Here is a 43,528-nt window from a genome sequence, read left to right on the forward strand (position 1 = left end):
CGGATTTTTTCCCGCGGAGCCTGATGCCCCGACGCCTGCGCCCCCAGATCCCAGGTTGGGCCCACTGGGCTCATTCTCAAAAAAGACAAGCATGCCGGGATGCCCCCTCAGGGGAAACCCGCGGGGCAGGAATTCGAATACAATATGTCAACACAAGACCTGACCCCGGATTCTTTGAGGATGCGGGCGCCGAAGCCTGACGCCGCAATAGGGCCGTCGCCGTCGGCGGCCCATCCGGGGCTTCCTCGAAGGGCACCCCGCCGGGGCTCCCTGGAACCAAGACCCAGCGCTGTTCCCCCGAAGGGCCTCGTCGAAGGTAGGGTTGCACATGGACGCGGCACCCGGCCCTCCCGAAGGGCGGACGGGGCGAAGGGCCGGGACGGAGAGGCGCGTGCGCTTCGACGGAACGGGACAAGCCCCGGAGGAGGCGCCGAAGGCGCCGGGCCGGGAGGAACAAGGGGCATTTGGGATTTGGGATCTCGGATTTGGAGACAAGGGCAACAGCTGAAGCCGTGGGGCCTGTGCCCTCGCCCGCTAGAAAGCAATGAACAGGAGTTCGAGGCCGGGGGCGGGAGGGCCATGGGGCCGGGAGACGCCCGCGCGGCCCCTTGTCCTGAAGAACGGAGGTGCTATGCTGTGCGAGCATGGAGCGAGAGATGAGGAAGGAGCCGGAGGTTCGGCAGATCCAAATCGGGGAGGGCGTGACCGCCGGGGGCGGACGGCCCTTTTTCGTCGCGGGCCCGTGCGTCATCGAGTCCGAATCCCACGCGAGGGCCGTCGCCCTCCAGCTCGCCTCGTGGTCGCGGACCCTCGGCCTACCGCTCGTCTTCAAAGCCTCCTACGACAAGGCCAACCGGACCTCCCTTTCGTCCTTCCGCGGGCCGGGTCCCGAGGAGGGCCTGCGGATTCTCTCGGAGGTGGCCCGGGAGACGGGGCTTCCGGTCCTGACCGACATCCACGAGGCGTGGCAGGCCGAGGAAGCCGCGGCGGTGGTGGACGTCCTCCAGATCCCGGCCTTCCTCTGCCGCCAGACGGACCTCTTGGTGGCCGCGGCGCGCACGGGCAAGGTCGTGAACGTGAAGAAGGGACAGTTCCTCTCCCCCTACGACATGGCCCACGCCGTGGAAAAACTCACCTCTTCGGGATGCGACCGGATCCTCCTGACGGAGCGGGGGGCCACCTTCGGCTACAACAACCTCGTGGTGGACATGCGGAGCATCCCGATCTTGCGCTCCTTCGGCTTCCCGGTGATCTTCGACGCCACCCATTCCGTGCAGCTGCCCGGCGGGGGCGGCGGAAAGTCGTCCGGCCAACGGGAGTTCGCGCCCGTGCTCGCGCGGGCGGCCGCGGCGGCGGGGGCCGACGGCTTCTTCTTCGAGGTCCACGAGGCGCCCGAGCGCGCCCTGTCCGACGGGCCCAACGCCTTGCCGCTGGACCGTTTCCCGGCGTTGGCCCGACACATCGCGGCGTTCTTCGATCTGGCCAGGAGACCGGAATGAGCTTGAGCGGAGCGAAGAGAGTCCTGACCCTGGAAGCCGAGGCCCTGATCCGGCTGAGGGACAGCCTGGACGACACCTTCACGAAGGTCGTGGAGCGGGTGCTGGCGTGCCCAGGCCGCGTCGTCGTCACGGGGATGGGCAAGAGCGGACTGGTGGCCCGCAAGATCAGCGCCACCCTGGCGAGCACGGGCACCCCTTCCTTCTTTCTTCACCCCGCCGAGGCGCTCCACGGCGACCTCGGGATGGTGAAGGGGTCGGATCTGGTCCTCGCCCTGAGCAACAGCGGGGAGACGGAGGAGCTGGTGCGCCTGGCGCCCTACGTGAAGCGCATCGGGGCCGCCCTCGTGGCCGTGACCGACAGCCCCCGATCCACCCTGGCGCGCGCGGCGGACCTCCACCTCACGGTAGCGGTGGACCAGGAAGCCTGCCCGCTGGGGCTCGCCCCCATGGCTTCCACCACGGCCCAGCTCGCCCTCGGCGACGCCCTCGCGGCGGCCCTCATCGAGAGGCGCGGGTTCAAACCCGAGGACTTCGCCCGCCTCCACCCCGGGGGGAAACTGGGGAAGCGCCTCATGCGGGTCAGGGAACTCATGCATACGGGAACGGAAGTGCCCCGGGTGGCGCCCGACTCCCCGGTCAAGGACGCCATCTACGAGATCTCCTCCAAGAAGCTCGGCGTCACGCTCGTGACGGACGGGCGAGGCCGCCTGGCTGGGATCCTGACCGACGGGGACGTGCGCCGCCTCATCGAGAAACACGGCGGCGCGTTCCTGTCCATGACGGCGGGCGAGTGCGCCACCGCGAACCCCCTCACCATTTCTCCCGACGCCATGGCCGTGGAGGCCCTCGGAATCATGGAGAGCCGCAAGATCACCTCCATCGTCGTGGCCGACGACGCGGGCCGGGTGGCGGGGCTCCTCCACCTCCACGACCTGTGGGGCCTGCAACTGATCTGACGGGGGCCCAGGCGCCTCTCTCTTCCCGCGGGAAGGACCCCGTGCTATTCTGACCCGGCACGGAGCGCCCGAAGCCATGACCGTCTCCAGTCTGGACTCTCTGCCCCAGCCGCTGAAGGACCGCCTGAGGAACGTGAGGCTCCTCCTTCTCGACGTGGACGGCGTCCTCACCGACGGGGGCCTCTATTTCGCCAACGGCGGCGACGAGTGGAAGCGTTTCGACGTGAAGGACGGAGCCGGGATCTACATGGCCCGGAAGCTGGGGCTGGAGGTGGGCCTGATCACGGGCAAGACCTCGGACATCGTGACGAGGAGGGCCGAGGAGCTGGGCGTGGTCCTCGTGCGGCAGGGGGCCATGGACAAGGTGCCGGCCCTCGCGGAACTGGTGCGGGAGGCGGGGTGCTCGACCGCCGAGACGGCCTACGTGGGCGACGAGGTTCTGGATCTGCCCGTCATGGCGCGGGTCGGCGTCTCGGCGTGTCCGGCCGACGCCCACGCCCTGGTGAAGCGGCACGCCGATGTCGTCCTGTCGGCCCCCGGGGGGCGAGGCGCCGTACGGGAGTTCGTGGACTTACTGCTCGATGCCCGGGGTGGGCTGGACCGGATCGAGCGCATGTTCTGGGAGGGCAGGCCGGATGCGTAATCTCCTCGGCACGCTGAAGTGGCTGATCATCGCCCTGGTGATCCTCGCCTGGTTCGCCTTGAGCGTGGGCAACCGCCAGCTTTCCACGGTCTTCGTCCTCATCCCCGGGGTCATCGAATTCCAGAGCGTCCCCTTGCCGGTCCTGCTCATCTTCCCCCTCGTCGTCGCCTTCCTGGTCTTCTGGTTCGTGGGCATGCTCGACCAGGTGGACCACTTCCTCCGCGCCCGAGAGCTGCGCAAGCGCATCCGGGATCTGGAGCAGGAGGTGGACCAGCTCCGGAACCTTCCCATCCGCGACGGGCTGCTCGGCGAGAAGGCCGTCGAGGAGGAATACCGGCCGTGATGAAGGCCTTCGGCATCCCGAATTGGGTCCTCGCCACCTTCATCCTCGTCTTTCTCCTGGGGCTCTTCCTGGGCGCGCGGCTCCCCTTGTTCCGCCGGCCCACCGGAGACGGGAAGGACGCCCGCCGCTCCCTGCATTACATCCGCGGCATGTATGCCATGCTGACGGGCGACGTGGAGAACTCCATCCGCCACCTCACCAAGGTCGTGGAGGTCTCCACCGAGCCCGTGGAGGTGTACCTCGCCCTGGGGAATCTCTACCGACAGCGGGGCCAGATAGACCGGGCCATACGGGTCCACCAGTCCCTCCTCACGCGCGCCTCCCTGAGCGAGGAGGAGCGGGTTCTGGCCCTGAACGCGCTGGGCATGGACTTCAAGACCGGCGGGCTCATGGACCGCGCCGTGAAGACCTTCCGGGACGCGCTGGCCCTCCATCCCCGGGACCCCGACGCCCTCGCCTTCCTCGTGAAGCTCTCGGAGGACCTGGGCGAGTGGGGGGAGGCCTACGAGTACGCCGTCCGGCTTCAGAAGGTGCGCCATCAGAAGGACCCCAAGACGCTCTCCTTCCTCCTCGCCCAGAAGGCGCAGAGGCTGGCCGAATCGGGGCTCCACCTGCGGGCCGCCTGGCAGCTCCACCGGGCCCTCCGCCTGTATCCCGAGAACACGACGGCCACCATCTTCCTGGCCCGCCTGTACCTGAAGGTGAACAAGGCGGACCGGGCCCTCAAGACCGTCGAGCGGGCCCTCCGGGAGACCCCCCACAAGTCCTTCATGCTCCTTTCCCTCCTGCGAGAGATTTACGCCCAACGCCAGGACCTCGGCGGCTACCTGGACACCCTTCACCGCCTGGGTCACGAGCAGGGACAGAAGCGCGCCCTTCTTCAGGAGCTTCAGGAGTTCCTCGACCTGAAGCGAAGGGAGCCCGCGGCGGCCGTCACCCGCCACCTCGTTCGACACTTCGGGCGGTCCCGCCTGGTGCAGAAGACCCTTTGGGACCTCAGCCGGCGGGGCGCCGTGGATCCATCCCTGGTCAAGGAGTGGGCCGATGCGCTCGCCGGCAGCGAGCAGATGATGGACGCCTACGTCTGCATTTCCTGCGGGTACAAGACGCTGGAGATCCTCCATCGCTGCCCCAACTGCAAGGAGTGGAATTCCTTCGTGGACGGAGAAGGCTGACACCCGGGGGACACCGTCCCACGGATCGGGAGGCGGGCATGCGGGCGAGACGGGACTTTCGTTCTCTGGCGGAGGTGGCGCTCCCCCTCCGCGGGCGCCTCGCCGCGGGGGACCCCACCGAACTCCTCCGGTCCGCGTTTCACCTGGCTCCGGGCTCCGTCCGGGCGGAGATCCGGGAGGAAACCCTGACGATCCGGACTCAGGACAAGACGGTTCGCTTCGCCCTCGAGGGCGCCGAGCCGCAGATCCTCTCCTGGTTCCACCAGAACGGCTTCACGGGCCTCAGGAGGGTCGCGTGGTCTGCGGTCTGAGCGTCCAGGCCCTGGACGCCTTCCTCCTCGCGGCCCTGAGGGAGGACGCCCCCGACGGAGACCGCACCACCGAGGCCCTGTGCATCTCGGGACGGGGGCGCGGATCGGTCCTGGCCAAGGAGGAGCTCGTGGTCTGCGGCCTGCCGGCGGCCCTGCGCGCCTTCCGCCTCGCCGACCCGGCATGCGCCGTCGAGGCCCTCGCGGAGGAGGGCGCCCGCGTTCCCGGGGGGACCGTGGTGGCCCGAGTGGAAGGCCCTCTGGCGTCCCTTCTCCTGGCGGAGCGCGTGGCGCTCAACCTGCTCCAGCGCATTTCGGGGATCGCGACCTTCACCCGGGCCTGCGTGGACGAGGTGGCCGGCCGCGCGGTCCGCCTCCTGGACACCCGCAAGACCACGCCCGGCATGAGGGCGCTGGAGAAGTACGCCGTCCGGACGGGCGGGGGAATGAACCACCGGATGGGCCTCTCGGACGGCATCCTCATCAAGGACAACCACGTGGCGGCCGTTGGCTCCATCGGCGAAGCGGTGCGCCGCGCGCGGGCTCACGCGGGCCACCTGCTCAAGGTCGAAGTGGAGGTGACCACCCTCCTGCAGTTCCAGGAGGCCGTGGCGGCGGGCGCGGATCTCATCCTCCTGGACAACATGTCCGATGAAGACATGAGGGAAGCCGCCCGGATGCGGCCTCCCGGAATCCTCCTCGAGGCCTCCGGCGGCATGCGTCCGGGACGCCTGAGGGCGGTGGCCGAAACGGGGGTCGACTTCATCTCGTCGGGCGCCCTGACCCATTCCGCGCGCGCCGTGGACCTCTCCCTGGAGATCGAACCGGCGCCATGACCGCCCCCCCCAGCGCCTGCCCCCGCCCGCCGGTGTCCCTCACCACGCGCTGGCTGGGCCGCCCCTGCCTCTTCGTGGGCACGGTGGAATCCACGAACGACGAGGCGAGGCGCCACCTGTCCCGGTTTGGGCCCGAGGCGCACGGGGCGGCCTTCTATACGGACGACCAGAGGAGCGGGCGGGGTCGCCATGGGCGCGCCTGGATCGCAGCGCCCGGAGCGGCCCTCGCCCTGAGCGTCGCCCTCTGGCCCCCGGAGGGGAAGGCCGGTTCCCTCTCCCTGCTTCCCGTGGCGGCCTCCGCCGCCGTGGCCCGGACCCTGAGGGACCTCTGCGGGCTGGAGGCCGCCCTCAAATGGCCCAACGACGTCCTGGTGGGGGGGCGGAAGGTGTCGGGCGCGCTGATGGAGGCCGCGTGGAAGGGCGAGGAGCACTCGGGACTCGTGCTGGGCGCAGGGGTGAACCTCCTCCAGGAGGAGAGAGACTGGCCCGCGGACTTGCGGGACCGGGCGGCTTCGATCCGATCCCTGGGAGGGTCCTCCCCCACCCTGGAGGTCTTGGTCGGTCACCTCCTCGATCGAATGGAGCCCCTCCTGGAAGATGGCTTTGAAGGCGGCCAGGGGCTCCTCCAGTCCGTGAGCGATCTCTGGATCCACCGGGAAGGGGATATGCTGGAAGTCCAGGCGGGCGGGGAGACGGCCGTCGGGCCGTTCCTGGCGATCGGACCCGAAGGGGAGCTCGTGCTCGAAGTGGCGGGGGAGGCAAGGCGCGTGCGTTTCGGCGACGTCGAGCGTCTGAGGAGGCGGCCATGATCTTCGTGATGGACGTGGGAAACACGCAAAGCAACGTGGCGCTCTTCAGGGGGCGCGAACTCGTCCTGTCCTGGAGGCTCTCCACGGCGAGGCACCGGACCCAGGACGAGTGGGGGGCCCTCCTGCAGAATCTCTTTCACCACAACGACCTCCGGTTGGAGGAGGTATCGGGCGTGGCCATTTCCTCCGTGGTGCCGCCCCTCGACGCCCCTCTCCGGCAGATGAGCCGCCGTTACTTCCATCGCGATCCCCTTTTCGTGGCGCCGGGCATCAAGACGGGGATCCACATCCTGTACGACAGCCCCTCGGACGTGGGCGCCGACCGGATCGTCAACGCCGTCGCCACCTACGCCTCGTGCGAGTGTCCGGCCATCGTGGTGGATTTCGGCACGGCGACGACCTTCGACATGCTGGGCGAGGGGGGAAACTACCTCGGGGGGGTCATCGCCCCCGGGCTTTCCATCTCCGCGGAGGCCCTCTTCGAAAAGGCGGCCAAGCTCCCGAAGGTGGAGATCGCGCGCCCCAAGAAAGTCATCGGCAAGAGCACCGTGACCTCGATGCAGTCCGGGTTCTATTGGGGCTACGTGGGTCTGGTGGAGGGCATCATCCGAAAGATGAAGAAGGAGTTCGGGACCGTCCGCTCGGTGGTGGCGACGGGCGGGCTCGCGCCGGTCATCGTGAAGGACTGCCCCTCCATCGACGCGGTGAACGAGAACCTGACCCTCGAGGGCCTTCGGATTCTGTACGAGATGAACGTGCGCGAGGGGGCGTAGCCGCCGAGGCGGCGGACCATGGACGAGAACATCCGGGCCTATTTCGACCGGATCGAAGCGGCCTTCGGACGGAGGAGGGGCGCGCCGCTCCTCCTTTCGCCGCTGGACTTCGAGAAGGCGGTGGAGTGGTTCGCCTCCGGCGTTCCCGCCGAGGCCGTCGAGGCCGGCATCGCGGCGTACTTCGAGCGCCTCGATCGGCGAAAGGTTCCCTCCCGGCACGCCGTGTGCCTTTCCTTCGCGGAGAGGGACGTGGCGAAGGCCCTGGCGGCAAGGAGGCAGGCCGCCGTGGGGCGTGCCGCCGGCGTGGAGGCGGCGCCTCCCTCCGCCGAGCGCATCGCGGCCTTCCTCGAATCCCGCGCCCGGAACCTGGAGGCCCTTCTCGAGCGCCCGGGCCTCAGGGATTCGGCACCCGTTCTCTGCCGCTTCGCGGAGGTCGCGGCGGCGGAGTTGCGCGAACTGAAGGCCGAGGCCGGCGGATCCGAGGCGCGCCTGGAAGCGGCCCTCTCCCCCCTGGATCAGGAACTCGTTCGCCTCGCCCTCCTCGACGGCCCCCCGGACCTGGCCGAGGCCTGGCGCGCCGAGGCCCGAGAGCGCCTCGGGGACCTGGCCGACGCGTTGGAGCCGAGGGTCCTCCGGCAGACCCTCGACCGTCTGGCGGCCGTCTCCGCCCTCCGCCACTGGGGGTTGGAGCGGCTCTCTCTCCTGTATTTGGAGGAGTGAAATGGGCGACGCCGTCCTCGTCGTGCGGGGCTCCCGCCCCCTGACCGAGCGCGTAGCGGAGGGGCTCCGGGACGCGGGGACCGCGGGGGTGTGGGAACGGGACCCGCGGCACTGGGAGGCCTACTTCGAAGCGCCCGTGGCCGGTCTTGGGGAGTCCCTGGAGGCCGCCGAGGCCGGCGTGCGGTGCGCCTGGCAGGAGCGCGAAGGCGTGGATTGGGTGGCCCGATACCAGGCGGGACTGAAGCCCATGGCTCTCGGCCGAAGGCTGGCCGTTCTGCCCGCCCTGGAAGCTCCCAACCCCTGGCCCGGCCGCGCGGCGGTTCGGCTCGTGCCCGGATGCGCTTTCGGGACCGGCGAGCACTATTCCACGGCGTCCTGCCTCAGGGCGTTGGAATCCTGGATGCCCGCCGGCGCCCGTGTGCTGGATGTGGGGTGCGGGAGCGGAATCCTCGCCGCGGCGGCCCTCCTCCTCGGCGCGAAGGAAGCCTGGGCCTGCGACGTGGACCCCCTGGCGGTCCGGGTCGCGTCCGAAACGGCCGCCGTCAACGGCACGCCCTTTCCCGCCTTCGTGGGAGGGGTGGAGTCGGCGCGGGGCCAATACGACGTCGTCCTCGCCAACATCCTCGCGGAGACCCTCGTGGAGATTCTGCCGCACCTCTTCGCGAGGACGGCGCCCGGCGGGAGGCTCATCCTCAGCGGAATTCTCCTGGAGAAGGGGGACGCCGTCCTATCCGCCGCTTCCGGTCTGCGGGTGATCGAGAGGCGGACCGACGGCGAGTGGTGGACCTTCGTCCTGGAGCGGCCCGCGTAGCGACCCATCGCGATGGCTATATTACATTATTATATATAGCGATTCAAAACATTGCCCAAGGGCTGTGCAAGGAGCAGGATCCCCTCTCTTTTCACGGAGTTCTCGGAGATTCCACAGGGTTTTCCAGAGGCTTTTCCACACGATTCGTGGAAAAGTCTGGCCGACGAAAGCGAGTGCTCACGCGCGTTTGAAGAGCCCACACGGGAGCGCGCCGTATCGACTCGCAGGAGCCTTTGTATATCGTGCCGAATCGGGCCGAACCTGGCGTAGCGGATGAAACTTGACTTCCCGAGTGGGAAATTCGGCCGCTTGACGACCCGCGCCGCCGCGCCTATTCTGAAGGCGTTGCTGGGGGCGCGGCCGAAGCCGCTGAGACGTCCGTGGGGAGCACCCCGGCCGGACGGTCCCTTCGAACCTGACCCAGGTCATGCTGGCGTAGGGAGCGCAACGGTCCCTTTCCCCTCCTCCCCTGACCTGAAGGCGACGCCGCTCGCCAGCGAGGTGCGCCATGGACGCGCAAGACCGTTTTTCCGCTTTCGGAAAGGGCCGCCCTGTGCCGGGCAGCCGCAAGGTTTACATCGAGGGGCCGCGGCCGGACGTGCGGGTTCCCTTTCGCGAGATCCGTCCATCGGGGGAAGCCGAGCCGGTCCTACTGTACGATTCCTCGGGGCCGTACACGGATCCCGAGGTTTCCCTCGACCCCGCCCAGGGCCTCCCGACCCTCCGGCGCGGATGGATCGCCGAACGGGAGGACACGGTCCGCTCGAAGGCCGGAGGACTCGTGGCGGCCGCCCGCCGGCGGGTCACTCAACTCGCCTATGCCCGGGCGGGAACCGTCACCCCCGAGATGATGTTCGCCGCCGTCCGCGAGGGGATGGAGCCGGAGGTGGTCCGGGAGGAGATCGCCGCCGGGAGGGCCATCCTCCCCGCCAATCCGAACCACCCCGAAGTCGAACCCATGGTCATCGGAAGGCGCTTCCTCACGAAGATCAACGCCAATCTCGGCAGTTCGGCCGTTGCTTCCTGCCTCGAAGAGGAGGTGGAGAAGATGGCCTGGTCCATCCGGTGGGGAGCCGACACGGTGATGGACCTCTCCACGGGCCCGGCCATGCGCGCGACCCGCGAGGGCATCCTGCGCAACGCCCCCGTGCCCGTCGGCACGGTCCCCATCTACGAAGCCCTCGAACGGGTCGGAGGAAGCCCCGAGGCCCTCACCTGGGAGGTCTACCGGCAGACTCTGGTGGACCAGGCCGAGCAGGGGGTGGACTACATGACGGTCCACGCGGGCCTGCGCCTCGCCCACGTGCCTCTGGCCGCCTCGCGCACTACGGGGATCGTGTCGAGGGGCGGCTCGATCCTGGCCTCATGGTGCCTCCACCACCGCCGGGAGAACTTCCTCCACGAGCACTTCGACGAGATTTGCGAGATCGCCGCCTCCTACGACGTCGCCCTCTCCCTGGGGGACGGGCTCCGGCCCGGCTCCATCGCCGACGCCAACGACGCGGCCCAGTTCGCCGAACTGGAGACCCTCGGTGAGCTTACGCGCAGGGCTTGGGAGAGGGATGTGCAGGTCATGATCGAGGGCCCTGGCCACGTGCCCCTCCACCTCATCGCCGAGAATGTCGAGAGGGAGGAACACCTTTGCCACGGGGCCCCCTTTTACACCCTCGGGCCCCTCGTGACGGACGTGGCCCCGGGATACGACCACATCACGAGCGCCATCGGTGCAGCCGTCATCGGCGCCTTGGGCACGGCCATGCTCTGCTACGTAACCCCCAAGGAGCACCTGGGGTTGCCGGACCGCGAGGACGTGCGGCAGGGCGTGATCGCCTACAAGATCGCGGCCCACGCCGCCGACCTGGCCAAGGGCCACCCCGTCGCCCGGAAATGGGACAACGCCATGTCCCGCGCGCGCTACGCCTTTCGCTGGGAGGACCAGTTCGCCCTGGCCCTCGACCCCGAGACGGCGCGGGCGATGCACGATGCCTCCCTCCCCTCCCCGTCCGACAAGGATGCGCGGTACTGCTCCATGTGCGGGCCCAAGTACTGCGCCATGCGGATCAGCGGGGGCCTGCCTGAAGACGAGTGAATGACCTTTCGGGGCGGCTGGATCAACCGGCTTCCCGCGGGCTTTACCTTGGAGCCCCCGAGCGTTAGGATGAAGCCAAACGAGGCAGGGGGTTTTCATGTGGAAGGAACTGGCCGAGCTCTTTCCGCCCGAAGGATTCAAGGTCCTGCTGACGCTCTTCCTTTCCTTCCTGATCGGCCTGGAGCGGGAGGAGCGCAAGGGGACCGCGGGCCACTACGTCTTCGGCGGCGTGCGGACCTTCCCCCTCATCGGCCTCCTGGGGTACGCGACGGCCCTCGTCTCGGGCGAACAGCTTCTGCCCCTGGCCTTCGCCTTCGCGGTGGTCGGCTCCTTCCTGCTCGCCTCCTACCTCCACAAGCTCAAGGCGTCGGATGAGGCGGGGGTCACGACGGAAATCTCGGGCCTGATGACCTTCGTCGTCGGGGTCCTGGTCTACCGAGACCTGTTCTGGATCGCCTCGACCCTGGTGGTACTCAGCCTCCTCCTCCTCGAACTCAAACAGGCCCTGGAGGGGCTCTCCAGGCGGCTCCCTCCCGAGGAGGTCGTGACCTTCACCAAGTTCCTCCTGCTGACGGTTGTCATCCTCCCCGTGGTGCCCAACCAGCCTTTCACCCCCTTCGCCGTCAATCCCTTCAAACTCTGGATGGTGGTGGTGGCGGTGAGCACCGTTTCCTACGGGAGCTACGTCATCCAGAGGTTTACCCGAGGCCGGGGAGGGGTCCTGCTCTCGGCCGTCCTCGGGGGAGCCTACTCCTCCACCGTGACAACCGTGGTGCTGGCCAAGAAGTCCCGCGGGAACCGCCTCTCCCGGCTGTACTCCGGCTCCATCCTGCTGGCCTCCGGACTCATGTACCTGCGCATCGTGGTCCTCGTGGCCGCCTTCAACGGGGCACTCGCCCGCCAGATCCGGGCCCCCTTCCTGATCCTCGCGGCCCTGGCGATCCTGGGCGGGCTGGTCTGGGCTCGGATGGAACGCCGGGACAAGGAGGCCCAGGAGCCTCCGGACCCCGCGCGCAACCCCCTGGAATTTCGCGCGGCGTTCTTCTTTGCCCTCATCTTCGTGGCGGTCCTGGTGATTTCCGAGCTGGTCTTCGAATCCCTGGGCAGGAGCGGATTGTACCTTCTGGCCCTGGTCATGGGCGTGACGGACGTGGACCCCTTCATCATGGGGCTGACCAGCGCCGCGGGGACGGCCACCCCCCTTGAGGTGGCCTGCGCCGGGATCGTGATCGCTGCATCCAGCAACAACATCGCCAAGGGGATCTACGCCTACGCCTTTTCGGACCGACCCACGGGCCTGCCCGCCCTGGCTCTCCTTACTCTTCTGGCGGCCGCGGGCCTTCTCCCCCTGCTCTGGATTGAATGACCTGAGGGGCATCTGGCGTGGAGGACCGGGGTTTTCTACCGGGTCTACCGGTGTTATCGTTCCCGGAGCGGGCCGTCCGCCGCGCAGGAGGGTAAGAGCCCGATGGGTCCGGAATACACCGCGAGGAGGCCGGCCGTCGCCGGGAGTTTCTACCCCTCCCACCCGGTCCAGCTGAGGACCGCGGTGGAGCGGTTTCTCGTCCGCACCCTACCCCCCGTCCGCCCCACAGCGTTGCTGGTCCCTCACGCCGGGTACCTGTACAGCGGGTCCACCGCCGGGAAGACCTACGCCGCCTCGTCGCTCCCGGAGAGGATCCTCATCCTGTGTCCGAATCACACAGGCCTGGGTTCGCCCCTGTCCCTCTACCCGGGGCGGGCTTGGCTGACTCCCCTGGGCGAGTGCCCGGTGGACGCCGAACTCAACGGGCTTCTCCTCAGCGAAGTTCGGGGGCTCGAGCCGGAGGAAAGGGCCCATCTGCAAGAACACGCGGTCGAGGTTCAGATCCCGTTCCTCCAGGTGTACGTCCCCGGGGTCCGGGTCTCGGCCGTCGCCGTCGGCATCCATGACCTTCACGTCCTGCGGAGCCTGGGCGAAGGCATCGCCCGGGCCCTGGCCCGCCTGGACGACCCGGCGGCGATCGTGGTCTCCACCGACATGAACCACTACGAGGACGCCCGCACCAACCGCGACAAGGACGACCTCGCCCTGGACGCCGTGCGGTCCATCGATGCCGAGGGCCTCCACCGAGCCGTGCTGGCACACGACATTTCCATGTGCGGTTTCGCGCCCGCCGTGGCGGCCCTCACGGCCGCCCGCCTGCTCGGCGCCAACGCCGCCGACGTCGTGGACTACACCCACTCGGGCATGGTGACCGGGGACGAGGACCAGGTCGTATCCTACGCCGGAGTCCGGATCTTCAGGGAGGCAGCGTGAGGCGCATCCTCCTCGCGGTCTGTCTCATCGCCGCCGCGGTGCCGGCCCGGTCCCAGATCACGCCCATTCCCTGGCGGCCCAAAGCCTCGCCCGCCCAGAAGCCGCCGGCCCAATCCGCCGCTCCCGCCCCTCCCGGAAGTCCCTCGGTCCCTACGGAGCCCGAGTACCTTCTGACCTTCGACCGGATCACGACCGTTTCTCCCGGGGTTTTCCTCGCGGAGGGCAACGTCCGGTTCGTTTTCGGCGAGATGCTCCTCACGGCGGACGCCGTGACGTACGATTCGGAAGCCGGGAAAGTCCGAGCCGAGGGCGCGGTGGCCGTGGATTTCGGAGATTTCACCGTTTCGGGGTCGGTGCTCGAATACGACCTGAATTCGGCCACCGGATCCGTCAGGGACGCATACGGGCTCCAGAAGAACGGCGATTTCACCGTGACCGGCAGCGAGATTCGAAAAACGGGTCCCGACTGGTACGAAGTCGTTGACGGCACCCTCACCTCGTGCACGGCCGCCGTGCCGCCCTGGAGCGTCCGGCTCACCCGGGGACGCTTTCACGTGGACCACTACGCGTTCTTGCGGAACCCGCGGTTCCGGGTGCGAACGGTCCCCGCTCTGTACCTCCCCTACGTGGTCTGGCCCCTCAAGCCCGAGAGATCCACGGGCCTCTTGATCCCGGACGTCGGAAGCAGTTCGCGCCATGGAGCCACGGTGAGCACGGCCCTCTACCTGGCCCCGAGGGACTGGTGGGACGAGACCCTGTTCGCGGACTGGTACGAGGAGGAAGGTTGGGGCGTGGGGAGCGAGTTCCGTTACGCCCTCACCGAGCGGTCCTACGGGTGGGCCAGGGCCTACCATATCCGCCAGGACAGCGACGGGAGAAGGCGGTGGGAGGCGACCTGGAGCCACCTCCAGGATTTCCGCAGGGGCTGGTACGCCGTGGCGGACGTGAACCTCCTCTCGGACATCGATTTTCCCAAGGAGTACGAAAGGGACTACACCCGAGGCACCCTCTCCCGAACGGACTCCCGGATCTTTCTCGGGTGGAGGCGTGGGGCCTACTCCCTCCTTTCGAGGGTCGAGAGGCGCCGCCAGTATTTCACCGAAGACCGCGACCTGATCCAGCGGGCTCTCCCCCTCGTGGAATTCCGCTCCAGCCTCCAACCCCTCGGCCGGAGCCTGTACGCGGGCTTCGAGACCTCATTGGGGGCCCTCCACAAGGAGTGGGTCGCGGGGAGCTCCGCCGCGAACCCGGGAAAGAACTCCATGGACTACGGGCGCGCCGACCTCCACCCGTTTGTGGAATGGCCCCTGCACCCCGCCCCCTGGCTCGACTTCACCCCCAGGGTGGAGGGACGGGCCACCTACTACGGCGAAGGGGTGGACCCCGTGACGGGAGGGCCCGAAGGGAGCGACCTCTGGCGGACGTACGCCCGGGCTTCGCTGGACGTTTCTGGCCCCAGGCTGTTCAGGCGGTTCGATTCGGGGTTCAAGCACGTGGTGGAGCCTTTCCTCAATTACACCTACATCTCCGGGGACAGGGACGCGGTCCGGCTGCCCCTTTACGACGAGGTGGACCAGGTGGGCCTGGACCTGGACCTCTTCAAGTACGGGTTGCGGAACCGCATCTACGGGAAGAAGGGAAGCCTCCGCCTGGACGCGGAGCTGTACCAGAGCTGGCGCCTGAATGGGGATCTGACCTACCTGGACGGGCGTTCGAGCCCGCGGTCGCCGGTGGTCCTCGCGGTCCGGTTCTGGCCGCTGGAGACGTGGAGCGGCGACCTACGCCTCAGCTACAACCCCCTGGCCCGCCGCCTGGCCTCCAAGTCCCTTTCGGTGACGTACAGGCCCAAGGAGAAGGAGAAAGACGCCTTCGTCCGCGTCACCTACCTCAAGGCGGGCGCATTGGGCGCGGACCCCACCGCGTCGGCCGCCGAGGAGCTCCGGCTGGCGGCCTACCTCGACCTCCTGGAGGACCGGATCACGCTGAATCCCGTCCTCGAGCGGGACCTGCGCGACCATGACTGGCGCAACCTGCGCCTGATTTTCTGGTACAGGGGCTCTTGCTACTCCATCGGCTTCGAGGCGGGCCGGAGGACCATCGGGAGTTTCCGGGACACCAACTACCGCCTCCTGGTCAGCTTGAAGGGAGCGGGGACCGTGGTGGACCTGTACGGCGGAACGGCGGCGTACTGACGCAGGACGCGGGGCCGCGCGCCGCTCCCGGGACGGGGGGACATGAATCCGGACACCCAGCGAGAGATCGCACGCAAGGTGCTCCACATGAGCATGGGGCTCTTCGCGCTGTGCCTGAGGTGGCTCACGCCCTGGCAGGCGGCGCTCTGCGCCCTGGCCGCCCTCGCCCACAACCTCTGGCTGTTCCCTTTGTACGGGCGAAAAAAGCTGGAGAGGCCCGAGGAAAAGGCCCGCGGCTACACGGGCATGGTCGGGTATCCCGCCGTCGTCCTGGCGCTGATCCTCCTTGGGGCGCTCCTCCCCATCACGCCGGACCTCGCCGACCTTTCCCTACCTCCCGGGGAGGCCCTCGCCTTTTACCGCCGGGCGGGTCTGGCCGTGGCCGCGGCGGCCTGGGCCGTTCTGGCTTTCGGCGACGCCTCGGGGGCCCTCTGCGGCATCCTTCTCGGCGGCCCCCGCTTGCCCTGGAACCCGAAAAAGACGTGGGCCGGCCTCGCCGGGTTCTGGATCGTAGCTTCGGCCACGTCGCAGGCTTTCTTCCGGTTCGTTCTGGAGGGCGCGGGTCCATTTCCCTGGACACCCGGTCTCCTCTGGGGCCTCTGCGCCACCGCCTCGGCCGTGGCGGCGGTGGTGGAATCCCTCCCGGGCCAATTCGACGACAACCTCACGGTGCCCCTGGCCGCCTGGTCCGTTCTGGCCTTCCTCCCGGGCCTCGCCCCGGGATGGCTCGCCTCAAGCGCCCTGGGCCGGGCCATCTCGGAGGGTTTGGGTACTCCGACCTTCTTGGGCTTACTCGCTCTGGCCATCGCAAACCTGGCCCTGGCCGGAACGGCCCTGCGAAAGGGCTGGGTCGACGGGACCGGGTTCCTCTTCGGCGCGGCCGCGGGTCTCTCCGTGCTGGCGGCGCGAGGATGGAGGGGGTTCTCCCTGCTGCTGCTCTTCTACTTCCTGGCCCACTTCAGCACCTACTTCGGCCGCCGGATCAAGGAGGACCGGGGGATCGCGGAGGCCGACGGGGGCCGGCGCGGGACCGGATCGGTCTTCTCCAAGGGGTTCATGCCGGCCGTCTTCGCCTGGATTTCCCCCCCCGCCTTCGCCGCGGCCCTGGCCGTTTACGCCGCGGACACGGTGGCCTCGGAATTCGGGAAGACGGCCCGCGGCCGGACCTTCGCCCTTCTCGCCCGCCGTCCCGTTCCTCCGGGCACCGCCGGCGCCCTGTCCTTCCGGGGCACGGCGGCCGGCATGGCGGCCCTGGCGGCCGTCGCGCTGGCGTACGCCCTTCTCCTGGAGCCCTCCGGGCCCTTGGGGCACGCAGGCCCCTTCCCTCTCGTGGGGACCTGGTTCTGGTTCCCCTTCGCCTCCATCGCCTTCGCGGCCCTTCTCTGGTTCTTGGCCGAGTCCGTCGTCAACGAGTGGAACTCGGGGCGGGACTTCGTCTCCAAAATCGTGGTCCACGTTCTGATCGGGGCCATGGCCGGGGCCTTCACCTGGGCGCCCGCGGCCCTGTGGAACGCATGGCTATTTCATGGTTGGAGGTAGAGCGGTGAGCCTCAAGCCCTGGATCGACCTGGTCAGACCCTTCACGCTCCTCCCCCCTCTCCTGGGGATCCTCTCGGGATCGGCCTGCGCCTGGGGCGGAGCGCACAACCCATACGCCTCCTTTACCCGGGATCTCTTCTGGACCCTCCTCGTGGCTTCCCTCTGCGCCTCCCTCATGAACGCCGCGTCCAACATCATCAACCAGGTCTACGACCTCGAGATCGACCGCGTCAACAAACCCTCTCGCCCGCTCTGCACGGGCCAGGTGACGGTTCGCCAGGCCCTCTGGGTCTCCTGGGTGATGTACGTCCTCTCTCTCGTCCCCATCTGGTGGGTGGTCCCGCCGCCCCACAATTCGGGGTTCTGGGCCCGCACTACGGCGCCGTGGCACGCCCACGCCTGTTTCTGGATTTACCTCGCGGGCCTTCTGTGCACCTACATTTACAGCGCACCGGGCCTTGGGCGCACGAAGCGCCTGGGCATCTGGGCCAACGTCACCATCGCGGTGGCCCGGGGGGAACTCCTCAAGGTGGCGGGGTGGGCCATGGTGGCCTCCGCGGCCGTCTGGGAACCCTGGTACCTCGGTGCGGTCTTTTTCCTGTTTCTTCTGGGGGCCTCGTCCACCAAGGACTTCTCCGACATGGAGGGCGACCGCTTGGGGGGATGCCGGACCCTCCCCATCGTCTACGGTCCGCGAAAGGCCGCGTGGATGATCGCCCCTTCCTTCGTCCTCCCCTGGCTCCTCTTTCCCCTCGGGCTCGTCCTGCCCGCGCCCGGAGGCGGCCGCCTCTTGACCGGATCCCCAGCCCTGCTCCTGGCCCTCTCCGTCGCCCTGGTGGCCTGGGGCGGAAGGACCGTGTACCTGATCCTCAGGAATCCTGACGAACTCGCCTTCACCGAGAACCACCCCTCCTGGACCGAGATGTACGCGATGATGATGGCGGCCCAGGTCGGCCTGGGGCTGGCCTACCTGCTTTGAGGTGCGGGACCGAATCCGGCCGGGAGTCACGGCATAACGGCGGGCGGGCCGGGTTATACTCTGTTCAAGGAGATTGGAATGGCCGAGGTCCATGACAAGAAGAGCGCCTACCCGTGGAAGGCGGTGGCCGTGGCGGCGGCCCTGATCGTCCCCGCCGTTCTGACTTTCCTTTTCTGGAGGACGACGCCCACGGTAGGGGGGTGGAGCGACGCCCCCCGACCGGAGCCGCTCGCCCCCTCCCACCCGGCCGCCGCCGCCACTCCTTCGGTAACGGACCCGAAGAAGATCTACGACGAAAACTGCGCCGTCTGCCACGGCGCGAACCTCGAGGGATCGGGGACCGTGCCGGCGCTTGCGCGTCCGAACTGGCCCTTCCACGAGAACCCCGACCAGCTCCTGAAGGTCATTCACGAGGGCAAGGGCCTCACCATGCCGGGCTTCCGGGGACGTTTGTCCAACCAGCAAATTGAAGCGCTGATCGAGTACCTTCAGGAATCCAACCGCCGGCGGTGACGCGGGCGAAGGGTTTCGAGGGAGACCCTCCCGACTTCCAAAGCCCCACCGGGGCCTTTTCTGGTCACGCGCCCGAGGCGGTTTCCCCGTTGAGGAAGCTGTGGCGGAAGCCGTACGCCCCGTAGAGCGCGAGGCCCAGCAACAGCCAAATCAGGAACCTCACCCAGGCCGATGCCGGCAGGCTCGCCATGAGGTACAGACACAAGATGATTCCCGTCAAGGGCAGGGGCTGGTTTCGGAAGACGGCGTACAGGATGGCGAGGACCGCAAGCAACGCCCCCTTGAAGAGCCAGGTGAACCAGGCCGGAGCGCCCTCCGCGAACAGGGCCCCCTCCAGGACTCTGGGCGCGTGAATCGGCAGGAAGGCCACGGCCGCCAGGAGCGCCGCGCCCAGGCAAAGGGAGAGCCACGGCCCGCCCGGCACCTGGAAAGGCCGGTGTATTTCCGGGCGGCTCCTTCTCAAGACAATGACCCCCCCGCACACAATGCAGAAGGCGAAAAGTGTCCCGATCGAGCAGAGTTCGGAGGACACGTTGATGGGCGTCACCGCCGCGGCGATCGCCACGATCAGGCCCGTGCCAAGGGTCGTCAGGTGGGGCGTGCCGTATCGCGGGTGCACCCTGGACAGACCGGGAGGCAGGAGGCCGTCCCGGGACATGGCGAACAGGATCCGAGGCTGTCCCATGAGGAGCACCAGCAGGACGCTGGTGATCCCCGCCAGCGCCCCCACGCTGATCAGCGCGCTGGCCCAGGGCATGTGCAGGGTGTTGAGGACGAGGGCGATGGGATCGGCCACCCCGAGCTGGGAGTAGGGAACCACGCCCGTCATGATGGCGGCGACGGCGATGTAGAGGACCGTGGCGATGAGGAGCGAAGCCATGATCCCCCTGGGCAGGTCCCTCTGGGGATTCCTGGCCTCCTCCGCCGTCGTGGAAACGGCGTCGAAGCCCACATAGGCCAGAAAGACGATGGCCGCGGCCGTCATGACGCCCGAAAACCCGAAGGGCATGAACGGTCTCCAATTGGCTGGATTCACGTGCCACGCCGTGGCGAGGATGAAGAAGAGGATCACGGAGACCTTCAGGACGACGATGGCGAGGTTGACCCGGGAACTCTCCTTGATGCCCCGCACCAGGAGCCACGTGATGAAGAGGACGATCAGCACGGCCGGAAGGTTGATCAGGCCTGGGTTCGGATCCCAGGGGGAAGCCGTCCAAACCCGGGGCAGGAGGTCGGCGCCGCCGCCCAGGGTCATGTTGAGCAGGTTCACGAAGTAGGCGGACCACCCCGTGGAGACCAGGATCGCCGCCACCATGTACTCGAGAATGAGGTCCCACCCGATGACCCAGGCCGGGAATTCGCCCAGGGTTGCGTAGCCGTAGGTGTAGGCGCTCCCCGAAACCGGGATCATGGCCGCCAGTTCGGCGTAGCAGAAGGCCGAGCAGGCGCAGGCCGCCGCGGCGATGGCGAAGGACAGGACAATGCCGGGACCGGCGTTGTGCGCGGCCTGGACGCCCGGCAGGACGAAGATCCCAACGCCGATGATGCAGCCGATGCCGATGGCGGTCAGGTCCCACGCCGAGAGCACCTTGCGTAGCCGCCGGCCCTCCACGTCCGTGTCCATGAGCAGACGAGATAGCGACTTGGTCCTCATCAGCCGAGATGACATCTCCCCCCTCCTGGCTCTTTCCCCGGACGGACACCCGGCATCATTATGGGACAAGAAGGCGGCGCCGGCCAAGACGGCGGGCGCGCCCCACCGCGTCTCACTCGGGACGGGGGCCTTCCTCGGCCAGGGGAACCGCGGGGAGGCGCCGCAGGGCCTCGTACAGGGCGAATCCGATCCACGCGTCGGTGGCCGCGTACGTGATCTGGGAGGGGGTCAGCACATCCCGAGCCCAGTTCGAAGTCCGCTGCCCCTTGGCGATTCGGAGACCAAGGACTTCCGCGGCCAGTCCCCGCAAACCCCGGGCCTTCAAGCCCGCCCGCTCGGCCAGGTCCCCCAGCTCCACGAAGCCGCCCGGCTGAAAGTAGGAGAAGGCCTGCAGGTCCAGCACGTCGCGTCCCACGGCGACCCCCGCCTTGACCACCGAGGCGTCGGCCAGGAGCGCCTTGAGACCCTCTGGAAAACCGATGCGCCCCAGTTGGAAGAGAACGGCGAGGTCCGAGCACGCAAGCTGGACGAGCGCAGGTGGATAAGCCACTCCCCTGCGGAAGGACGGCCGAGTCTCCGTGTCGAAACCGAGGACAGGCTTCCCCCCAAGCCGAGCCAGGGCGGCCTCGACCTCCTCATCGCGCTGCACGACGAGAACCTCGCCTTCCCAGCGTCCGGGCGGCAGGTCGTCGGGCGCGGATTCTGCGAACGCCGTCGGATTCACGGAGTCGGCGCTCATGAGAGCTCCAGGCGGAAGGAGTACCGGACCACTCCGCCCCCCTCGGACCCGGGATCCCTTTGAAGCTCGGCCCAGGACACGGCGCCCGCCGAGGTCCACAGGACCGCGGTGGAGGAGCGGGTTCCGTAGGCCGCCGTCCTCGTGAGGATGGGGGAGAGGAGCCGCTCCGCTTCCATGCCGACCCCCGTGTCCGGCAGGGCGTCATCGGGGGCGGGGCGGTCGTCCGACAGAAGGTCAAGCAGGTCGTCGGGCGCGGGGACGCGCTCGTCAAGAAGCCGGCGCAGGGCCCTCGTGCCGGCTTCCGTCTTCGGCCAGGGTTCGTCCAGCACCCCGTTGCTGAATCCCCACACCCCCGGCTCAAGCCGACGCAACCCGCTTGCCTGGTTCGAAAGCGCCAGCAGGTCCTGACCGTCAAAGAGGAGGAGGTTGAAAGCCGGATACCGGTCCGCTTCGGCCTGCAGGCGAAGGGCGTAGGCCTCGGCGGTTTGGCGGGACAGGAGGAAATCCCGCACGAGGTGGCCGCGAGACGGCGCCCCCGGCACGACGGCGCCCCGGCCGCGCACGTTCGTGACGGCGGCCAGCCGACCTTCCCGGGCCACGCCCAGCCAGGTTCCCCCCTCCCTGAGGTCTCGCCCAGCCAGCAGGTTCGGCGCATCGGGCCACCACCCCGAAACCGCCGTGGGGCGGTCGTAGGCCTCGTCGCGGTTGGCCGCCACGACGAGTTCGAGCCCCGGGCGCGCTTTCCATCCGATGAGGACCAGGCACATGGGGCGTCAGCCGAGGAGTCCGTCGAGGGACGACCCCGGGGGGACCTCCGCCGGATCCTCGCCCTTCCGGAAGATCCTGGCCGGTCGGTCGCCCAGGAGGACCAAAGAGGACCCTTCGCGACGGAGAAGGCTGCTTTCCCTCAGACCGACCACGACGACCCCCGGATTGGCTTCCAGAAATTCGAGGATCCTTTCCTCCCGAGTCTCGCCGCCATGCCCCGGGAGAGTCGCGTCCGTGTAGTGGGGATTGATCTGGAAAGGAACCAGGCCCAGCGCGGAGAGGCCGCCCGTTTCCACGATGGGCATGTCGTTCGTCGTCCGAATCGAAGGGCAGGCCACGTTGGCCCCGGCGCTCCATCCCACGTAGGGCATTCCCGCGGCCGCCCGCTCCGCGATGGCCTTCCCCAAACCCGTTTCGCGAAGGTGCCTGAGGAGGTGGAAGGTGTTGCCTCCTCCGACGGCCACCGCATCGGCCCGGGCCAGTTCCTCCAGCGGGCTTTTCACCTCGTGGGCGGACACGACCTCCGCTCCGACCGCCGCGAATCGGTCCCTGACCTTGGACGCGTAGTCGTCCCAGTGGATGCGTACCCCCGCGAAGGGTACGAAGAACACGCGCCGGGAACCTGCCAGGAAGGACCGGAGGTGCGCCTCCGGCCAACCGAGGTACGGCTCCCCCGGGTTCGTCGAATTGCTAAGAAGGAGAAGCCGGATGGGCGCCACGATGCCTCCAGGCGGCGTAGTATATCAGACGGCCGCCCCCGCATGTTGAAACCAAGCGGAAAAACGGACGTATGACTCCGAAGGACACCTCCGGAACCCACAGGACTCCCCCTTCCCGCCCTTCGGGGCGGTTTTTTTCGGACTGGCCAGAGGCCGTGCGGCTCCGAAGCGTGGCTTGCTCGGACGGCCGTCGTCCCATTGTATAGTATGGGCCACGGGCCGAGTGGGGCCCCGCGGGAGAAGTCGCCATGTCGCGCACCTTTACGATCCTGTTCGTGGACGACGACATCGGGGAGATTCAGGACGTTGTGGGCGAGTACTTTTCCCGGTCTCGCCCCGAATGGCGCTGCGCCTTTGCGGACTCGATGGAACGGGCGCGCGAAGCCCTGCTTGCGGAGTCGCCGGACGCCGTGGTGCTGGATCTGGAGCTTTCCCCGGGCGGCCGGGAGGGACTCGACCTCCTCTACCACGTCCGCAGGCACTCGCCGACCGTTCCCATCATCGTTCTCACCGACATCCGCGACGCCCAGGTCCTGCGGGACGCGTTCCTCACCGAGAAGGTCTCCGAGGACCTCACGGTGGAGGACGTGGATCCGGAGGCCTTCCTCTTCAAGGAGGAGATCCTCGCGAGCCAGCGCCTGGACGTCCTGGAGTGGAAGATCGCGAGGGGCCTCCACAAATACGGACGGGTGGCGAACGACACGGGCATCCTCATCACCCACGGCACCGACACGATGGCTTGGGGCCTCTGCTACCTCCGCTACGCTCTCAAGGGCCTTCGGGCCAACGTGGCCGTGACGGGCTCCCAGGTCCCGCTCGAGGGATACTTCTCCAGCTCCGACGCACTCGGCAATTTGAAGACCGCCCTGTACCTCCTCAACCGTCTGAGGCCGGCCCACCTCTTCGCCGTGTTCAACAACGGACAGCGCGTCTTCTCCGGACGGCTGACCAAGTACCGGAAGTGGGACACGGACGCCTTCGAGGGCCGCCTGGCGGCCAGCGCCAGCCCCGATGGGATCACCTCGGTCCGGAAGGACTGGGTCTTCATCCCCTACCCGGACCAGCGGCTCCAGGACCTTCACCTGATCCGGACGGGAGGGACCATCGAGTCCCAACGATCGCCCCATGAGTTCGGGGCGCTCAAGCCCACGGGCGACTTTGTCTGGAAATACCTCAACGACCCCCTTTCGGGGTTCTTCGTCAATCCGCACCGCCACGACCTTTTCTCTCTGGACTCCTCCAACCTCTCTTACGAGCATTGGGCCCGAATCGCGATGGAGGTCCAACGGATCGGCGTGGCGACGGCCGACACCCGCTTTGACCCGTCGGTGAAGCCCGTGTTCGCGAACCCCGTCTTCACGACGCAGGATTACGCCGCCCAGTTCGGGGCCTGCGGGAAGGGCGCCGTCTTCTGCGGGTACGGAGGGGGGAACGCCAACATCCTGGATGCCTCCGGCCACTCGGTCCTCCCCGCCCTCAGGGACGCCGTGGAATCGGGGAAATTCGTGGCCGTCACCTCTCAGGTTCCCCTCGAACCCTACGATGCGGATTACGAAACGGGCCTCACCCTTCTGGAGGCAGGCGGGGTTCCTTGCGGCGATCTGCCCCTGGCCGACGCGCAGTTGAAGCTCAGCTACATCCTTGGCCACGAGGAGGAACTCCGGACGGTGGCCGCGGAGGCGGGCCTCTCCCCGCGGTTCCTGGCCACGGCGGCTTTCCTGTCCGGCGTGTCCATGCGCCGGGCCTACAGCATGGAACTGTTCTGCAGACTGCTCGAAAAGAGGGGGACGCCCCTGCGCATCCACCCGGAGGACCCCTTCGTGGCCCGGCCCTTCGAGGCGGGCCTGCGGGCCGTGGTTCAGGCTTGCCGGGACCCGAAGTAGCCGGCCTGGCCGGCGCCTACTCCCCCAACTCCTCCCGCTCCTGGGTGTTGAGCCGGGCCAGGGCCGAACGGTAGGGCCACTCCTCCAGAAACCCCTCCTCCCTGAGCAGGCCGAGCTTGGCGCGGTGGTATTCCCAGTAATCCTCGGCGTCCAGCGGCTCCACCCGGTCCGCCAGCTTGACGAGCCTGGCCAGCCAGGCGAGGACTTCCCTGCGCCGGCGCTGGTCCCACCAGGGGATCCCTGGCGTCTCCACGGGCTCGGTCCCCGTCTCCACCGTCACGGACACCCTGAGGAGGGCCGCGGCGAGCAGCGAGGCGACGAGCCCCGCGGTGGACAAGCCCAGGAGCCAGACGACGAGGGACCCCCCCGCCGCGCGGGCGAGCCAACCCGCGGGCGCCGCGCACAAGAAGCAGAGGACCGCCACGGAAAGGGGGACCCAGGGGATGCGCCAACGAATGCCCACGGGGGCGCGCAGGGCCGTGAGGGCGTAAAAGTCCCGCCGGCCGAACCCCGCGGGGCCTTCCCTCGAAAAAACCACCCGGTCGTATAGAAAGACGCTCCTCCAAAGCGATCCGGCGGTCCGGATTCGGCACTCCCCGAGGTCCAGGGCCTCCAGCGTTCCCTGGAGGGGGAAGCGGGCCTTGGCGACGGCCTTCCACAGGTCCTCCAGGAACCGGTCCATCGTTCCGCCCCGGATTCCCCGCAGTTCGGCCAGCTCCAGCCCCTGAAAATCGAAAAGCCTCACCGTCCACCGGCGAAGCCCCGCCCAGAATAGGAACCAGGCGGCGGAAAGGACGACCCACACCGGCACGAAGGGCAGCCAGAAACCCTTGAGAACGAAGGGTGTGAGGAGGGAAACCGCCGTGGCGGCCACCAGGAGCAGTCCGTTCCGCAAGGGGAACGGCGCCCGGGCGAAGTGGTCCCAGATCTCGTCGTAGTAAATGAGGTCGGTGTGCACCTTGATCCCGGAGGCGAAGTCCTCCTTCTGCATCCCCTCTTCCAGGAGGGAGAAGACCGTCCAGAAGCCGGGCGGGCCGCTCTGTTCGTGACGGATCAACCGATCAGCGCTCATTTCCCCCCTCGACCATGGCGGAAACGAGGGCCCGCGCGAAATCTCTGGCGATCACCTCGTAGGCGACGACCTCCTCGCTGGCGTAGGTGGAGGGGGAGCCCGAGCGCGCGTAGTTCTGGGTGAATCGGTATCCCTGGGAATCGAAAAGGATCGTTCCCGCCCGATCCGTGAGTCGAACCCGGGCCGACAGGGTGACCTGGTAGCGGTCCGCCCTGCCCTCGGAGTCATAGGACAGGGGCGCCACGTTGAAGCCGCGGATCGCGCCGGTGAGGACCGCATCGGCGCCCTCGCGGCCGGATTGGACCCGCACCTTCAGGCGCCGTGAGGCCTCCTGCACGACGGCCTCGGTGACCCGCTGGTCGATCTGGAGCACAGGGACCTGTCGCTCGAAGGGAAGGACCGCCAGGGTGCGGACCGTGGGAGGAAGGGTGCCCGTCCCCAGCAGGCGGTACCCGCAGCCGGCCAGCACGGCCAGGGCCGAGGCGACCACGGCCGCGCGAAGGAGCCTCGCCGCCCACGCGGCGCGCGCCGAAACCTGGATTGACCCGGCCACCCTCGATCTCTTCAAGGAGTCCTCCCGTCGGCCGCTTCTCGGAGAAAGGGGCCGATGTGTCACTTGACCACGAGGGTCACGATCCGTCTGGGCACCACCAGTTCCTTCACGATCTGCCTGCCGTCCGTGCAAGCGCGGATCTTCTCACCCGCCTTGGCGATGCGGAGGACCTCCTCCGGGGAAGCGTCCGCTGGAACGCGGATCTGATCCCGGACCTTGCCATTGACCTGGACCGGAAGGACGATCTCCGCCTCCCGGGCCACCTCGGGATCGAAGGAGGGCCACGGGCCGTCCACGAGGGAGGGGCCGAGGCCGATGATCTCCGCCAGGGCGTCCGCCGCGTGGGGCGCAAAGGGGGCCAGCATGGTCACCAGGGAGACCACGGCCTCCCGGAGGACGTAGCGCTCCCGCGGCGTCCGGCCGTACGTGGGGAGAAAAGCGTGGATGGCGTTCACGAGTTCCATGAGGCCCGCCACGGCCGTGTTGATCTTGAGGCGCTCTTCCAGCTCCGCGCTGACCTTCGCCACCGTCTGGTGCGTCTTCCTGCGCAGGGCGGATGCGGGCCCGTCCGGGACCTCGGCGGGCCCCTTCAGGTCCTGTGCGAGGTCCTCCACGAGGGCGTACACCCGGGAGAGGAAGCGGTAGGCCCCCTCGGCGCCCTGGTCGCTCCAATCGAGTCGGTCCCAGGGCGGGGAGAGGAAGAGGATGTTCAGCCTCACGGCATCCGCGCCGTACCGGGCGATCATTTCGTCGGGCTCCACCAGGTTGCCGAGGCTCTTGCTCATTTTGGCCCCGTCCTTGATGACCATGCCCTGGCACATGAGGCGCTTGACCGGCTCGCCGAAGGACAGGAGGCCCAGGTCCCTCAACACCATCGTGAAGAAGCGGCAGTAGATGAGGTGCATCGTGGCGTGTTCGATTCCGCCGATGTAAAAATCCACGGGCGCCCAGTATCGGACCGCGGAAGGGTCGAAGGGCGCGGCGGACTCGCGCGGGCTGCAGTAGCGCAAGAAGTACCACGAAGAATCCACGAAGGTGTCCATCGTGTCCGTCTCTCGCCTCGCCGGGGCTCCGCACTTCGGACACGCGGCGCGGAGGTACTCCTCGTGGCCCGCCAGCGGGCTTTCTCCCTTGCCGGTGAACGCAACGTCCTCGGGAAGGAGGACCGGCAGGCTGTCCTCGGGCACGGGAACGGCCCCGCAGGACTCGCAGTGGACGATCGGAATCGGGGTTCCCCAGTAACGCTGACGGGAGATCCCCCAATCCTTGATGCGGAAGGTGACGGCGGAGCGCCCGAAACCCGCCGCCTCCGCGGCGGCCGCCATGGCCCGCACGGCCTCCCGGTTGGAAAGGCCCGTGTAGGGTCCGCTGGCTTCCAGGATGCCGTCCGCTGGGACCGCCTCCGTCAGCGATTCCGACGCGAGTCCCCCGCTCTGCACGACCACGCGGATGGGCAGGCCGTAGGCCTTGGCGAACTCGAAGTCACGCTGGTCGTGGGCGGGAACGCTCATGATGGCGCCCGTTCCGTATTCCATGAGGACAAAGTTGGCGAGGAAGATGGGAACGCGCTCTCCGGAGAAGGGGTTGATGGCGTGGGCGCCCGTGAACACGCCCTCCTTCTCCTTGCTTGTGGCGCGATCGTGGGTGCTCAGCGCGCGCATCTTGGCCCGGAACGCCTCCACGGCCTCGCGGCGTTCGGGCGGTGTGATCTCCAGGGCCCTGGGGTGTTCGGGCGCGAGGACAAGGAAGGTGGCGCCGAAGATGGTGTCGATGCGCGTCGTGAAGACGCGGATGGGATCCCCGCCGCCCTCCACGGCGAAATCCACGAAGGCGCCTTCGGAGCGGCCGATCCAGTTCCGCTGCATGGCCGCCACCTCGGCGGGCCAGTCCGTCAGGCCGTCCAGGCCGTCGAGGAGTTCCTGGGCGTAGGGCGTGATGCGCAGGAACCACTGGTCCATTTCGCGGATCGTGACGGGGTTGTGGCACCTCCAGCATGAGCCGTTCTCCACCTGTTCGTTCGCGAGGACGGTGGCGCAGTCCGGGCACCAGTTCACGGCCCGCTTGGCCCGATAGCAGAGGCCCTTCTCGAACATCCGGAGGAAGAACCACTGGTTCCAGCGGTAGTACTCGGGATCGCAGGTGCGCACTTCGCGCCGCCAGTCGTACAGGAACCCCATCCTGCGCAGCTGGGCCTTCATGGAGGCGATGTTGGCCTCGGTCCAGACCTTGGGGTGGACGCCGCCCTTGATGGCGGCGTTCTCGGCGGGAAGACCGAAGGCGTCGAAGCCCATGGGGTGGAGCACGTTCTTGCCCCGCATGCGCTGGAACCGGGCCACCACGTCGCCGATGGTGTAGTTTCGGACGTGGCCCATGTGGATCTTCCCCGAGGGGTACATGAACATCTCGAGGCAGTAGAACTTCTCCCGGGATGGATCCTCGCCGGAAGCGGCCAGGCCCATGGCTTCCCAGTGTTTCTGAATGCGCTCCTCCACCGCGATCGGATCGTAGGACATCGGTCCGGAACCTCCTGAAACGTGGGATTTTATATCGAATCGGAGGGGGCCTACAAGCCCAGAATTCTGGTCACTTGCACTTCTTCTGCGGCCCTTCGGGCTCCTGGACGAAGCGGCCGTTCTCGAAGACCATGTCGTCCTCCAGGCACTGGGTCCCGATGTGCTCCCTGGGCAGTTCGCTCAGGGAGAGCTGTCCGTCGGAGCCGGCGCACAGGAGCACGTATTCCCGTCCATCCGCCGACACACCGTAGCTGTACGGGTGTCGCCACGGGTCCAGCACCGGCAGGGACGGAGAGTAGCCGGGCTCGAGGAGCGGCTTCAGCGCCTCCGCGTCCACGATGCTGTAGTACGAATCGGCATCGTGGCCCGTCTGGGGAAAGCCGCCGTGATCTGCGGCGTAGGCCTCGCACGCCTCCGAGAGGGCTCGAATGTCCGCCGCGGCCCGCTTTTGCAAGGCCCGGTTCTTGGCCGCCAGGAAGTTGGGGATGGCCACGGCGGCCACGATGCCGAAGACGCACAGGCCGAGAAGGACCACGACGGCCGCGACGGCGGCCACGAGCCCCACGGGAAAGCGCTTTTTCGGAGCGGGCGGCGCCGCCGAAGGGGGGCCAGAAGGCGCAACGGGCGAAGCAACGCTCGATGCGGCCGCCGGCCCGTCCGGCCGAGCTTCCTCCTCCGACTTCGGCGCTCCGCACCGGGAGCAGAACTTGGCGCCCTCCTCGTTGGCGTTTCCGCAAGGACACGTCCAGGCCATGGCACCCTCCCCAGAGACCCTTGCCCGCATGGTAGCACGGCGGCGCCTCCCCGGAGGAGCCCGGAAAAAGAAAGGCGGGGAGCCTCGCAGGGCTCCCCGCCGCCTGATTTTCGCGAGCCGCCGCTATCGCTTGCGCGCCGCTTCCACCTGTTTGATGAGGTCCGCGACCGCCTTCTTCTTCGCCTCGTTCTTGGAGATCTCCATGTACTTCCGGAGGACGGGGAGGGCCTCGTCGTACCGCTTGAGGTTGACCAGGGCGTTGCCCTTGCCCAGCAGGGCCTTGTCGCTGGCTGGGCGGAGCACGAGGATCTGGTCGTAGAGTCCGAGCGCCCCGGCGTAGTCCTTCTTCTTTTCGTGGATCACGGCCACCTGGTCCAGCACGGCGGGCCGGAGCATCTCGTTCTTGCTCACCTGCAGGTACTTGTTCAGGGAATCGAGTGCGGCGTCGTACTTCTCGCCCTTCAAGTAGTTTTGGCCGACCGCCAGGAGGACCTGTTCGTCGGAGGGGGACAGCGCCACGGCCTTGTCGAGGAGGGGCTCCGCATCGGCGTACTTGCCCTGGTTGAAGAGAAGGATCCCGGCCGCGAAGGCCACGTCCTTGAAGTCGGGATTGGCCTGGAAAATCGCCCGGTACTGGGTAAGGGCCTCCTCGAGCTTGCCGTTCTTTTCGTGGATCTGGGCGATGTTGTAGCGGAGTTCGTTGTCGGCGGGATCGATGTCGATGGCCCTCTGGTAGGCCTCCATGACCTTCTCGTCCTGCCCCAGCTCGTGGTAGCAGGTGGCCTCATAGAGGAGGGCCTTGGTCCCGAAGGGGTTCAGCTCCACGGCCTTCTCGAAGGCCCCGATGGCCGCCTCGAAGTTCTTCAGGTTGAAGTAGGCGGCTCCCAGGTTGAGATAAAGCCCCTCGGTGACTTCGCCCGCCTCGATGAATTTCTGAGCCAGTTCGACGGCCTTCTGGTTCTCCCCCTTCGTCACCAGGTCTTCGATCTTCATGGCCTCTTTGGAGGCTTCCCCTTCTTTCCCTTTGGAGCCTTTGCCCTGGGCGAGGATCCCAAAAGAAAGCGCGGCCGATAGGACGGCCACCATCCCGATCGCAAACTTGCGGTGCATCCTGCTCCTCCTTGCCGTCCGGCCGGACGGCATCGTGCGCCAGCGTAGCACTCCGGGCTCCTCCTGTCAATCCAAGACCTTTGTCGGGCGGGACTTCCGGCCTAGGGAACACGCGCTGCACCCTTCCTCCGGCTTCCGCCCCGGCCATCCGTCTGTACGAGATCTTCGAGGGCTTGGTTCAAGGGCTGCCATCTCGCGAGGAGGACGGGTGGCGGCCGACCGCCCCTTAGGCTAGACTTTCAGGGATCTGCGGGGGTCACCATGTCGAGTGGGAAACCGGGACGGTCGGAGCAGTGGCGCAAGTACCTGGAGGACAGCGCGCACCGGCTTGCGCTGGCGGAGTCGCAGGCCGGCAGGCTCCAGTCGGAGTCTGGGTCCCGGGAAGCTCTCGAATCTCTCCAGTCGATCTTTCACGATTTCGCAGGTTCCGGGGCCCTCTACGGGCTTCCCGAGGTGAGTGCCCTGGGGGGAGAGGGGGAGTACCTCTGCACCACCGTGGGCCTCTCTGAGCGGCCCGCAACGCTGGCGGAGGTGGACCAGGTTGCGACCCTCATCCGGCGCCTTCGAACCGTGTTCCAGCGTGTGATGACGGGCCCGGAGGGACCGAGACCGCCGGCCGATGCCCCCCGTTCGACCCCCCTCCTCCTTCTCGCCGGATCGCCATCGCCCGAAAGGTCCGCCATGGCGGACTTTCTCCTCAAGCGCGGGCTCCAGGTGGAAGGCCTGGACGGCTTCCGGGCCGCCGTCGAGCGTTTTCGGGCGGGCCTGCCGGACCTTCTCGCCACCGAGGTTTCGCTTCCCGACGGCACGGGCTTCGATCTCGTCCGGCGATTCAGGGAAATCGAGGGGGAACGGTCCATCCCCGTGCTCCTCCTGGGAGCCCCGGAGCTGTTCCACGACAAGGTCGAGGCCATTGCCTGCGGGGCCGACGGGTTCCTGCCCTCCCCCGTGGACCCGAGCACCCTGTTCCGGAAGTTCCGGATCCTCCTGGGGCGTCGCCGAGCCGCCTCGGGAAGGGTCCTGGCGGTGGAGGACGACCCCTCCCAGGCCGCGTTTCTCGAGACCACCTTGAAAGCCGGAGGATACCAGGTCCGGATGGTCACGGAGCCCATGGCCTTCGAGCGGGAGATCCATGCGTTCCGGCCCGAGCTGATCCTGATGGACGTCCTTCTCCCAGGGGTTTCGGGGTATGACCTGGTGCGCTTTCTGCGCCAGGAAGAGGGCTTCTCCACGGTCCCCGTGGTCTTTTTGACGACCGAGGGTCGCCGAAGGGCCCAGATTCGAGGCGCCGAGGCCGGCGGGGACGACTACCTCGTCAAGCCGGTCACCCCGGAGGATCTGCTCACGACGGTGAAATCCCGCCTGATCCGGTATCGGTCCCTTCAGGAAATGATGGACCGGGACGAACTCACGGGACTCCTGGCCCACACTCCGTTTCTTCAGCAGGCCCGACTGTGCCTCTCTCGCTTTACGCGCAGGCAGGTGCCTTACGCACTCGTCCTCGTGGAGATCGACGGCATGGAGGCACGGACCCGGGAGGCCGGCGCGCGGGCCCGGGACGTCCTGATTCAGGGGCTCGCCAAGTACTTGCAGAGGAAGGTCCGCCAGACCGACGTGATGGGACGGTACGGGGACCAGTGCCTGGCTCTGGTCCTCGAGCACCTGTCCCCCACCGACGCCGTCCGGCTGTTGGACAGGCTCCAGACGGAGTTCTCCCAGATGGACTGGCCGGTGGAGACCGACCGGCGGGTAAGGGCCTCCTTCAGCGCCGGTGCGGCCATGGCCAGCCCCTCCATGAAGACACTCAAGGCCTGGCTGGACGCCGCCTCGGGGGCGTTGAAGTCGGCTCGGCTTCAGGGAGGCGGTCGGGTGGCCCTCGCTCCACCGACGGAGGCGCCACCCGGCTGAGGGCGCCGTATCCCGGACCGGGTCAGGGAGGGGAAGCGGCCGCGCGGACCATGGTCCTCAGCAGGACGCGCTGGACGTGGCCCCACGGGTCCCCCGGCGCACCCTTCAAGGCCAGATCCAGTTCGAACAGGCGGTTCAGGACCTGGCGGATCCGGGCCTCCGGCCACTTGTCGAGCGCGCCGGCGAGCTTCTGGACCTGAACGGTGTGAACGTAGCCGAGCTCTTTGTGAGGAACGCTCCGCGGGTTCCCACCCTCCGCCCGAATCGCCTGGAGGTATAGGAGCCCGCGCATCTGCTTCGCCGCCATGCCCAGGAGACCCAGGGGCTCGGCGTCTGGGTCGCGGCGCAGCCCATCGAGCCGGCGGACGAAGGCTTTGGCGTCGCCCGCGAGCCACGCATCCAACACCTCCCAATGGTGCGGCGTGCCTCCCGAACCGAGAAGGGCCTGAAGGTCCGCGGCCTCCACGACCCGCTCCTCCCGCTTGTACAGGAGAAGGAGGTCCAGGGCTCGGACGACCAGGGCCAGTTCGCCGTGGGCCCATTCGTCCAAGGCCTCGAGGGCCTCGTCCGTGATGCGCATGCCCTCGGACTTGACCCGGTCGCGGGCGTAGGCCCGCAGGTTGGGAGGTTGGCAGCTCTTGACCGCGGCGGCGGCCAGGAGGTCCTTCCAGAGACCGGTGTTTTTCAAATGCCTGAGGTCCAAGTTCCCCTGGCGGTCCTTCTTCCCCAGATCGGCGGCGACCTCGAGGAGAAGGGCGGCCGACGGGCTCGGGTTCTTCAGGTAATCGGCCAGAACCTGGAGGGTCTCGCCCCCTACGGCCTGGGCGTTTCGAACCCGCACCGGCTGAACGGACCGAAACAAGGGGACGGACCGAAGTTCCCCCAGGAGGGTCGCCGGCGCGGTGTCCGGACCGCTCAGGGTGGCGACCCCGTCCCCTTCGCCCCAGAAGGCGCACCAGGCATCCGCCTCCCGCTCCATCAGCCGGGGATCGGTGGCCCAGAGGACGCAGTTCCGGGGAAAGGGCTCTCCCGACGGTCTTGCCGCCAAGACCTCTCCTTTACGCGGGCGGTCCGCCGGTGGCCTCCAGGGCTTCCCGCAGCGCCTCGCCCAGACGATTGTACGCCAGGACGGCGCCGAAAATGGCCACCCCCGGGAAGAGCCCCAGCCACCAGTCGGACCAGTAGCGCGTGACGAGGCTCATGATCCCTCCCCACGACGGCTCCGGCGGCTGGATGCCCACGCCCAGGAAGGAGAGGGCGGCCTCCGCGAGGATCGCTCCCGCCATGCCGAAGGCGGCGTTCACGACGAGGGGCCCGGCCGCGTTGGGAAGGATGTGGCGGAAGACGATGCGGCCGTGACCCGCCCCCAGGGCCCGGGCGCCCTCGACGAATTCGGCGCCCCTCAACCGGATGAATTCGGCCCGGGCGTAGCGCGCCACGGAGGGCCAGGAGGAGAAGCCGATGACCAGCACGACGCTCCACAGGTTGAGGTACTTCGGATCCATGACGGCCGTCACGGTGAGGATGAAGAAAAACGTGGGGAAGCAGAGCATGACCTCGACGGCGCGGGACACGAGGATCGAATCCACCCACCCCCCCGCGTAGCCGCCGAGCGCGCCCAGCCCGACCCCCACTGCAAGGGCCAGGCCCATGGCCAGAACCCCCACGAGGAGAGACACCTTCGTCCCGTGGATCAGGCGGGCGAGGACGTCTCTTCCCACGTCGTCGCACCCCAACCGGTGCGGGGAGAAGGGCCGAGGGGGCAAATGGACCCGATCCAGGCTGGTCTGGTAAGGGGAAAAGGGCACGGGGGGAAGGAGGAAGAACCCCACCCGACTCCGGTCCCCCCCTTTCCCGGACAGCCAGTCCGGATCGGCTTGAAGCCGAAGGGACACGGAATCCGGCTTGAGCCAGAAGCTGAAGGGGGCCAGGTCCCGAAAGGCGGTGAAATGGACCCTTCCCTCGTAGCGGATCACCAGGGGCTTGTTGTTGGCCAGAAGCGGCGCCAGGTAGGAAATGGCGGCCATGGCCGCCACGAAGGCCGCCGCCGCCACCGTTGCCCGCCGTCCCCGACGGCACCCGCTCCGACGGCCCGCCGCCGCGTCTGCTCCGCGTTCCCGGCCGGTCATGGCTCACGCCTCACGCGGGGGTCCGCCGCGGAGTAGGCGAGGTCCACCGCCAGGGTCGAGGCGAGGACGACGGCCGCTCCGAGGACCGATTCGGCGAGGATGAGCGGATAGTCCCGGGTGAACACCGCCTTCATGTACATCTGGCCCAGGCCGGGCCAGGCGAACAGGCTCTCGACGATGACGCTGCCCGAAACGAGCGCCGGCACCAGCAGCCCCCCCAGGGTGAGCATGGGGAGCAGAGCGTTTCGAAATGCGTGTCGGAAGAGAACCTGCCGCTCCGACAGGCCCTTCGCGCGAGCCACCCTGACGAAATCCCTGGAGAGGGTCTCCAGAACGGCGCCCCGCGTGAAGCGCGCCACGAAAGCCATGCCCCCGTATGCGAGACACACCGCCGGGAGGAGGGCGTGGCGGAGGACGTCCAGAACGCGCGCGGCGGGACCCAGGGAATCGTACCCGTCGGACCGCATCCCCATGAAGGGGAGGAGGTCCCACTTCACTCCGAAGAGCAGGATGAGCAGGACGGCGATCCAGAAATTGGGCAGGGAATAGAGGATGTACAGGACGCCCGAGGCGGCCCGATCGAAGACGCCTCCCGGGCGAAGCGCGGAGCGCAGGCCCACGGGAACCGCCAGCCCCGCCATGAGCAGGAGGGCCAGCCCGTTGAGGCACAGCGTGGCCCCGAGGGGGCTCCCCAAGAACCCCCCTCCACCGCTCCCCGCGCCGAAGAGCACCTGGCTCACGGGGCGCCGTTCGCTGAAGGACTCGCCCAGCGATCCCGAAAGGAGCGTCCCGAGCCACTTTCCGTACTGGACGTACCACGGACGGTCCAGCCCGTATCGGGCCAACATGGCTTCGTAGTCCGCGGGATTCATCTGGCGAACGGCCCCCTCCCCCGTGCTTCTCGCGGCGGAAAACGGGTTCCCGGGAGCCGCCTTCACGACGAGAAAGACGACCAACGTGATGAGCACGAAGGTGGGGACCATCAGCAGGATGCGACGCGCCGCATAGGCCCACACGAGAGAACCTCAGGAGTCCGGTCCTGAATGACCGACCGCCGCGCGCGCCCGAGGGCATGGCCCTCCCGCCGCCGTCACGGTCTCTTCTCCGCGGGCACCCACCACTCGAGAAGCGAGGGATACCAGGTGAAGAGCCCGTAGCCCGCGCGGCTCACCCGGACGTTCTGGAAGCGGTTTCGGACCGCCACCATCTGGCTTCCCAGCAGGAGATACGTGTGCGGCTGATCCTCGGCGACCAGCTCGTGGATCCGCCAGAGTGCCTTGCGGCGCTCCTCCCGGTCGAAGGTCCCCTGCTGGAGTTCGATGAGGCGGTCCACCTCGGGATTGCTGTAGGAGACGTCGTTCTGCCCGATTCCCTGCCCGGACGGGAGGAGCCCGCCCTGGGAGGAGTGGAGGAACTGGTGGGGATCCGGGTCGTCCCCGAGGTTCCATCCCGACAGGCAGGCCTGGAAGTTGTGGCGGTGCGTGCGGTCGAGGAAGACCCCCCATTCCACCCTGCGCACCGACATCTCCACCCCCACCCGCCGAAGGTCCTGTTGGAAGACCTCCAGCCAGCGGGAGAACATCTCCGCTTCGGCGGGGACGAGACACTCGAAGGCAAATCGGAGGCCGCTCCGGTCGCGGATCCCATCCCCGTCCGAGTCCTTCCAGCCCGCCTCGTCGAGGAGGGCCGCCGCCCTTTGGGGATCGTAAGGATAGGGCTTCACCGCCGGGTTGCTCTCCCAGCCGCCCGGGTAGAAGGGGCCGGTCGCCACGGAGCCGTGGCCCGCGAGGATCTTGTCCACGACCCCCTGCCGGTTCATGGCGAAGGTCATGGCGCGCCGAACCCGGCCGTCGCGGAAGAACGGGTTGGAGCCGTCCATGTTCCACCCGATGTAAAAGAACTGCCGGCTCGTGTACTCGAAGACCCAGGAACTGCCGAGAAACGCCGGATCGTTCCGCACCTGGGGCCACTGTTCCGTTGAGAGCGCCGCCATGTCCAGCTGGCCCGTCTGGTAGGCCGCGAACTGGGTCTGGCTCTGGGGCACGATCTTGAAGACCAGCCGGTCGAGGTGGGGCCGCCCCCGGAAGTACGATTCGTTGGCCTCCAGGACCACCCGTTCCCCCCTCCGCCACTCCTTGAGGCGGAAGGGGCCGGTGCCCACGGGGGAGGCGCCGGCGGGAGAGGTATTGAAGGCCTTTCCACCGCCCTTGGGGTAGGCGCACAGGTGCTTGGGCATGACGTAGAACACCCACGCGGCGAGACCCGGCGCGTAGGGCGATTTCCAGCGGACCACGACGGTGTGGTCGTCGGTCTTGTTCACGGATTCCACTTCCGTGAACGCGGGCCGCTTGTTCACGGCATCCACGTCGGGGTCCATGGCGGCCTCGTAGGTAAAGAGCACGTCGTCCGCCGTGAAGGGTTTCCCGTCCTGCCAGCGCACGCCCCGGCGCAGTCGAAAGGTGGTCGTCTTGCCATCGGGCGTGGTCTCCCACGACTCGGCCAGAACCCCCACGGGCTCCATGGCCTCGTTCATGTCGAGGAGGGGGTCGAAGATCCACTTGTACACGAGGAAGGAAACCTGGTCGCTCGCCACCACGGGATTGAGGGTGACCGGATCGGCGGGGAGCGCCCGGGTGAAGGTCCCTCCGGGTTCCGGGGCGCGGCCCTGGTACTCGGGCAGGAGCCCGATGGTCCGCGCGGAGGGCGCCTCGGCTTCCGGTCTGGGAGTCCCTCCGGCGGGCCCCTTCCCCTCCCCTCCTCCGCCGCCCGAACACGCGGCAAAGACGAGGAGCGCGGCAGCCAAGAACGGGGTGTGACGATACCGGAGAGACGTTCTCATGGCTTTCCTCCCCAAGGCCCCTTGAGTGTATCCCCCGCTCACGGATTCGAGCAAGGCGGGAAAGCCTTTGCCCGGCCTTGCTTTCACGCGGGGGCGAGGGTAGATTCTGGAATGAGAACGCGCGCCGGTGGAGGTGGCATCGCACCGAAAGGGCGTTTCTCCATCCTCAGGGGAGGGGTCCATGGTCCGATCTCTCGCGTTTCGGCTGGCCATCCTGTCCCTTTTCGCGTGCTCGGCCCTGACGGACGCCCGCGCCGCCCTCCGGCTGAATCCATCCGAGGCTCCCGCCGCCGCGGCGCGGACCATCCCGGGGCGGATCGCCTTCGCCCCGAACCTGGGTCAGACGGACCCGTCGGTCCGCTTCACCGCGGTGTCCGGCGGAGCCACCGTGTTTCTCACCGGCGGAGGGGTCACGCTTCTCCTTTCCTCGGGGGTGGACCCGGCGCCCCCTCGCAGGCCGGGAAAGGAGGCCCATCCCCTTCAGCCTCCAAAGCTGACGGGGCTGAGGATCGTGTTTCCGGGCGCCTCGCAGGCTCTCGATGCCTCGGGCCTCGATCCCCTTCCCGGCGTTCTGAACGTCTACCGGGGAAAGGACCCCTCCCGATGGAGGACGGGAATTCCCCTTTACGGGCGCGTCCGGATGGAGGGGCTGTACCCCGGCGTGGACGTGGAGTACCGGGGCGTCGAGGGCGGGCTGGAGTTCGATCTTCTGGTGGAGCCGGGGGTCCGCCCCGAGTCCCTCGCTTTCCGCGTGGAAGACCTGGAGGGCAGGCCGCTCCGCCTGAAGGAGGCCGGCCACGGGACCCTCCGCGTCCGGTGCGGCGGGCGCGAGATCCGGCTGGGACTTCCCCACGTGTTCCAGGGCGAGGGACCCGAACGGCGGGAGATTCCCGGGCGCTTCCGGCCGGGCCGGCGAGGCACCGTCGGCTTTCACCTGGAGGGTGCCGAGGGCGGAGGCCCGACGGTCATCGATCCCACGATGCTGTGGGGCACCTACCTGGGGGGCTCCAACGCGGACCGCGGCTACCGCCTCGCCCTGGACTCCTCGGCCAACGTGTACCTCACGGGCCTCACAATGTCCACCGACTTTCCGGTGGACCTCTCCACCCACGGCGACTACGACGTGTTCGTCGTCAAGTTCACCCCCGACGGCCAGAGCCTCCTCTACTCCACCCTCATCGGCGGGCTGAACGCAGACGTTCCCCTCCCCATCGCCGTGGACGTGTACGGCCACGCCTACGTGGGAGGGTACACGACCTCGCCGGAGTTCCCCGTCGTGGGCGGATTCCCGGGGCCCGGACAGGGATCCGACGGGTTCCTCGTCAAGCTGAACACCACGGGGCAGATCGCTTACTCGGCCGTGCTCGGGGGAATGAACATGGACCAGGTCACGGGCGTGGCCGTCCGGGAGACCGGGAAAGCCTATCTGACGGGCTTGACCTACTCCTCCACCTTTCCCCTCGCCGGCGGGCCCGGCGACAGCACCTTGGGAGGATTGAAAGACGCCTTCGTCTCCATCGTGGACACGCTCCTGACTGGAGGGGCCTCCCTCCTTTACTCGAGCTTCCTGGGCGGCTCGGGCACGGACGAGGCCTGGGACGTCCGGGTGGACGCCGCAGGCCGGGCGCTGCTGGTCGGAAGCACGGGCTCTTCCGACTTCCCGGTCACGCCGGACACGGCGTTTCAGCCCTCCATCGGGGGCTCCAACGACGCCTGGGTGGGCCTGTACAACCCCTTCGTCGGGGCCCTTCCGCCGGGGCTCGTGTACGGCTCCTTCCTCGGCGGAAGCGCGTACGATGCCGCCACCGCGGTGGAGAAGTACGGCTTGGACCGGATGGTTGTCACGGGCTTCACTTACTCGGGCAATTTCCCGACGGTGGACGCCACCCAACCCGCTTTCGGTGGGGGGGAGGACGCCTTCGTGGCCCTCGTCGACCCTTCGTTTTCGGGTCCCACCAGCCTCCTCTTCAGCACCTACGTGGGCGGAACCGGCAACGAGAGTGGCTACGCCATCGCCGTATCCTCTTATTGGGAACTGTTCGTCACGGGCTACACCTCGTCCAGCGACTTTCCCCTGGCCGATCCCCTCCCGGGGATGAACTTCCTGAACGGCCCCGAAGACGCCTTCGTCTGCCAGTGGGAGCCCATGATCGTCGGCCCCCAACAAGAAGGGAAGGCGCCTTCGAGCGCCATGTGGACCCTCCTGACCTCCACGTACCTGGGCGGGGCCGACGAGGATTACGGGGAAGGCATCGCGTGGCATCAATTCGGGCCGGGAGACGAGCGCGTATTCGTCTCCGGGTCCACGCGGTCTTCCGATTTCCCCACGGGAAACGCCTTTCAATACGCCTTGAACGGCCCCGAGGACGCGTTTCTCGTGTCCGGCACGGAGTCCGCCCCCTGCACCGTGGCCTGCTCGGGAGCGCCCGACGTGGACAAGGGCCTCGCCCCGCTCGTCGTGACCTTCACGGGAACTGCCACGCCCTCGAACTGCACCGGGCCTGCCATCTATTTCTGGGATTTCGGAGACGACACCACCTCCTCCGTGCAGAACCCGACCCACACGTACTCTCTGCCCGGATCCTACAACTGGACGCTCACCGTCACCGTCGACGGCGTCCCCTGCACGGCCTCGGGCACCGTGGAGGTCTGCGAACTCACCTGCGTCCCATCGGCGCCTCCGTGGGGCTTCGTCGGAGTCGACCAGAATTTCTCCATTGCGCCGGACTTCGGCGGGTGCGGCCCCGTGACCTACTCCTATGCCTGGAGCTTCCAGGATGGCTTCACGGCCATGACCCAGGACGTGAGCCACGCCTTCGCCGCGCCGGGGACCTACACCTGGGAGGCCCACGTCATTGCGGCGGCGCCCGGCCCTCCACAGTGCGACGTATTCGGCTCCATCGAAATCTGCGGCCTTGACTGCACGGCCATGGCGGCCCCCTCCTCGGGCGGGGCCCCCCTCGCCGTGACCTTCACGGGCACCTCGGCGGTGAGCGGCGCCTGCCCCCACAGCCCGGTCTACTTCTGGGACTTCGGAGACGGGGCCACCTCCACCGAAGCTTCTCCGATCCACGTGTACTCCGCCCCGGGGATCTACACCTGGTTCTTCGAGGCCTCCACCCCGGGGGCCGCCTGCACCCGGACGGGGACCGTCGAGGTCTCGGCCAGCGCGGGGGTCCTCTACGGCTTCGTGGGCATCCAGGGGGAGTCCCTGCTCCCGCTCAACGGGGACGGCATCGTCTCCGCCACGGTGACGGCGCGGAACGTCTCCACGGGAGAGCGGACCGCCGTCCCCGTCGTGGCCGGGCAGTACGTCTTTCCGACGCTTTCCGACGGGGAATACGAATTGCGGGCCACGGTGACCTACTGGGACAACATCCTGTTCGACGCCCGCCTGCGGAACTTCGGCTGCGAAATGCCTTCGGGCGGCCGCATCGAGAAGACGGTGGAGAGGATTCTGCCCGATACGGTGAACGTGCTCTCCACGGGGGAGGTGCAGGCCGACATCGCCTTCCCGCCGCCCGTGGTCTTCCTCCACGGGCTCCTGGACTGCTTCAAGAAGTGGTTCTCGAGCGACCCCCAGGACCCCGATCTGCCCTATTACTGGGACAACAAGACGAGGGCCGCCGGCTTCTTCGCCTTCACGCCCAACTACGTCTGGTGGGGCCCCGAGGCCACCTGGGCCGAGAAGTCCTACCAGGTCTTCGACCAGGTCACCGCCGACCTCCACGGCCTGCACACCGCGCCCATCCAGTCGCCTTCGTCCTCCATCCCCCCCTGGACCCTCGCGGCCCACGACATGGGGGGCCTGGTGGCCCGCGTCCTGGCCTCCGGCGAACTGGCCCACAGCCCCCAGGTCCGGGCCCTGCGGTCGGTGATCCTCCTGGGGGTCCCCAACAGCGGCTCGGACTTCCTCCTGGGCGGGGGCGGCAGCGAGGTCGTGGGCACCGAGGCCATCGTCCGCCGCTTCAACGGCCTCTACCCGGACTTCGGCTCCCACGCGGACCGGGTCTACGCCGTGGGAGGGAACAAGGACTGGTGGGGGACCGGAACCTCCGACGGGAAGGTCTCCCTCTACTCGGCCTTCGTCATCACCCGCCTGGCCTGCTCGGAGACGGCCTTCGGCTACCCCGCGTGCCGGCCCTACCCAGCCGTGGTCTTCGACAACGGCCCGGGCCACATCTTCCCGTATACCCACGCCGAGCTCGGCTCCCCGCCCTCCACAGCGGAGATCCTGGAGGGCGTCCTCTTCCCCCTCGCCGAGACCCTGGGGCCCTCTCCCGCGAATCTCCTCCAGACGGCCGCCGCGCCCGACGACGAGAACCCGCTTAGCCCGATTGGACAAGCCATCTGGGGCACGACGGCCCGCTCCACGGGGACGAAGGGGGGGACGGTGAACGCCTTCGCCGGCCTCTCGGTCACCCAGACCTTCCCCTTCACCGTGGGCGCCACCGACGGCCTGGCCCTTTCGGTCTTCGTCTCCGACGGCGCCGGGACCTTCACCCTGAGCAATCCCCAGGGAGCGCCCGTCGCCTCGACCTCCGCCGACGACGACTTCGTCTGGAGCGTCCTCAACCCCGAGGAGGGCGAGTGGACCCTGGCCGTGACGGTGGATTCGGGGAGCGTCACCTTCCGAGCCACCTCCTTCGAGAACAGCCCCGCCGGCATCCAGGCCTACCTCACCCAGGACCGCTACGCCCCCGGCGAGAGCGCCCTGCTTCGTCTCGATCTGGAAGGGGACCCGGCGGACCTCGTCTTCTCCTCGGTGACCGCCTACGTCACCGCCGGGGGGTCGGTCCTCGAGACGGTCTCCCTCTACGACGACGGCCAGCACGGCGACGGCCAGGCGGGGGACGGGTCCTTCGGAGGGACGGCCACGGCCCCCCTCCAGGCGGGCTCTTACCCCGTCCTCTTCTCCGCCCAGGGCACCTACAACCAGCGGCCCGTCACCCGCATCGCCCACGACACCCTCTTCGTCGTACCCCCCGAGCACCTCTTCGGGGGGACCTTCAGCGATGGCCCCGTGGATACAGATGAGGACGGCCTCTTCGAGGCCCTGGAGGTCTCCGCCCTGGTGAACGTCTCTGCCCCGGGGACCTACGGCCTGTCGGGGGACCTCTTTGATGGTGAGGGGTACTTCCTGGCCCACGCGGGCGCCTCCTTCACGGCACCCGCCGCCGGCCCCTTCCAGGGCACCCTCACCTTCGATCTCTCGGGAATCTCCTGCGGCCAGGTGGGCAGCGCCTTCTCGGCCGAGAACCTCCGCGTCCTGGACGGCGCCACCCTTCGGCCCCTGGACGCCTGGGGAACGCCCGTGGCCACCGCGGCCTATCCCGCCGGCTCCTTCGAATGCGATCCCTCCCCGCCGGGCCCCCGCATCCGGGCCCTCCGCCCCGACGAGGGAATCCAGGGCCAGACCCGGACCTTCTTGATCAGCGGCAACAGCTTCCGCGACGGCGCCATGGCGGACCTGGGGGCCGGCGTTTCCGTCCAGGAGGTTACATTCCTCTCCGAGAGCGTTCTCTCCGTGAGGGCCGCCGTCTCCCCCTCGGCCCTCCCCGGGCCGCGCATCGTGACGGTGACCAATCCCGGCGGCGCCTCGGCCTCCCGGACCGGGGCCTTCGAAGTGGTGGCCGATGCCCCGCCCTCGGTGGCCCTCCTGACCCCCGCCGAAGCCTACCTCGTCCTGGGCGCCTCCGACGTGGCCGTGACGGCCCTGGCCACCGACGACGTCCAGGTGGAGCGGGTGGACTTCCTCGTGGACGGCGCCGTCCAGGCCAGCGTGACGGAGCACCCCTTCACCTGGACCCTCTCTCCCGGAAGCCTCTCCTCGGGCGCCCATGCCGTCACGGCGAGGGCCTACGACGGGAAGGGCCAGAGCGACGAGGCCTCCTTCCTCGCCGTGAAGGACCCGCCGGCCATCACGGCCGTCACCAAGATGGCGGCGCCCTTCCGGATCAAGTTGACGGGCCAGAACTTCCAGGCGGGAGCCCAGGTCTACATCGGAAGCGACAGCCAGCCCTGGCCCTCAACGACGGTCAAGAACTCCACCAAGGTCATTCTGGGTGGGGGGGCGGCCCTCAAGGCCAAGTTCCCCAAGGGCCAGGCCGTGACCCTGCGCCTCGTGAATCCCGACGGGGGCTGGTGCACGGCCACCTACACGCGGCCCTAGGTCCAGGACCATTAGGGAGAAAAAGTCCGGAAACCGACGAGGGGGCGGCCTCCGGGCCGCCCCCTCGAGCACTCGCCCCGCCTGCGGCGGATCAGGCGCCCGTGCCCCAGATAGCGCCCATCACGGGAGAACAGACTGTAAAGACGAGAGCGGCGATCGTGAAAGACAGCATCTCGCACCTCCTTGGAGGAGAGGGTCCCGGGGGCGGCCCCCCCCCCCCCCCGCCGCGCG

Annotated in this window: 33 protein-coding genes, 1 pseudogene and 1 riboswitch; of the genes and pseudogenes, 21 read left to right on the plus strand and 13 right to left on the minus strand. The window is 68.2% G+C overall.

The genetic code is table 11. The annotated features are described in order from the left end of the window. Window positions 1-656 precede the first annotated feature (656 nt). The 18 genes and pseudogenes from kdsA to AB1824_05935 all read left to right on the plus strand — a co-directional run bounded on the left by kdsA (window position 657) and on the right by AB1824_05935 (window position 18,484). Window positions 657-1,499 carry a 3-deoxy-8-phosphooctulonate synthase gene (gene kdsA / locus AB1824_05850; GenBank protein ID MEW5764483.1) on the plus strand — a complete coding sequence of 281 codons (843 nt, stop codon included), beginning with the start codon at window positions 657-659 and terminating at the stop codon, window positions 1,497-1,499. Then, entirely contained in the window at window positions 1,496-2,455 is a 960-nt protein-coding gene (locus AB1824_05855) for a KpsF/GutQ family sugar-phosphate isomerase (protein ID MEW5764484.1), read from the plus strand. Before kdsA ends, AB1824_05855 begins: the two co-directional genes overlap by 4 nt. A gap of 76 nt (window positions 2,456-2,531) precedes the next feature. Then, the gene (locus AB1824_05860; protein ID MEW5764485.1) at window positions 2,532-3,098 is read left to right on the plus strand and encodes an HAD hydrolase family protein; all 567 of its coding nucleotides are present in this window, start codon (window positions 2,532-2,534) and stop codon (window positions 3,096-3,098) included. After that, a complete protein-coding gene (locus AB1824_05865; protein ID MEW5764486.1) occupies window positions 3,091-3,441 on the plus strand; it encodes a LapA family protein in 351 nt (116 codons plus the stop codon). Before AB1824_05860 ends, AB1824_05865 begins: the two co-directional genes overlap by 8 nt. Next, window positions 3,441-4,616 (plus strand): tetratricopeptide repeat protein, encoded by a 1,176-nt coding sequence (locus tag AB1824_05870; protein MEW5764487.1) that lies wholly within the window; start codon window positions 3,441-3,443, stop codon window positions 4,614-4,616. The genes AB1824_05865 and AB1824_05870 overlap by 1 nt, the downstream gene beginning before the upstream one ends. A 38-nt stretch (window positions 4,617-4,654) precedes the next feature. Next, the gene (locus tag AB1824_05875; protein ID MEW5764488.1) at window positions 4,655-4,927 is read left to right on the plus strand and encodes a hypothetical protein; all 273 of its coding nucleotides are present in this window, start codon (window positions 4,655-4,657) and stop codon (window positions 4,925-4,927) included. Then, window positions 4,912-5,760, plus strand: coding sequence for a carboxylating nicotinate-nucleotide diphosphorylase (gene nadC, locus AB1824_05880; protein MEW5764489.1), 849 nt, complete (start codon window positions 4,912-4,914; stop codon window positions 5,758-5,760). Before AB1824_05875 ends, nadC begins: the two co-directional genes overlap by 16 nt. Further along, window positions 5,757-6,569, plus strand: coding sequence for a biotin--[acetyl-CoA-carboxylase] ligase (locus tag AB1824_05885; GenBank protein MEW5764490.1), 813 nt, complete (start codon window positions 5,757-5,759; stop codon window positions 6,567-6,569). The genes nadC and AB1824_05885 overlap by 4 nt, the downstream gene beginning before the upstream one ends. After that, window positions 6,566-7,342, plus strand: coding sequence for a type III pantothenate kinase (locus tag AB1824_05890; GenBank protein MEW5764491.1), 777 nt, complete (start codon window positions 6,566-6,568; stop codon window positions 7,340-7,342). The genes AB1824_05885 and AB1824_05890 overlap by 4 nt, the downstream gene beginning before the upstream one ends. Window positions 7,343-7,360: 18 nt before the next feature. Beyond that, window positions 7,361-8,062, plus strand: a complete 702-nt coding sequence (locus AB1824_05895; protein ID MEW5764492.1) for a hypothetical protein — start codon at window positions 7,361-7,363, stop codon at window positions 8,060-8,062. A 1-nt stretch (window position 8,063) separates the two neighbouring features. Next, window positions 8,064-8,873 (plus strand): 50S ribosomal protein L11 methyltransferase, encoded by an 810-nt coding sequence (locus AB1824_05900; protein ID MEW5764493.1) that lies wholly within the window; start codon window positions 8,064-8,066, stop codon window positions 8,871-8,873. Window positions 8,874-9,213: 340 nt separating this feature from the next. Continuing rightward, window positions 9,214-9,333, plus strand: a riboswitch (TPP riboswitch). A gap of 48 nt (window positions 9,334-9,381) precedes the next feature. Next, window positions 9,382-10,938: pseudogene (gene thiC / locus AB1824_05905) on the plus strand (phosphomethylpyrimidine synthase ThiC). Between the two features lie 121 nt (window positions 10,939-11,059). Beyond that, entirely contained in the window at window positions 11,060-12,328 is a 1,269-nt protein-coding gene (locus AB1824_05910) for an MgtC/SapB family protein (protein ID MEW5764494.1), read from the plus strand. Between the two features lie 102 nt (window positions 12,329-12,430). Continuing rightward, window positions 12,431-13,261 (plus strand): AmmeMemoRadiSam system protein B, encoded by an 831-nt coding sequence (gene amrB, locus AB1824_05915; protein MEW5764495.1) that lies wholly within the window; start codon window positions 12,431-12,433, stop codon window positions 13,259-13,261. Next, window positions 13,258-15,453 (plus strand): LPS assembly protein LptD, encoded by a 2,196-nt coding sequence (gene lptD, locus AB1824_05920; GenBank protein ID MEW5764496.1) that lies wholly within the window; start codon window positions 13,258-13,260, stop codon window positions 15,451-15,453. Before amrB ends, lptD begins: the two co-directional genes overlap by 4 nt. 42 nt (window positions 15,454-15,495) lie before the next feature. Next, entirely contained in the window at window positions 15,496-16,992 is a 1,497-nt protein-coding gene (locus AB1824_05925) for a DUF92 domain-containing protein (protein ID MEW5764497.1), read from the plus strand. 4 nt (window positions 16,993-16,996) lie between these two features. Further along, a complete protein-coding gene (locus AB1824_05930) occupies window positions 16,997-17,971 on the plus strand; it encodes a UbiA family prenyltransferase (GenBank protein ID MEW5764498.1) in 975 nt (324 codons plus the stop codon). 78 nt (window positions 17,972-18,049) lie between these two features. Then, on the plus strand, window positions 18,050-18,484 hold the full coding sequence (locus AB1824_05935) for a cytochrome c (GenBank protein MEW5764499.1): 435 nt from the start codon (window positions 18,050-18,052) through the stop codon (window positions 18,482-18,484). Window positions 18,485-18,548: 64 nt separating this feature from the next. Here the strand turns inward: AB1824_05935 and AB1824_05940 are convergent, their stop codons facing one another. The 4 genes from AB1824_05940 to pepE all read right to left on the minus strand — a co-directional run bounded on the left by AB1824_05940 (window position 18,549) and on the right by pepE (window position 22,355). Further along, a complete protein-coding gene (locus AB1824_05940) occupies window positions 18,549-20,138 on the minus strand; it encodes an amino acid permease (protein ID MEW5764500.1) in 1,590 nt (529 codons plus the stop codon). Window positions 20,139-20,250: 112 nt separating this feature from the next. Continuing rightward, window positions 20,251-20,877 (minus strand): 3'-5' exonuclease, encoded by a 627-nt coding sequence (locus AB1824_05945; GenBank protein ID MEW5764501.1) that lies wholly within the window; start codon window positions 20,875-20,877, stop codon window positions 20,251-20,253. Beyond that, entirely contained in the window at window positions 20,874-21,644 is a 771-nt protein-coding gene (locus AB1824_05950) for an NRDE family protein (protein MEW5764502.1), read from the minus strand. Before AB1824_05950 ends, AB1824_05945 begins: the two co-directional genes overlap by 4 nt. Before the next feature lie 6 nt (window positions 21,645-21,650). Continuing rightward, window positions 21,651-22,355 (minus strand): dipeptidase PepE, encoded by a 705-nt coding sequence (gene pepE / locus AB1824_05955; protein ID MEW5764503.1) that lies wholly within the window; start codon window positions 22,353-22,355, stop codon window positions 21,651-21,653. Between the two features lie 257 nt (window positions 22,356-22,612). Between pepE and AB1824_05960 the strand changes: the two genes are divergently transcribed. After that, entirely contained in the window at window positions 22,613-24,247 is a 1,635-nt protein-coding gene (locus AB1824_05960; protein ID MEW5764504.1) for an asparaginase domain-containing protein, read from the plus strand. A 16-nt stretch (window positions 24,248-24,263) separates the two neighbouring features. On the opposite strand, the gene AB1824_05965 is transcribed toward AB1824_05960, so the two are convergent. From AB1824_05965 to AB1824_05985, 5 genes are all read right to left on the minus strand, one after another. Continuing rightward, window positions 24,264-25,319 (minus strand): hypothetical protein, encoded by a 1,056-nt coding sequence (locus AB1824_05965; protein ID MEW5764505.1) that lies wholly within the window; start codon window positions 25,317-25,319, stop codon window positions 24,264-24,266. After that, window positions 25,309-25,887 (minus strand): LptE family protein, encoded by a 579-nt coding sequence (locus AB1824_05970; GenBank protein MEW5764506.1) that lies wholly within the window; start codon window positions 25,885-25,887, stop codon window positions 25,309-25,311. Before AB1824_05970 ends, AB1824_05965 begins: the two co-directional genes overlap by 11 nt. 44 nt (window positions 25,888-25,931) lie before the next feature. Further along, window positions 25,932-28,385, minus strand: a complete 2,454-nt coding sequence (gene leuS / locus AB1824_05975; GenBank protein ID MEW5764507.1) for a leucine--tRNA ligase — start codon at window positions 28,383-28,385, stop codon at window positions 25,932-25,934. A gap of 70 nt (window positions 28,386-28,455) precedes the next feature. Further along, window positions 28,456-29,139 carry a type II secretion system protein GspG gene (locus AB1824_05980; protein MEW5764508.1) on the minus strand — a complete coding sequence of 228 codons (684 nt, stop codon included), beginning with the start codon at window positions 29,137-29,139 and terminating at the stop codon, window positions 28,456-28,458. 123 nt (window positions 29,140-29,262) lie between these two features. Further along, on the minus strand, window positions 29,263-30,249 hold the full coding sequence (locus AB1824_05985; GenBank protein ID MEW5764509.1) for a tetratricopeptide repeat protein: 987 nt from the start codon (window positions 30,247-30,249) through the stop codon (window positions 29,263-29,265). Between the two features lie 261 nt (window positions 30,250-30,510). Between AB1824_05985 and AB1824_05990 the strand changes: the two genes are divergently transcribed. Continuing rightward, complete coding sequence (locus tag AB1824_05990) at window positions 30,511-32,157, plus strand: response regulator (GenBank protein ID MEW5764510.1); 1,647 nt, start codon at window positions 30,511-30,513, stop codon at window positions 32,155-32,157. A gap of 22 nt (window positions 32,158-32,179) precedes the next feature. Here the strand turns inward: AB1824_05990 and holA are convergent, their stop codons facing one another. The 4 genes from holA to AB1824_06010 form a co-directional block, all read right to left on the minus strand. After that, window positions 32,180-33,205, minus strand: coding sequence for a DNA polymerase III subunit delta (gene holA, locus AB1824_05995; protein MEW5764511.1), 1,026 nt, complete (start codon window positions 33,203-33,205; stop codon window positions 32,180-32,182). Window positions 33,206-33,215: 10 nt separating this feature from the next. Continuing rightward, entirely contained in the window at window positions 33,216-34,286 is a 1,071-nt protein-coding gene (locus AB1824_06000) for an ABC transporter permease (protein ID MEW5764512.1), read from the minus strand. Further along, on the minus strand, window positions 34,283-35,302 hold the full coding sequence (locus AB1824_06005) for an ABC transporter permease (protein MEW5764513.1): 1,020 nt from the start codon (window positions 35,300-35,302) through the stop codon (window positions 34,283-34,285). The genes AB1824_06000 and AB1824_06005 overlap by 4 nt, the downstream gene beginning before the upstream one ends. 74 nt (window positions 35,303-35,376) lie before the next feature. Further along, a complete protein-coding gene (locus AB1824_06010) occupies window positions 35,377-37,125 on the minus strand; it encodes a peptide-binding protein (GenBank protein ID MEW5764514.1) in 1,749 nt (582 codons plus the stop codon). 181 nt (window positions 37,126-37,306) lie between these two features. Here AB1824_06010 and AB1824_06015 point away from each other — a divergent pair, with 181 nt between their 5' ends. Then, a complete protein-coding gene (locus tag AB1824_06015; protein MEW5764515.1) occupies window positions 37,307-43,297 on the plus strand; it encodes a PKD domain-containing protein in 5,991 nt (1,996 codons plus the stop codon). Window positions 43,298-43,528 lie beyond the last annotated feature (231 nt).

It is taken from the genome of Acidobacteriota bacterium (genome assembly GCA_040752915.1).
In the GTDB taxonomy this organism is placed as follows: Bacteria; Acidobacteriota; UBA4820; order UBA4820; family DSQY01; genus JBFLVU01.

Coding starts and splice junctions, on each gene's coding strand:
- AB1824_05890 (MEW5764491.1), top strand. CDS start 6,566: ATGATCTTCGTGATGGACGTGGGAAACACGCAAAGCAACGTGGCGCTC.
- AB1824_06000 (MEW5764512.1), bottom strand. CDS start 34,286: ATGACCGGCCGGGAACGCGGAGCAGACGCGGCGGCGGGCCGTCGGAGC.
- AB1824_05990 (MEW5764510.1), top strand. CDS start 30,511: ATGTCGAGTGGGAAACCGGGACGGTCGGAGCAGTGGCGCAAGTACCTG.
- AB1824_05965 (MEW5764505.1), bottom strand. CDS start 25,319: ATGAGCGCTGATCGGTTGATCCGTCACGAACAGAGCGGCCCGCCCGGC.
- AB1824_05860 (MEW5764485.1), top strand. CDS start 2,532: ATGACCGTCTCCAGTCTGGACTCTCTGCCCCAGCCGCTGAAGGACCGC.
- AB1824_06015 (MEW5764515.1), top strand. CDS start 37,307: ATGGTCCGATCTCTCGCGTTTCGGCTGGCCATCCTGTCCCTTTTCGCG.
- AB1824_05935 (MEW5764499.1), top strand. CDS start 18,050: ATGGCCGAGGTCCATGACAAGAAGAGCGCCTACCCGTGGAAGGCGGTG.
- AB1824_05870 (MEW5764487.1), top strand. CDS start 3,441: ATGAAGGCCTTCGGCATCCCGAATTGGGTCCTCGCCACCTTCATCCTC.
- AB1824_05985 (MEW5764509.1), bottom strand. CDS start 30,249: ATGCACCGCAAGTTTGCGATCGGGATGGTGGCCGTCCTATCGGCCGCG.
- AB1824_05895 (MEW5764492.1), top strand. CDS start 7,361: ATGGACGAGAACATCCGGGCCTATTTCGACCGGATCGAAGCGGCCTTC.
- AB1824_05980 (MEW5764508.1), bottom strand. CDS start 29,139: ATGGCCTGGACGTGTCCTTGCGGAAACGCCAACGAGGAGGGCGCCAAG.
- AB1824_05945 (MEW5764501.1), bottom strand. CDS start 20,877: ATGAGCGCCGACTCCGTGAATCCGACGGCGTTCGCAGAATCCGCGCCC.
- kdsA (MEW5764483.1), top strand. CDS start 657: ATGAGGAAGGAGCCGGAGGTTCGGCAGATCCAAATCGGGGAGGGCGTG.
- AB1824_05855 (MEW5764484.1), top strand. CDS start 1,496: ATGAGCTTGAGCGGAGCGAAGAGAGTCCTGACCCTGGAAGCCGAGGCC.
- leuS (MEW5764507.1), bottom strand. CDS start 28,385: ATGTCCTACGATCCGATCGCGGTGGAGGAGCGCATTCAGAAACACTGG.
- AB1824_06010 (MEW5764514.1), bottom strand. CDS start 37,125: ATGAGAACGTCTCTCCGGTATCGTCACACCCCGTTCTTGGCTGCCGCG.
- AB1824_05960 (MEW5764504.1), top strand. CDS start 22,613: ATGTCGCGCACCTTTACGATCCTGTTCGTGGACGACGACATCGGGGAG.
- AB1824_05925 (MEW5764497.1), top strand. CDS start 15,496: ATGAATCCGGACACCCAGCGAGAGATCGCACGCAAGGTGCTCCACATG.
- AB1824_05950 (MEW5764502.1), bottom strand. CDS start 21,644: ATGTGCCTGGTCCTCATCGGATGGAAAGCGCGCCCGGGGCTCGAACTC.
- AB1824_05900 (MEW5764493.1), top strand. CDS start 8,064: ATGGGCGACGCCGTCCTCGTCGTGCGGGGCTCCCGCCCCCTGACCGAG.
- AB1824_05940 (MEW5764500.1), bottom strand. CDS start 20,138: ATGAGGACCAAGTCGCTATCTCGTCTGCTCATGGACACGGACGTGGAG.
- amrB (MEW5764495.1), top strand. CDS start 12,431: ATGGGTCCGGAATACACCGCGAGGAGGCCGGCCGTCGCCGGGAGTTTC.
- AB1824_05910 (MEW5764494.1), top strand. CDS start 11,060: ATGTGGAAGGAACTGGCCGAGCTCTTTCCGCCCGAAGGATTCAAGGTC.
- AB1824_05885 (MEW5764490.1), top strand. CDS start 5,757: ATGACCGCCCCCCCCAGCGCCTGCCCCCGCCCGCCGGTGTCCCTCACC.
- AB1824_05865 (MEW5764486.1), top strand. CDS start 3,091: ATGCGTAATCTCCTCGGCACGCTGAAGTGGCTGATCATCGCCCTGGTG.
- AB1824_05875 (MEW5764488.1), top strand. CDS start 4,655: ATGCGGGCGAGACGGGACTTTCGTTCTCTGGCGGAGGTGGCGCTCCCC.